The 57671-nt window shown below is 63.3% G+C and carries 54 protein-coding genes and 1 pseudogene (2 of these 55 running past the window's edge); 20 read left to right on the forward strand and 35 right to left on the reverse strand.

The genetic code is table 11. The features are described 5' to 3' along the window. The 22 genes and pseudogenes from SADO_RS11935 to SADO_RS12040 all read right to left on the reverse strand — a co-directional run. Positions 1-1835, reverse strand: the 5' portion of a protein-coding gene (locus SADO_RS11935; protein WP_353111635.1) for a 3-hydroxyacyl-CoA dehydrogenase NAD-binding domain-containing protein. 256 nt of this gene lie to the left of the window's left edge; only the first 1835 of its 2091 coding nucleotides appear in the window; its start codon is at positions 1833-1835; the stop codon falls past the left edge of the window. 80 nt (positions 1836-1915) lie between these two features. After that, positions 1916-3574, reverse strand: a complete 1659-nt coding sequence (locus SADO_RS11940) for a long-chain fatty acid--CoA ligase (RefSeq protein ID WP_353111637.1) — start codon at positions 3572-3574, stop codon at positions 1916-1918. Between the two features lie 188 nt (positions 3575-3762). Next, the gene (gene surE, locus SADO_RS11945; RefSeq protein ID WP_353111639.1) at positions 3763-4566 is read right to left on the reverse strand and encodes a 5'/3'-nucleotidase SurE; all 804 of its coding nucleotides are present in this window, start codon (positions 4564-4566) and stop codon (positions 3763-3765) included. A gap of 54 nt (positions 4567-4620) precedes the next feature. Continuing rightward, entirely contained in the window at positions 4621-5703 is a 1083-nt protein-coding gene (locus tag SADO_RS11950; RefSeq protein ID WP_353111641.1) for a phosphotransferase family protein, read from the reverse strand. A 1-nt stretch (position 5704) separates the two neighbouring features. Next, positions 5705-6469, reverse strand: coding sequence for an SDR family NAD(P)-dependent oxidoreductase (locus SADO_RS11955; RefSeq protein ID WP_353111643.1), 765 nt, complete (start codon positions 6467-6469; stop codon positions 5705-5707). 67 nt (positions 6470-6536) lie between these two features. Then, positions 6537-7751 (reverse strand): acyl-CoA dehydrogenase family protein, encoded by a 1215-nt coding sequence (locus tag SADO_RS11960; protein ID WP_353111645.1) that lies wholly within the window; start codon positions 7749-7751, stop codon positions 6537-6539. 430 nt (positions 7752-8181) lie between these two features. Then, a complete protein-coding gene (locus tag SADO_RS11965; protein WP_353111829.1) occupies positions 8182-8568 on the reverse strand; it encodes a PaaI family thioesterase in 387 nt (128 codons plus the stop codon). A gap of 121 nt (positions 8569-8689) precedes the next feature. Then, a complete protein-coding gene (locus SADO_RS11970; RefSeq protein WP_353111647.1) occupies positions 8690-9493 on the reverse strand; it encodes an IclR family transcriptional regulator in 804 nt (267 codons plus the stop codon). A 513-nt stretch (positions 9494-10006) separates the two neighbouring features. After that, entirely contained in the window at positions 10007-11458 is a 1452-nt protein-coding gene (locus SADO_RS11975; protein WP_353111649.1) for a DHA2 family efflux MFS transporter permease subunit, read from the reverse strand. A gap of 9 nt (positions 11459-11467) precedes the next feature. Next, on the reverse strand, positions 11468-12499 hold the full coding sequence (gene curA / locus SADO_RS11980) for an NADPH-dependent curcumin/dihydrocurcumin reductase (protein ID WP_353111651.1): 1032 nt from the start codon (positions 12497-12499) through the stop codon (positions 11468-11470). A 122-nt stretch (positions 12500-12621) separates the two neighbouring features. Further along, positions 12622-13791, reverse strand: a complete 1170-nt coding sequence (locus SADO_RS11985; protein WP_353111653.1) for an ABC transporter substrate-binding protein — start codon at positions 13789-13791, stop codon at positions 12622-12624. 87 nt (positions 13792-13878) lie between these two features. Continuing rightward, positions 13879-14586, reverse strand: coding sequence for an ABC transporter ATP-binding protein (locus SADO_RS11990; protein WP_353111655.1), 708 nt, complete (start codon positions 14584-14586; stop codon positions 13879-13881). Then, a complete protein-coding gene (locus tag SADO_RS11995) occupies positions 14573-15337 on the reverse strand; it encodes an ABC transporter ATP-binding protein (RefSeq protein ID WP_353111657.1) in 765 nt (254 codons plus the stop codon). The genes SADO_RS11990 and SADO_RS11995 overlap by 14 nt, the downstream gene beginning before the upstream one ends. Next, positions 15330-16373 (reverse strand): branched-chain amino acid ABC transporter permease, encoded by a 1044-nt coding sequence (locus SADO_RS12000; protein WP_353111659.1) that lies wholly within the window; start codon positions 16371-16373, stop codon positions 15330-15332. The genes SADO_RS11995 and SADO_RS12000 overlap by 8 nt, the downstream gene beginning before the upstream one ends. Further along, positions 16373-17236 (reverse strand): branched-chain amino acid ABC transporter permease, encoded by an 864-nt coding sequence (locus tag SADO_RS12005; RefSeq protein ID WP_353111661.1) that lies wholly within the window; start codon positions 17234-17236, stop codon positions 16373-16375. The genes SADO_RS12000 and SADO_RS12005 overlap by 1 nt, the downstream gene beginning before the upstream one ends. A gap of 702 nt (positions 17237-17938) precedes the next feature. Next, on the reverse strand, positions 17939-18634 hold the full coding sequence (locus SADO_RS12010) for an ABC transporter ATP-binding protein (RefSeq protein WP_353111663.1): 696 nt from the start codon (positions 18632-18634) through the stop codon (positions 17939-17941). A 51-nt stretch (positions 18635-18685) separates the two neighbouring features. Then, complete coding sequence (locus SADO_RS12015; protein ID WP_353111665.1) at positions 18686-19426, reverse strand: ABC transporter ATP-binding protein; 741 nt, start codon at positions 19424-19426, stop codon at positions 18686-18688. Beyond that, positions 19423-20703, reverse strand: a complete 1281-nt coding sequence (locus SADO_RS12020) for a branched-chain amino acid ABC transporter permease (protein WP_353111667.1) — start codon at positions 20701-20703, stop codon at positions 19423-19425. Before SADO_RS12020 ends, SADO_RS12015 begins: the two co-directional genes overlap by 4 nt. Beyond that, positions 20700-21638 (reverse strand): branched-chain amino acid ABC transporter permease, encoded by a 939-nt coding sequence (locus SADO_RS12025; RefSeq protein ID WP_353111669.1) that lies wholly within the window; start codon positions 21636-21638, stop codon positions 20700-20702. Before SADO_RS12025 ends, SADO_RS12020 begins: the two co-directional genes overlap by 4 nt. A 73-nt stretch (positions 21639-21711) precedes the next feature. Beyond that, positions 21712-22998 carry a branched-chain amino acid ABC transporter substrate-binding protein gene (locus tag SADO_RS12030; RefSeq protein ID WP_353111670.1) on the reverse strand — a complete coding sequence of 429 codons (1287 nt, stop codon included), beginning with the start codon at positions 22996-22998 and terminating at the stop codon, positions 21712-21714. A 122-nt stretch (positions 22999-23120) separates the two neighbouring features. Then, entirely contained in the window at positions 23121-23801 is a 681-nt protein-coding gene (locus tag SADO_RS12035; protein WP_353111672.1) for an ABC transporter substrate-binding protein, read from the reverse strand. 50 nt (positions 23802-23851) lie between these two features. Beyond that, positions 23852-24397, reverse strand: a pseudogene (locus tag SADO_RS12040) (ABC transporter substrate-binding protein); the annotation flags it as partial. A gap of 290 nt (positions 24398-24687) precedes the next feature. Here SADO_RS12040 and budC point away from each other — a divergent pair. The 6 genes from budC to SADO_RS12070 all read left to right on the forward strand — a co-directional run bounded on the left by budC (position 24688) and on the right by SADO_RS12070 (position 30487). Continuing rightward, positions 24688-25473, forward strand: coding sequence for a meso-2,3-butanediol dehydrogenase (gene budC / locus SADO_RS12045; RefSeq protein ID WP_353111674.1), 786 nt, complete (start codon positions 24688-24690; stop codon positions 25471-25473). A 200-nt stretch (positions 25474-25673) separates the two neighbouring features. Then, positions 25674-27311, forward strand: a complete 1638-nt coding sequence (locus SADO_RS12050; protein WP_353111831.1) for an electron transfer flavoprotein-ubiquinone oxidoreductase — start codon at positions 25674-25676, stop codon at positions 27309-27311. A 118-nt stretch (positions 27312-27429) separates the two neighbouring features. After that, positions 27430-28176 (forward strand): electron transfer flavoprotein subunit beta/FixA family protein, encoded by a 747-nt coding sequence (locus SADO_RS12055; protein ID WP_353111676.1) that lies wholly within the window; start codon positions 27430-27432, stop codon positions 28174-28176. Further along, positions 28173-29123 carry an electron transfer flavoprotein subunit alpha/FixB family protein gene (locus tag SADO_RS12060; protein WP_353111678.1) on the forward strand — a complete coding sequence of 317 codons (951 nt, stop codon included), beginning with the start codon at positions 28173-28175 and terminating at the stop codon, positions 29121-29123. The genes SADO_RS12055 and SADO_RS12060 overlap by 4 nt, the downstream gene beginning before the upstream one ends. Before the next feature lie 112 nt (positions 29124-29235). After that, positions 29236-29694, forward strand: coding sequence for a MaoC family dehydratase (locus SADO_RS12065; protein WP_353111680.1), 459 nt, complete (start codon positions 29236-29238; stop codon positions 29692-29694). Between the two features lie 10 nt (positions 29695-29704). Then, on the forward strand, positions 29705-30487 hold the full coding sequence (locus SADO_RS12070) for an enoyl-CoA hydratase-related protein (RefSeq protein ID WP_353111682.1): 783 nt from the start codon (positions 29705-29707) through the stop codon (positions 30485-30487). A gap of 102 nt (positions 30488-30589) precedes the next feature. Here the strand turns inward: SADO_RS12070 and SADO_RS12075 are convergent, their stop codons facing one another. After that, positions 30590-30988 (reverse strand): four-helix bundle copper-binding protein, encoded by a 399-nt coding sequence (locus SADO_RS12075; RefSeq protein ID WP_353111684.1) that lies wholly within the window; start codon positions 30986-30988, stop codon positions 30590-30592. 248 nt (positions 30989-31236) lie between these two features. Next, positions 31237-32190 (reverse strand): NAD(P)H-dependent flavin oxidoreductase, encoded by a 954-nt coding sequence (locus tag SADO_RS12080; protein WP_353111686.1) that lies wholly within the window; start codon positions 32188-32190, stop codon positions 31237-31239. Between the two features lie 337 nt (positions 32191-32527). On the opposite strand from SADO_RS12080, the gene SADO_RS12085 reads away from it, so the two are divergent. Together SADO_RS12085 and SADO_RS12090 are read left to right on the forward strand one after the other, a co-directional pair. After that, on the forward strand, positions 32528-33730 hold the full coding sequence (locus tag SADO_RS12085; protein ID WP_353111688.1) for an acetyl-CoA C-acyltransferase: 1203 nt from the start codon (positions 32528-32530) through the stop codon (positions 33728-33730). Between the two features lie 206 nt (positions 33731-33936). Next, entirely contained in the window at positions 33937-35085 is a 1149-nt protein-coding gene (locus SADO_RS12090; protein WP_353111690.1) for a glycosyltransferase, read from the forward strand. 13 nt (positions 35086-35098) lie between these two features. Here SADO_RS12090 and SADO_RS12095 read toward each other — a convergent pair whose 3' ends face one another. Both SADO_RS12095 and SADO_RS12100 read right to left on the reverse strand, forming a co-directional pair. Beyond that, positions 35099-35974: a galactosyltransferase-related protein gene (locus tag SADO_RS12095; protein ID WP_353111692.1), complete on the reverse strand. Its 876-nt coding sequence runs from the start codon at positions 35972-35974 to the stop codon at positions 35099-35101. Then, positions 35971-38070 (reverse strand): HAD-IIB family hydrolase, encoded by a 2100-nt coding sequence (locus SADO_RS12100; protein WP_353111694.1) that lies wholly within the window; start codon positions 38068-38070, stop codon positions 35971-35973. The genes SADO_RS12095 and SADO_RS12100 overlap by 4 nt, the downstream gene beginning before the upstream one ends. A gap of 42 nt (positions 38071-38112) precedes the next feature. Between SADO_RS12100 and SADO_RS12105 the strand changes: the two genes are divergently transcribed. From SADO_RS12105 to SADO_RS12130, 6 genes are read left to right on the forward strand one after another with little or no spacing between them, the layout of a single operon-like run. Continuing rightward, a complete protein-coding gene (locus tag SADO_RS12105; protein WP_353111696.1) occupies positions 38113-39210 on the forward strand; it encodes a glycosyltransferase family 4 protein in 1098 nt (365 codons plus the stop codon). A 44-nt stretch (positions 39211-39254) separates the two neighbouring features. Further along, entirely contained in the window at positions 39255-40373 is a 1119-nt protein-coding gene (locus SADO_RS12110; RefSeq protein WP_353111698.1) for a glycosyltransferase family 2 protein, read from the forward strand. After that, positions 40370-41398, forward strand: coding sequence for an acyl-CoA dehydrogenase family protein (locus SADO_RS12115; RefSeq protein ID WP_353111700.1), 1029 nt, complete (start codon positions 40370-40372; stop codon positions 41396-41398). The genes SADO_RS12110 and SADO_RS12115 overlap by 4 nt, the downstream gene beginning before the upstream one ends. Continuing rightward, positions 41395-42063, forward strand: a complete 669-nt coding sequence (locus tag SADO_RS12120; protein ID WP_353111702.1) for a PIG-L deacetylase family protein — start codon at positions 41395-41397, stop codon at positions 42061-42063. The genes SADO_RS12115 and SADO_RS12120 overlap by 4 nt, the downstream gene beginning before the upstream one ends. Further along, the gene (locus SADO_RS12125) at positions 42060-42653 is read left to right on the forward strand and encodes a class I SAM-dependent methyltransferase (RefSeq protein ID WP_353111704.1); all 594 of its coding nucleotides are present in this window, start codon (positions 42060-42062) and stop codon (positions 42651-42653) included. Before SADO_RS12120 ends, SADO_RS12125 begins: the two co-directional genes overlap by 4 nt. A gap of 60 nt (positions 42654-42713) precedes the next feature. After that, positions 42714-43472 carry a TetR/AcrR family transcriptional regulator gene (locus SADO_RS12130; RefSeq protein ID WP_353111706.1) on the forward strand — a complete coding sequence of 253 codons (759 nt, stop codon included), beginning with the start codon at positions 42714-42716 and terminating at the stop codon, positions 43470-43472. 38 nt (positions 43473-43510) lie between these two features. Here the strand turns inward: SADO_RS12130 and SADO_RS12135 are convergent, their stop codons facing one another. From SADO_RS12135 to SADO_RS12155, 5 genes are all read right to left on the reverse strand, one after another. Then, the gene (locus SADO_RS12135; protein ID WP_353111708.1) at positions 43511-44047 is read right to left on the reverse strand and encodes a hypothetical protein; all 537 of its coding nucleotides are present in this window, start codon (positions 44045-44047) and stop codon (positions 43511-43513) included. 201 nt (positions 44048-44248) lie between these two features. Then, a complete protein-coding gene (locus tag SADO_RS12140; RefSeq protein ID WP_353111710.1) occupies positions 44249-45859 on the reverse strand; it encodes a long-chain-fatty-acid--CoA ligase in 1611 nt (536 codons plus the stop codon). A gap of 88 nt (positions 45860-45947) precedes the next feature. Then, entirely contained in the window at positions 45948-47144 is a 1197-nt protein-coding gene (locus tag SADO_RS12145) for an acyl-CoA dehydrogenase family protein (protein WP_353111712.1), read from the reverse strand. A 9-nt stretch (positions 47145-47153) separates the two neighbouring features. After that, positions 47154-47921 carry an SDR family NAD(P)-dependent oxidoreductase gene (locus SADO_RS12150; protein WP_353111714.1) on the reverse strand — a complete coding sequence of 256 codons (768 nt, stop codon included), beginning with the start codon at positions 47919-47921 and terminating at the stop codon, positions 47154-47156. Between the two features lie 153 nt (positions 47922-48074). Further along, positions 48075-48992 carry a LysR family transcriptional regulator gene (locus SADO_RS12155; protein ID WP_353111716.1) on the reverse strand — a complete coding sequence of 306 codons (918 nt, stop codon included), beginning with the start codon at positions 48990-48992 and terminating at the stop codon, positions 48075-48077. A gap of 198 nt (positions 48993-49190) precedes the next feature. Here SADO_RS12155 and SADO_RS12160 point away from each other — a divergent pair, with 198 nt between their 5' ends. From SADO_RS12160 to SADO_RS12175, 4 genes are all read left to right on the forward strand, one after another. Continuing rightward, on the forward strand, positions 49191-49652 hold the full coding sequence (locus tag SADO_RS12160; protein WP_353111718.1) for a flavodoxin family protein: 462 nt from the start codon (positions 49191-49193) through the stop codon (positions 49650-49652). A gap of 224 nt (positions 49653-49876) precedes the next feature. Further along, positions 49877-51697 (forward strand): allophanate hydrolase, encoded by a 1821-nt coding sequence (atzF, locus tag SADO_RS12165; protein WP_353111720.1) that lies wholly within the window; start codon positions 49877-49879, stop codon positions 51695-51697. Next, positions 51690-52400 carry a GntR family transcriptional regulator gene (locus SADO_RS12170; RefSeq protein WP_353111722.1) on the forward strand — a complete coding sequence of 237 codons (711 nt, stop codon included), beginning with the start codon at positions 51690-51692 and terminating at the stop codon, positions 52398-52400. The genes atzF and SADO_RS12170 overlap by 8 nt, the downstream gene beginning before the upstream one ends. 141 nt (positions 52401-52541) lie before the next feature. Beyond that, a complete protein-coding gene (locus tag SADO_RS12175) occupies positions 52542-53795 on the forward strand; it encodes a lipase family protein (RefSeq protein ID WP_353111724.1) in 1254 nt (417 codons plus the stop codon). Positions 53796-53811: 16 nt separating this feature from the next. Here the strand turns inward: SADO_RS12175 and SADO_RS12180 are convergent, their stop codons facing one another. Next, on the reverse strand, positions 53812-54591 hold the full coding sequence (locus SADO_RS12180; protein WP_353111726.1) for a metallophosphoesterase: 780 nt from the start codon (positions 54589-54591) through the stop codon (positions 53812-53814). 87 nt (positions 54592-54678) lie between these two features. On the opposite strand from SADO_RS12180, the gene SADO_RS17210 reads away from it, so the two are divergent. Then, positions 54679-54768 carry a DUF7218 family protein gene (locus tag SADO_RS17210; protein WP_434547904.1) on the forward strand — a complete coding sequence of 30 codons (90 nt, stop codon included), beginning with the start codon at positions 54679-54681 and terminating at the stop codon, positions 54766-54768. Between the two features lie 467 nt (positions 54769-55235). On the opposite strand, the gene SADO_RS12185 is transcribed toward SADO_RS17210, so the two are convergent. From SADO_RS12185 to SADO_RS12195, 3 genes are all read right to left on the reverse strand, one after another. Further along, a complete protein-coding gene (locus SADO_RS12185; protein WP_353111728.1) occupies positions 55236-55649 on the reverse strand; it encodes a DoxX family protein in 414 nt (137 codons plus the stop codon). Between the two features lie 199 nt (positions 55650-55848). Beyond that, entirely contained in the window at positions 55849-56391 is a 543-nt protein-coding gene (locus SADO_RS12190) for an asparaginase (RefSeq protein ID WP_353111729.1), read from the reverse strand. A gap of 15 nt (positions 56392-56406) precedes the next feature. Next, on the reverse strand, positions 56407-57411 hold the full coding sequence (locus SADO_RS12195) for a zinc-dependent alcohol dehydrogenase family protein (RefSeq protein WP_353111731.1): 1005 nt from the start codon (positions 57409-57411) through the stop codon (positions 56407-56409). A 237-nt stretch (positions 57412-57648) separates the two neighbouring features. Between SADO_RS12195 and SADO_RS12200 the strand changes: the two genes are divergently transcribed. Beyond that, positions 57649-57671, forward strand: the 5' portion of a protein-coding gene (locus tag SADO_RS12200; RefSeq protein WP_353111733.1) for a hypothetical protein. Its footprint extends 1096 nt past the window's final position; only the first 23 of its 1119 coding nucleotides appear in the window; its start codon is at positions 57649-57651; its stop codon lies beyond the right edge, outside the window.

Here is a 57671-nt window from a genome sequence, read left to right on the forward strand (position 1 = left end):
ACGTACAGGCAGCGCTCCAGGATTTCCTGATCGCTGACGTCGCGGGTCTCGATGCCCTTTTCCTTTCGGTATTTCTCGATCTCGGCCATGGCCGTATCGGACGGGCGCGGGGTACGATCGCCTTCGGCATAGTCGAACACGCCGCCGCCGGTCTTCTGGCCCCAGCGTTCCTGCTCGGCCAGCGCGTCCATCCAGTCGCGCTCGGGCGCGTTGGCCGGATCGTCTTCACGCAGGCCTTCACGGATACGCCAGCCGACATCGAGGCCGGCCAGATCGGCCATCGCGAACGGGCCCATCGGCAGGCCGAAATCGAACAGCACCTTGTCGACCTGCGACGGCGTGGCGCCTTCGTTGACCAGCTGAACGGCCTGGGCCTGACGCTTGTGCAGGATACGGTTGCCGACAAAGCCGTTGCAGACCCCGACCAGCACGCCGACCTTGCCGATGCGCTTGGACAGGTCCATCACCGTGGCGATGACCTCGTCCGAGGTTGCTTCACCGCGAACGTTCTCGAGCAGCTTCATGACGTTGGCCGGCGAGAAGAAGTGCATGCCGATCACGTCCTGCGGACGCTTGGTCGACTGCGCGATCTCGTTCACGTCCAGCGTGGAGGTGTTGGTGGCCAGGATCGCACCGTCCTTGCAGACGCGATCCAGCTCGCCGAACACCGTCTTCTTGACCTTCATGTTCTCGAACACGGCCTCGATCACGAGATCCACGTCGGACAGGTCGTCATAGGACAGCGAGGTGCTGACCAGTGACATGCATTGCTCGACCTGTTCGCTGGTGATGCGGCCCTTCTTGGCGGTCGCTTCGTAGTTCTTGCGAATGAGCGCCACACCCTTGTCCAGCGCTTCCTGCTTCATCTCCAGCATCTTCACGGGGATGCCCGCTGACAGGAAGTTCATGGCGATGCCGCCGCCCATGGTGCCGGCGCCAATGATGCCGACCTGCTTGATTTCGCGCTTGGGCGTCTCCTTGGAGATGCCGGGCACCTTGCCCACTTCACGCTCGGCGAAGAACACATGACGCTGAGCCGCGGATTCCGGCGAGTTGAGCAGTTCGGTGAACAGCTCGCGCTCGCGCTTCATGCCGGCTTCGAAGCTGGACTCGGTCGCGGCGGCCTGCACGGCCTTGATGCAATGGAACGGGGCCAGGAAGCCGCGCTTCTTGCGCGCGATGGACTTCTCGAACTCGGAGAAGACGTCGTCGCTTTCCTTCTCGACCGGCAGCTCCGAAACCTTGCGGCGCGGGGCGTTGTCGGCAATCAGCTTCTCTGCATAGGCAATCGCTTCGGCTTTCAGATCGCCAGAGACGACATGGTCGACCACGCCCATCTTCTCGAGCTGGGCCGCCTTCATCGGCTTGCCTTCGACGATCGCCTGCATGGCGGCCTTGGCGCCGATCAGACGCGGCAGACGCTGGGTGCCGCCGGCGCCCGGCAGCAGACCGAGATTGACTTCCGGCAGGCCCATCTTCGCCGAGTCCAGGGCCACGCGATAATCGCAGCCGAGGGTGATTTCCATACCGCCACCGAGTGCGGTGCCGTGCACGGCAGCGACGAGGAGCTTCTCGCTGTCTTCGAGCGTCTGCACCACGTCCGGCAGGCCCGGCTCCTGCGGCGGCTTGCCGAACTCGCGGATATCCGCGCCGGCCGGGAAGGTGCGACCGCCGCCGATGATCAGCAGCGCCTTCGCGCCATCATCTGCGATGCCCTTGTCGAGCGCATCCACGATGCCTTGACGCACGGCATGGCCGAGCGCGTTGACCGGCGGATTGTCGACGGTGATGACGCCGACGTCGCCGTCGCGTTCGTAGGAAACCACTTCACTCATAACCACTCCTTCTCTTTGACGGTTGCCGGCCGGCGCGACGGGCGCGCGGGCCGTTACTTGTTCGTTGTCGTCCGGCCGGCTCAGCTGGCCTCCGGCCACTCCTGCTCCTGCAGCGCACGCCACATCACCTTGCCGGTGGGCGAGCGCGGCAGCGTCTCGCACAGTTCGACCACCCGCGGCACTTTATATGCCGCCATGTTTTCGCGACACCATTCGCGAATTTCGTCGGCGCTGGCCTCGCCTTCGTTATTGAGCACCACGCAGGCTTTCACCGTCTCGCCGCGGCGCGGATCCGGCGTGGAGATCACGCAGGCTTCGCGGATCGCCGGATGACGATACATCAGGCTTTCGACCTCGGCCGGCCAGACCTTGTAACCGGATGCGTTGATCATGCGCTTGACGCGATCGACGATGAAGAAATAGCCCTCTTCGTCGTAGTAGCCGATATCGCCGGTGCGAAAGAACTGCTTGCCATCGATGTCGATGAATGCCGACTCGGTCGCTTCCGGACGGCGCCAGTAACCGGTGAAGATCTGCGGGCCCGCAGACACGATCTCGCCGACCTCGTTGGGCCCGAGTTCAGTGAGCTGGTCCGTATCGATGATGCGTGAATCCACATCGAAGACAGGGATCCCCAGACACTGGGGCTTGGGCGCATCGAACGGATTGATATGCGTGCCCGCGATCGTTTCGGACAGGCCGTAGCCTTCGATATAGCGCAGGCCCGTGAGTTTGAGCAGTTTGTCCGACACCGCTTCGGGCATCGCTGCCCCGCCGCCGCTGATGCTTTCCAGACTCGACAGATCGAACGACTCGATCTCCGGATCGGACAGCATGTCGATCGCCATGGTGACAATATTGGTCCAGCGGGTGATGCGATAACGCTCGATCAGCTTGGCTGCAGTCTTGCGCTCCCAGCGCGTCATCAGCACCACGGTCGAGCCGATGAAGATCGGCGCGTTCATGCCGTTCTGCATGCCGGTGACGTGGAAGTACGGCAGGGTCGCCAGCGACCGGCCTTCCGAGGTGCTGCGACTCCAGTAGATACTGTGAACGGCGGTGGCCATCACGCTGCGATGAGTATGCACGCAGCCTTTCGGCGCGCCGGTCGTGCCCGAACTGTAGGGCAGCACGCAGAGATCGTCTGGGCCGGCCTCGTGTGCACTGGGCACATGGCCCGCGTTCAGGGCCTGGCTCCAGGCGACAGCCTTGTCGCTCTCGATCGGCTGGACATCGGCCTGTACTTCCGCGGGCAGATCCAGATCGGTCGGCTCGGTCACGTAGTCGCCATAGGTCGCGACGATGGCGTGCTCGAGCTTGCCGGCATCCAGCAACGGCGCGACGGCCTCGTAGCGTTCCTGGCCACAGATACAGATTGTGGCGTCGGTGTCCTCGACATAATGTTCGAGTTCGACGCTGCGATTCATCGGGTTGACCGGCACAACCGCGGCATCCGCACGCAGAATGGCGTAGTAGCCGACGACGAACTGCGGCGCGTTCTGCATGAACAGCAGCACACGATCGCCGCGTTTGACGCCCTTGGACTGCAGATAGCCGGCCAGCGCGCAGACCTGGGCATCGAGTTCGCGATAGCTCAGCGGCGTGTCGTAGTAGACGATGGCCGGGCGATCCGGGTAGCGGCGCGCAGAAATCTCGAGATTGGTATAGAGACTGGTCTGTGGCAGCGCCAGCGTATGCGGCAGATTGGCGGGCCAGACGGCATGATGCCGATCGAACATGACGATTATCTCCTCGTTTTCACGACTGCCACCGGGCTCGCACTCTCGAACGGTGCGATTGCCGACTGGCTTGAAAATTGGCGTCCGGCAAAGCCCATCGGGCGCTGCGTCAACGCGGCACGGCGACGGCCCGTCCCGGGCTAGTCACCTCGAGTCTGAAACAGTGTTTCGTTTTAACAGCGGCTTTTTTACTCCGCGTGATCGCTGATGTCCAGTCGCCACCCGCCGTCCGCGGCCCGGCGTTCGAACGCACGTTCATCACAGCGACTGCCATGCAGCGGCGTGGCCGAGACATAGCCATCGCGCAATGCGACCACGTCTGCATCCGGATCCACCACCGTGGTGGTGTCGCGCTCGAAGCCCAGCCAGTGATAATCCAGCCCGCGGCCGTCCGCGCCGTCTATCAACTGCGGCGCCACGATCGCCCCGCCCGCCTGGCGGGTAAAGCGCAGACCGCGCACCTCCGACGGGTCGAGCATCGGGAAATTGATGTTCCAGCAGCAACGGCCTTCGGCCTCTCTCGCGGCCCAGAGCCGAGCCACGGCTTCGACTGCAAATGCTTCGGTGGCGGCGAAGTCGAGTGCGCTTCGATCGTGGAACGCCTGGCTCAAAGCAACCGCCGGGAGTCCCAGATGGTCGGCCGCGAGCACTGCGCCGACGGTGCCGGAATACATTACCGAGTCCGACAGATTCGCGCCCCAGTTCACGCCGGAGAGCACCAGATCGGGCGGGCTGTCTCGTAACCACTTCGCCATGGCCACCATCACGCAGTCGGCCGGCGTGCCGGTCAACGCATAGCGGCGCGAGCCGTACTCGGTTACCCGCAACGGGTGATGCATGGAAATGCCCTGGCCGACGCCGCTCTGGTCGGCCATCGGCGCCACCACCCAGACCTCGTCGGCGAGCTCGGCGGCGAGGCGTTCGATCACCGCCAGGCCAGGGGCATCGATGCCGTCGTCGTTGGTTACGAGTACGCGACCTATCTTGTTCATGGGCATCCGGGCTTCATGGGCATCGTCTGCTGTTCAGGAAAAACTGTGCGGCCTTCAATCGTGGGCACGCGCCACGGCCCAGCCACGCTCGGCAATCAAGCCGGCGCGCCGACCGACATCAAGCGCATCGCTATTGCTGGCATTGCCCTGCACTGCGCGCGCATACACGCCCTGCAGAATCGCCGCCGTACGGAACAGCGAAAAGGCCACGAAGACTGGCCACTCGTCAATGCCGGCAATCCCGCGACGCTCGCAGTACCGGGCCAGCTGGGATTCCTCGCTGGGGATGCCGTGCGCCGCGAGATCCAGGCCTTCGATACCGCGCACGCCCTTCACGCCGTAAGGCAGATAATAAGGCATGCAGGCATAGGCCAGATCCGCGATCGGATGACCGATCGTGGCCAGTTCCCAGTCGAGAATCGCGGCAACCGACGTCGAATCCGGCGCCAGCAACAGGTTGCCGATACGGAAATCACCGTGTGCGATCGCCGGCCGGGTATCGGCCGGGATATGGTCGGTCAGCCACCGGCCGAGGGCATCCATCGCCGGATCAGTCTCTGTCGCCGAGGCTTCGTACTGGCCACGCCAGCGCTTGATCTGGCGTTCGACATAGCCGTTCGGCCGACCAAATTCGGATAGCCCGACCTCGTCGACATCGACCGCGTGCAGTGCGGCCAGCGTATCCACCAGCGAATGGTAGACGCCGGCACGCTCATCCGTGCCGAGTTCCGGCAGCGCCGGATCGCCGAATACCCGGCCGGGCACGTAATCCATTACGTAGAACGGCGTGCCGATGACATCGGCATCCTCGCAATGGACATGCATACGCGGCACAGGCACGTCGGGCGCGTCGGCGAGTGCCGACATCACCTTGTACTCGCGATCGATACGATGCGCCGACGGCAGGATCTTGCCCGGCGGCTGCTTGCGCAGCACGTAATGGCGCGGCGCATCGGCCGTGCCGGTCGCCAGGAAGAACGTGGGATTCGACTGGCCACCCTGGAACTGGCTCACTTCGAGCGCGCCGTCCAGCAGGCCGTGATCGTTCAGATATTTTTCCAGCGCTGCGAGATCGAAGCGATGCGCTTCGCGTATGGCCACGATCTCGGGCGCGCCGGCTTGATCGCCAGACGCCATATCAGCAGATGGTTTCGCCGCCATCGGCGACGAGCGTCTGGCCGGTGACATAGGCGCTGGCAGGCGTCGCCAGGAACATCGCCACGCCCGCGATATCCACCGGCTCGCCGATACGCCGTACCGGCGTGCGCTGCTCGGCCTGTTCGAGACGCTTCGGATCCTCGACCAGGGCCTTGGCGAAGTCGGTGCGGACCAGACCCGGCGCGATGGCATTTACGCGGATGTTCTTCGGCCCCCATTCGACGGCCAGATTGCGCACCAGCGCGGCTTCGGCTGCCTTGGATACGCCGTAGGCGCCGATGACGGTGTTGCCACGCATGCCGGCGATCGAAGACAGCACGATGACGTTACCGCCGCCCTGCTTGGCCATGTCGGGCAGGACCATGTTGCACAGCCAGAACGTGCCGCGCACGTTGGTTTCCATGATCTTGTCCCAGGCTTCGTCCGACAGTTCGGCCGTGGTGCCATAGACCGGGTTGGTCGCGGCATTGCAGACCAGGACGTCGATCTGGCCGTAGACTTCCTTGGTCTTGTCGACCAGATTCTGCAGGTCTTCCTTCTTGCCGACATGACAGGCAATCGCCGTGGCGTCGTAGCCGGCAGCGCGCAGTTCTTCGGCGACCGGCTCGCAGGCCTCGGGCTTGCGGCTGGAAATCACGACCTTGGCGCCATGAGCGGCCATCTGCTCGGCGATGGCCTTGCCGATACCGCGGCTGGAGCCAGTGATGACCGCGACCTTGCCGTTCAGATCAAAAAGACTGGACATGGGGTTCTCCTCTCGATTCGGGGCAGGTGCCGGCCACGATCGGACCGGCACGCTTTTCTTCGGTTTATCAGCCGCGGGCGGCGCGCTGGCGACGCAGCTCGAGCTTGGCGATGCTGTCGAGATGCACCTCGTCGGGGCCATCAGCCAGACGCAGGGTGCGGACATTCGCCCAGGCCGAGGCCAGGAAGCTGTCCTGACACACGCCCATGGCGCCATGGGCCTGGATCGCGCGGTCGATGACGTTGAGCGCCATTTCCGGAGCGATCACCTTGATCATGGCGATTTCCTGGCGGGCTTCCTTGTTGCCCACCTCGTCCATCATCTTGGCGGCCTTGAGCGTGAGCAGACGGGCCTGCTCGATCTCGATACGCGAGCGCGCAATGTTCTTGCGGATCGAATCGAACTCGGAAATCTTGCGGCCGAAGGCTTCACGGCTCTCGACGCGTTCGCACATCGCTTCCAGCGCGCGCTCGGCCAGGCCGATGGTGCGCATGCAGTGATGGATACGGCCCGGACCAAGACGGCCCTGGGCAATCTCGAAACCGCGGCCTTCGCCCAGCAGCAGGTTCTCGGCCGGCACGCGCACGTTGTCGTAGTGAATCTCGGCGTGGCCCTTGGGCGCATGGTCGTAGCCGAATACGTGCAGCGGCCGCTCGATCTTCACGCCGGGGGTATCCAGCGGCACGAGGATCATCGACTGCTGGCGATGCTTCTCGGCGGTCGGGTCGTTCTTGCCCATGACGATGGCGATCTTGCAGTTGCGCGCCATCGCACCCGAGGACCACCACTTGCGGCCGTTGACGATGTACTCGTCGCCGTCGCGCTTGATCTCGGTGGCGATGTTGGTCGCGTCCGAGGAGGCCACGTCCGGCTCGGTCATCGAGAAGCACGACTTGATCTTGCCGTCGAGCAGCGGCTCCAGCCATTCCTTCTGCTGCGCTTCGCTGCCGTAGCGGGCCAGCACTTCCATGTTGCCGGTATCCGGTGCGCTGCAGTTGAACACGATCGGCGCGATCGCCGAACGGCCCATGATCTCGCACAGATGGGCATAATCGTAGTTCGACAGGCCCGCGCCATATTCGCTTTCCGGCAGGAACAGATTCCACAGGCCTTCGGCTTTGGCCTTGGCCTTGAGCTCTTCCATGATCGGCGGCCAGGCCCAGCGGTCGTCGCTTTCGTCGTGCTGCTGCTTGTAGACCGCTTCGGCCGGATACACGTGTGCGTCCATGAACGCGAGTAGCCGGGAATGTAGATCCTCGGCTTGCTTGGATAGCGCCAGCATGGCATCTCCTCTTTGTCGGGCTGTCGTGCGCCGGGCCGATGGCAGGGCCGATCGTGCCCGGCGTGTTGTTATCGAAGCAGAAAACTGACACAGCGCTGAAAGGTCGTCAATTTATTGAAACGGCGTTTCACGCTGTGTGTGAACGCTTGATTCCGCTTCGTTTGGGCCACCCTCGCCGCAAGGCATACGCCTTCTACCGCCTGGGTCGCGCTCGAAACCGAACGATCGTTCACCGCCGAAGCCTACGCCTATTCGCAGCGCAATTCGACTGTTTTCTATTACCCGGTTAACGGCCGGCCGGCACGCTGTGAATGTCGCCCATCCGCAAACCCCGGGCGCGCGCTAGCGACGCGCACACGGCCACATCCCGCGCGCTGCGCGAATCGGGATACAGCCAAGGATCGCACCGACGCCGGACGGCGTCGCGCGCTTATTCGTCGATCGGAAGACCTTCCGGGCCTTCGCAGCCGCTGCGCAGCCGGTAGGTGCCCTCGCCCATCGCCAGCAGGCGGTCGTGCGAATCCACGATATCGACACTGGAATTGAAGATGCGGCTGCCCCCGGCTCGACGCCGGCCGACCGCACGCACATGGCCCTCGCTGACCTGACCGGTAAACGTCGTGGTCATGGACAGCGTGATTGCCTTGCGGATGCGCCCGGGATACGGGCAATAGCTGCCGGCCGCTGCACCCGCTATATCGAGCAGCGACGCCAGGATGCCGCCGTGAAGCACGCCGGCGAGATTCAGATGCCAGTCCTGAATTTCCAGACCGAGCACCGCGCGCTCCGGCTCCCATTCGAGAAACTCGAAGCCCAGATGCGCAGCAAAGCCGCGGTCGTAGCGCGCATTGGCATGATCGAGGGTGAAGGCCGTGTCCTGCGCCCCACCATTGCGGTCGTCTTCGGATTGCGACGGCGAACCGCCGCCTGCGATGTTGTCAGTCACCACCCACCACGAGTTGTCGAACCTGATCCACCACCTCTTTGAGGCGTGGGCCGAGGTTTTCGATCATGACTTCTCGCGTGAGTCTTTGCGAGGCGCCGCCACAATTGAACGACATCACCCGCTGGCCGTTCTCGAGCACCAGCGGCACGCCGACGCCGCTGATATCGCGGCTCCAGGTGCTTTCGGTCATACAGAAGCCGTAGCGTTCGTAGTCGGCATAGGCCCTTTCGAGCAGCGGCTCGATTTCCGACCATGGCACACGCGACTCCTCACGGATCTTTTCGTAGTAGACCTCACGGTCGGCTTCGTCGTGCGCTGCCAGAAAGGCCAGCCCCATCGACGACAGCGCCATCGGCACGCGCGAGCCGACCTGCAGACGCAGGATCAGCGGTCCCTTGCCCTGGCAGGTATGGGTATAGGTGAGATGGGCGCCTTCCGGCACGCCGATCGCGACCATGCAATCGGTGGCATCGGCCAGGTCCTGCATGAACGGCTGGGCGATACCGCCCACGCCCTCGCTGGCCAGATACCGATAGCCGAGATCCAGCACGCGCGGCCCGAGGCGATACTTCTCGAGATGCGGCATGTACAGCAGATAACCCAGATGCGTCAGCGTTGCCGTCAGGCGCGAGACGGTGGGGCGTGGGATATCCGTGCGCTTGGCCAGTTCTGCATTGCCCAGATACTCGGCCGCATCACCAAAACAACGCAGCAGTTCGAGGCCACGCGCGAGCGCCGTGACGTAGTTATGGCCCTTGTTCTGATCCGGGCCATCGGCTAACTGTGTCTTTCGCATCGTATCTTGCTCCCCGAAGCATTATTTTCCTGTCGCGTCGGCCGTGCAAGCACGATCCCGCGTAAATTTCATTCTTCTATCGTGAGACGGCATCCGATCCGCGCGGCGGCGCCGGCACTCGGTAGCCCGCAGCCATGCGCAAGCCCGACCCGCCGACCCCCAAGCCGCCGTGTATCGGTTACCGAGTCGAGACATTAGGCACTTTCCCATGCACGTGCCATACCGAAAAAGTCGCAGTTGACACGGACGCTCCGAAAAAGGGTACAGATTTTTTATAAAACACTGTTTCTAAATTTTTTTATTATTTCGGGAAATCGCCGTTGAATGTGCACATCGAGGCGCACCGAGCGCTTTAGTGCTTCCGGGTCGGGAAACTGCGCCGTATTCTGCGCAGCTGCAACATTCATGCATCAAATTCAATGCAGCGAGCTGTTTGCCGACCGAACAGCGTAACCGCGCTGATCGGCGCGCCCGCGGCACTTCCACACGGGCGCAACCACCCGCAATATCCGCTCAGGCGTCCACGGCACGGCGTGCCTGCGCGAGCCGATACAACGGCCAGTAGGCGATCACGAAAAGCAGCGCGAGCGCCATGAACGCGTAATCGAACCCCGCTTCGTACACCGCGGCCGGGTCGAGACCGGGATGACGCATCCGCGCGAAGTCGCTGGTGTACTGGGCAAGTACCGCGCAGAGATTGACACCCAGCGCGCCGCCGATCTGTCGCCCGAAGTTGATGATGCCGGAGCCGCGATCGAGCTGACCGTCCTCAAGCACGGTAAGACTGGCGGTAGTGACCGGCGGCATCATCAGCCCGACGCCAAGGCGCCCGAACAGCGTCCAGATCACAAGCCAAGCAATCGCGGTCGTGGTCTCTGACAGGCTCAGCAGCACCATACTGGCGATGAAGAAAGCCAGCCCCACGCTGACCATGCGCGAGATCGGCACCCGGTCGGAAAGATGCCCGGCGACCGGAAAGACAAATGCCATGGCCAGGCCTGCCGGCACCAGCATCATGCCGGCCGCCGACGCGCTCATGCCTGCCGACTGCTGGAAATACAGGGGCGCCAGATAGGTGCTGGCGAACAGGCCTGCGCCCATCACGATCGACAGCGCAAAGCCGCCCGTAAATCCCGGCCGCCGAAACAAAGACAGGTCCAGTAGCGGCTCGCGGCAGCGGCGCTGCCAGACTACAAAAACGACAGCCAGCACCAGGCCTGCCACCAACACGCCATCGAGCAGCGGATCGAGCACGCCTCGCCGGTGCAGCGAAGCAACAGCCCATAACAGGGCCACCAGCGACAGGCTCAACAACACGAGCCCGCCCCAGTCCAGCGCGACCCGCCGGTCATCATGCCGTCCGGGCAGAAACCGCCATGCCATGCCCATCGCCAACGCACAGGCCGGCATCACGGCAAAGAACGTCGCGCGCCAGGAAATGACGTCCACCAGCACGCCGCCGAGCGCCGGCGCGATCGCCGGGCCCAGAATCACGCCCATGCCGTAGATGCCCATCGCCTGACCGCGACGATGCACTGGAAAGACCTGAAATATCACGATCAGCGCATGCGGCTGAATCATGCCGGCAGTCAGCCCCTGCAAGGCCCGGGCCCCGACCAGCACGCCGAAATCGCCGCTCAACCCACCGATGAGCGAGGCGATGATGAAGCCCGCCATGGCCAGCGCGAAAGCGCGCCGGGAACCGAACCGGGCAACCGCCCAGGCGTTGAGGAGCATGCCGACCGTCATCGCAGCCAGAAAGCCGGTCGCCAGCCAGTGCACCTCGTCCTGGGCGACGCCGAAACGACCCATGATCGCCGGGACCGCGACGTTGATAATCGTCGCTGCCAGCACCACCGAGAACGTGCCCAGCATCACCGTAGCGGTGACATACCACTTGTAGGCGCTGCCGTAGTGGGCGATCAGGCCCTCGATGGTGCGCTGGTTGTCCGGCGTTGCGTTCACCCGCGGATACTAGCCTCGCGTCGGGTCGGGGGCGACCTGGACCAATAGTTTGCCGCGATTGCGCCCCTGCAGCAGACCCTGGAATGCGTCGACCGCGTTCTCAAGGCCGTCGACGATATCTTCCTGATAACGCACTTCACCGGAACGTACCCAAGCGCTCATATCGCGCTGGAAATCACCGTAGCGGTGCTTGAAATCAAACTGGATGAAGCCCTGCACACGCAGCCGCTTGACCAGTACCTGGCCCATGAACGCCACGAGCCGATCCGGGCCGGGCGGCGCTTCGCTGTCGTTGTAGTGGGCGATGCGCCCGCAGACCGGAATTCGGGCGAAGTCGTTGAACAGCCCCCGTACCGTGTCGAAGACCACGCCACCAACATTCTCGAAATAGACGTCGACCCCGTCCGGACAGGCTGCCGCGAGCTGATCGGCGAAATCGTCTTCCTTGTAGTTCACACAGGCATCGAAGCCGTAGGCATCGACCACGTGCCGGCACTTGTCTTCGGCGCCGGCGATGCCGACCACACGACAGCCCTTGATCTTCGCAATCTGGCCGACGATCTGGCCGACCGCCCCGGCAGCGGCAGAGACGACAACGGTTTCGCCGGCCTTGGGCGCGCCGATCTCGTCGAGCCCCGAGTAAGCCGTGAAACCAGTCATGCCGAGCACGCCTACCGCGGTGCTGATCGGTGCGTTGTCCGGATCGAGCTTGCGCAGCGTGGTGGCCGACTGCACGGCATATTCCTGCCAGCCGCCGTGGGCAAGCACGTAGTCACCGACCGCGAAACCGTCGTTGTTCGATTCCACGACCTCGCCCACCGTCGCACCTTCCATCACTGCGCCTTCGGCCACGCTCGCGGCATAGGACTTGGCGGCACTCATGCGGCCACGCATGTAGGGGTCCAACGACATGTAGATGGTCTTGACGAGCACCTCGCCCTCACCGGGGCTGGGCATCGCGCCGTCCTGCAATTGCAGGTGGGTTTCATCGGGCATGCCTTGCGGACGCTGCGCAAGAATAATCTGGCGATTGACAGTCATATCTGAAGCTCCTGAATAATAACGATCGCGGCCTGATACCGCGGCCGTCTGCAAAAAGTGTCCCGCAAAGAAAACAGGGGCACCGAAGTGCCCCTGAATTGCGGGAGCGTCCCCTTGGGACTCTATTCGGCGTCGATCTCCGAGATCTTGCGCAGTTCTACCTTACCGTCCATGACTTCGGCGATTTCGACGTCAACCGCGAGGTTGCCGCTGTCGCTGATGTCCTTGACTTCGTAGGGGTTGTGCTCCGTTGCGACGTTGCCCAACGCGGCCGGAATAGCCGCACGGATCGCCTTCGCATCCTCCACACTGCCGGCCTCTTCCATGGCCTTGGCCACGAGATGCATGGCGAAGTAGTTGTAGGCGGTTTCCGAAGTCGGCACGCCGTCGTGATCCTTCTCGTAGAGTTCCACGAAATCGGCCGCACCGGGGTTATCGGAGTAGACCAGCGGGGTCACGCCCACGCCGCCCTCGACCGCTTCCATGCCGCCAGCGACCTTGGCCACTTCATCGATCTTGGCCTGATCCATGATCACGAAGCCGCCTTCGAAGCCCAGTTCACGCGCCTGGCGCACGACCAGACCGGTCGGCTCGGAGGCGCCGCCCACGAACAGCACGTCGGGATCGGCGGCCAGCACCTTGCTCACGCCGGTGTAGAAATCCGCGGACTTGTTGTAGTCCATCGGATTGCTGGCGACGACTTCACCGCCGGCGGCTTCCCAGGCCGGCACGAAGGCCTTGGTCCAGTACTTGGCGTAGTCGTGGGTGGCATTGGCCACGCCGAGCTTCTTGCCGTAGCGATCCATGGTGAGCTTGGTGAACGGCTTCACGTAGTCGGTGAAATTCGGCGGAATCTTGACCGTCAGCTCGTTGCCCTTCTCGGTGACCGAGGGGATCGAGGTATAGGACATGACCAGGAAGCCATCACGCTCGTTGAAGGCCTGCAGCGCGAAGGTGCCGCCTGAGTGCGGAGTGAACACGATCGGCGTGCTGTACTGCTGCACCAGACGCTTGCCGTTCACGGCAGCACGGCTGGGCGAATACATGTCGTCGAGGCTTACGATGTTGATCTCGTACTGGGTGCCGTCGACATCGACGCCGCCGCCGGCGTTGATCTCTTCAGCGGCCATGCGCAGGCCTTCCAACGTGTTTTCGCCGTAGAGCGCGGCGCCGCCGGACAGCGGCCCGGTGAAACCGATATTGACCTTCTCCGCGGCCTGAACCGCACCGACCATACCCATGGCCAGAGCCGTGGCAACTGCTGCCCGGCGAACCGTCTTCTTAAATGTCATCTTTATCTCCCCTCGTTTTATACGGGTTGGGTTGCTACAGCTCGTGGGTCACGAGATTTCTTGTAATCACATGAATGACGCCCGGAATCAGGCGCCGATATAAGCCTTGCGCACGGCTTCGTTGCCGAGCATTTCCTCGCGGTCGCCCTGCATTACCAGCTTGCCGTTCTCCATCACGTAGGCACGCGAGGCGATCTTGAGTGCCGCGTAGGCATTTTGTTCGGCCAGCAGCACGGTCGTACCTTCGGCATTGATCTGTTGCACGGTCTCGAACACCTGCTTCACCACCAGCGGCGCCAGGCCGAGCGACGGCTCGTCGAGCATCAGCAGTTTGGGCCGGCCCATCAGGGCACGCCCGACCGCGACCATCTGCTGCTGACCGCCGGACAGCGATCCCGCCGACTCGTCCTTCTTCTCGTCGAGAATCGGGAACATCGCCAGGATGCGTTCCAGTGTTTCGTTCATCCCCTTGCGATCGCGGCGATGCACATAGCCGCCCAGACGCAGGTTCTTGAGCACCGACATCCCGGCGAACAGCTTGCGCCCTTCCGGGCACTGCACCACGCCCGATTGCACCAGCGCCGAGGGCTTGCGCCCGGTCACGTCCTTGCCGTCGACGCTTATACGCCCGGCCGCCGGCTTCATCAGCCCGCTGATGGTGTTGAACAGTGTCGTCTTGCCTGCGCCGTTGGCGCCCAGCAGGACCACCAGTTCGCCGCGATCGATCTCCATCGAGACGCCGTCCAGCGCCTTGAAACTGTCGTACTTGGCGTCGACGCCCTCAAGCTTCAGCATCTTCTTTCCCCAGATAGGCTTCGATCACGACCGGGTCGTTCTTGACTTGTTCGGGCGTGCCCTCGGAGATCTTCTCGCCGTGGTCGAGCACCATGATCTTGTCGGCGATGCGCATGATCATGTCCATCTTGTGTTCGATCAGGCAGACGGTGACGCCGTGCTTGACCATCTTGTGGATCAGATCGACCAGACCATCGGTTTCTTCAGGGTTCACACCACCGGCGGGCTCGTCGAGCAGGACCAGTTCGGGATCGGTCGCCAGCGCCAGTGCGAAGGCGATGCGCTTGCGCTCTTCCTGGCTGGTGTCGGCTATATAGCGATGGCCGATATGCGACAGGCCAACGAAATCCAGCACCTCGGCCGCCCGCTCTCGGCAGCGCTTTTCGTCGGCGCGAAGGCGCTTGGAGTTCGTGATCACATCCCACAGCCGCGATTCGGTACGCAGACGGTGACCGACGATGAGGTTGTCGAGCACGGTCGACTCCTCGAACAGCATCGTGGTCTGGAACGTGCGCGCCACGCCGAGCCGCGCGATCGAATCCGGGGATTTACCGGCCAGGTTCTGACCTTTGTATTCGATCACGCCCTCGGTCGGCGCCATGGCGCCGGCCACCAGATTGAAGAACGTGGTCTTTCCGGCGCCGTTGGGGCCGATGATCGCGTTGATCTGGTTGGCCGGGAATTCGACGCTGACATCGTTGACCGCTGCCAGGCCGCCGAAGCGTTTCGTGAGATTGCGGATACTAAGCATTGTTGCGCGCTCCTTCGGCCGGGCTGTCGCCTTCGCGTTTGCTGTCCAGCTTCGACTGCCGCACCGAGCGCGGCGCCTGACGGGCGAGACGACGTCCACGCCAGCCCAGGAAGCTGCCGACCAGCCCACGCGGGAAGAAGATCACCAGCAGCACCAGCATCGGGCCGAATACGATCATCCGGTACTCCTCGAGCGACTGCACCGCCTGGGTCAGCCAGGTGATGATCAGGGTGCCGAGCAACGGCCCCATCAGGGTGCCGATCCCGCCAACCAGCAGGTAGGCGATCATGTCGAAGGTGTGAATGAAGTTCGCTTCCTCGGGACCGATGAAACGCACCACGCCGGCATAGAGTCCGCCGGCCAGCGCCGCGTATACGGTAGAGATCACGAACGCCAGCACCTTGTTGCGCATCAGGTTGATACCCAGCGACTGGGCCAGATCGTCACTGATACGGATGGCGCGGAAGGTCCGCCCAAGCAGGGACTCGGAAATACGACGCGTCAGCCAGATCGCCAGCGCCAGGAACGCCAGCACCAGGTAATAGAACGGCACCGTCTCGGTGAAATCGACCAGACCGAAGCCTTCCGGCGGCGCGATGTTGATGATGCCCAGCGAGCCGTGGGTGAGTTCGCCCCACTTGTCGATCAACAGATAGATGATGTAGCCCACGCACAACGTGAAGATCGCGAAGTAATGCTCCTTGAGCCGCAACGCGACCACGCCGACGATCAAGCCGAACACGGCACCGAAGATGCCGGCGACCACGAAGGCCGGCCAGAACGCCCAGCTGTGGTCGACTGTGAGAATCGCGACAACATAGGCGCCGATCGCGAAGAAGCCGCCGTGCGCCAGATTCAACTGGCCACAGTAACCGGTGACGATGTTCATGCCGTAGACGGCAATCGCCCAGATGAAAGCCAGCGCCATCACGTAGATGTGGTACTCGCTATCGGTCACCAGCGGGAACAGGATCGCCAGGCCAAGCAGCAGCCAGCGCATGGTCGAACCGAGAAAGAAATCGATCGCGCGATTCATTAGCGGACCCCCTTGGTGAACAGGCCGGTCGGCTTGATCGACAGGATCACCACTAGCAACACGAACGCGATCACGTCCTTGTAGGTGCTCGAGATATAAAAGCCGCCGAGCGCTTCGGAAAAGCCGATGATCAGGCCGCCGATGATGGCCCCCGGAATACTGCCCATGCCGCCGAGAATGATGATCACGAAGGCCTTGAGCAGCACCAGATGCCCCATCGCCGGATAGACCAGGTTGATCGGAGCGAACAGGCCGGCCGCGACCGCCGCCAGCGCACCAGCAATAGCAAACGTCATCATCGCCACACGGTTGGCATCGATCCCGACCAGAAACGCGCCTTCACGGTTCTGCGCCATGGCCACGATGGTCGCTCCGGTCATCGTCTTCTTCAGGTAAAGATGCAAGGCCCCCATCAGCGAGAAGGCACCGACGATGATCAGCAAACGCTGGGCCGGCAGGGTCAGCTCGCCGATACGCAGAATCTCGGTATAAGGCGTGGGGATACGACGGAAATCCGCACCCCAGTGCATCTGAACCACGGCTTCGAGAAACAGCAGAATCCCGATCGCCGCGATCTTGTCGTGAATCGGCGGCGCGTGCCGCAGCGGATGGAAGACCAGCCGCTCACAGATCACCGATAGCGCGGCGACCACAACAGCCGCCATGCCGATGGCAAACCAGTAGTTCAGCCCCAGCTCGGCCATCGTGAAATAACAGATATAGGCGCCCACCATGTAGAGCGCGCCATGGGCGAAGTTGGGCACGTGCAGAATGCCGTACACCAGGGTCAGCCCCAGGGCCACAAGCCCGTAGATACTGCCGAGTGTCAGGCCGTTGAGAACCTGCTGTAGGAACAAATCCAAGACGGTTTCCCCCTGTAGAAAGGACGGTTGCTAGACGGAACAGGACGCCTGCCGGATACGGCGGACATCTCGGAAGGCAACGTGGATGGGGCTGGCATTCGCAGCACGCGAACGCGGCCCGGCTGTTGGAACAGCCCTGTGGGGAACGGCCGTGAGCAAACACCGTGTGTTTGCGCTTGCCGGCTGACGCGAGTCGGGCGCAGCGAGCGCACGCAACTCGACCGTCGACCGCAACCTGACCTGACAATCGGTCATGCGGGGTATCTCCTCATCCAGTTTGAGCGCCGCAGGGATGTCGTTCCGATCTATGTCGGTTGGCTCGGCGGCGCCGTTTTTATTATCTCTCGCAGCCAAAGCTGCCACGGCCCCACACCGGCGTCAACAGTATTTTGAAACCACATTTCACTTAGTGATCGCCGAATCCGTGGCAGCCGTTGTGCGGCGTGCATATCCGTTTCAACGCCTTGATACGGAACCTTAGCCAGCCCGCTATCGAACGTTCGTTCGAGCGTGATGCAAGCGCGCGTTCAGAGCTATAAGACCAAAGCAGAAGGGATCGTAGTAGACCGGCCTATTACATCGTCGGCGCGCATGACCGACAGGTCGAAAACGGCGCCCTTACCGGTACGTAACCCGCGCGACCAGCATGCGCACGCCAGGGAAAACTGCGGGTTACGCCGCCGCGCACCGATAGGCAGGGGCTCAGACTTCGAGCCACTCCTTACGTATCGCCGCGTCGTCCTCGAGATCCTTGGGCGTGCCTTCGAACACGATCTGCCCATGTCCCATCACATACACCCGATGGGACACGCGCATGGCGATACTCAGCTTCTGCTCGACCAGCAGGATCGATACGCCGCTGGCAGCGACTTCGAGCAGGAAGTCCCCCACCTGCTCGACAATCTGTGGCGCCAGCCCTTCGGTGGGTTCGTCGATCATCACCAGCGACGGGTTGCCCATCATGGTGCGGCACATGCTCAGCATCTGCTGCTCACCGCCCGACAACAGATCGGCCTTGACCTCCGCCCGCTCGGACAGACGCGGGAACAGTCGGTAGGCGTCATCGATCGACCAACGCACGTCGGCACCGGCCTTCTGTACGCCCATTTCGAGATTCTCGCGCGTGGTCAGCCCACTGAAGACCAGCCGGTCTTCCGGGACATAGCCGATCCCCTTGCGCGCGATCTTGTGGGCGCTCAAGCCGGCGAGTTCCTCGCCCTTGAAACGGACCGAGCCGCGCGGCGGCACGAGCCCCATGATCGACTTGCATGTCGTCGAGCGGCCCACGCCATTGCGACCGAGCAGGCTCACGATCTCGCCCTCGCCGACCTTGAATTCGACGCCCTGCAGGATATGACTCTTGCCGTAATAGGCGTGCAGATTCTCTACTTCGAGCATGCGTGATCTCTGATGTTTTAAGCGCGCAAGTGATGCGCAAACTGTTCGTTTCTAGGTGCCCAGATAGGCCTTCTGAACCTCGGCATTGCCACGGATCTGGTCGGGCTCGTCACTCGCGATGATCTGGCCGTAGACCAGCACGCTGATGCGGTCCGCCAGATCGAACACCACCCCCATGTCGTGTTCGACGATCAGCAGTGTCTTGTCCACCGTGACGTTGCGAATCAATTCGATCGCATGGTCGCGTTCGGTAAGACTCATGCCGGCCGTGGGCTCATCGAGTAGAACCACATCGGCGCCGCCGGCGATCGTCGTGCCGATCTCGAGCGTGCGTTGCTCGGCATAGGTCAGGAGCGACGCGGGCACGTCTCGTCGATCCTGCAGCCCGAGCTTCTCGAGCTGCTGTTCGGCCTCCTCATTGAGCGCGGCCTGCCGGCCCACCAGATGCCAGAACGAATAGCGGTAGCCACGTGCCCAGAGCAGTGCACAGCGCAGGTTCTCGAACACCGTCATCCGCTGGAACAGATTGGTGATCTGGAAACTGCGACTCAGGCCGCGTCGATTGATCTCGTACGGCGCCAGCCCGCTGATCTTGCGGCCGTGCAACTGCACCTGGCCACCACTGAGCGGAAAGCGTCCGCTGATCAGGTTGAACAGCGTCGATTTGCCGGCCCCGTTCGGGCCGATGATCGCGTGTCGCTCACCCGGCGCGAGCGCCAGGTCCACGCCGCGGATGATCTCGGCCGGGCCAAAGCTCTTCTTGACCTGCGATAACGTCAGTGCGTCCGTCATTGTTTCGCCCTCTGCGCATCCATCGCCTGATTCACTTCACCCCAGCGCAGGCTTATTCGTGTAGCGGCCCAGCGAAGAGCCATAACGCCGACGCCAAATGCGGCGACGGCCACGACCCAGGACACGACGCTTGTCGCGGTGATCTCCATGCCGAACAGCTCGATCGGGCGCGACGGGTCGTAGGACAGCGACAGGTGATAGCCCATCTCGATCATGGCGACCAGCCCGGCCAGTGTCAGCAGCGCCGGCACGAACGCCAGCGCGTACGGGACGGCAAAACGATGCATCAGGCCAGCCCGCAATGGCGGACCGTGGCTGACGATCACGCCAGCAATACCGTTGGGCACATACATCACCATGAGCACGAACATCAGGCCGAAATACAGAATCCAGCCTTCGGAGAAGCCGCTCAATGCGATGTGCATGTAGGTCACAAGCACCGCACCGATGATCGGCCCGAAGAAGGCGCCAAGGCCCCCGATGAAGGTCATTAGCAGGACTGACCCGGACTGGATCAGACCCACGTTGGGCGCGGTCATGATCTCGAACAGGATCGCGAACAACCCGCCCGCAATACCGGCGAATAGACCGGACAAAGCGAACTGGATGAAGCGCGCCATGGTCGTGTTGTAGCCCACGAACTGGGCACGCTCGGGGTTGTCTCGCACGGCATTGGCCATGCGCCCGAGCGGCGTCTTGGTCAGCAGGAACATGAGCAGCGCAGACACGACGGTCCAGGCGCCGATCAGGTAGTAGACCTCGACCTGCGGCCCGTAAGAGAACGGCAGCAGAGTCACGTCGGTCACGCGGTTGCCGGATATCCCGCTTTCACCACCAAAGAAGTTGGTGAACATGTTGGCACTGGCCTCGACCATCGCGCCGATACCAAGCGTGATCATGGCAAATGTCACGCCGGCGCGCCGTGTCGACACGGTGCCGAAGACCACACCAAAGAACAGGCCTCCGAGACCGCCAACGAGCGGCATCAGTTCGAGCGGGAAAGACCACGCGCCGTCGTTAACCGCGCGGATCGCGTGCAGGGTCAGAAACCCGCCGAGCCCGAAATAGACCGCATGACCGAACGACAGCATCCCTGCTTCGCCCAGGAGCATGTTGTAGGACAACGCGAACACGATGAACACGCCCATCTGACTCATCATCGAGATCGAACTGCTCGACGTGAACACATAAGGCATGACGATGATCACCACGATCGCGGCGATCCAGATTGCGGAATGGCGAAGCAAGGCGCCACCGGGAAGATTGGATGTACTCATGATTCGCGTGACCCCATCAGTCCGCGCGGGCGGAATATAAGGATCAGCACCATCAGCAGGTAAGGCAGCATGGGCCCGAAGCGCGAGAGGTTGATCCCGAGCACGCTGTCCTGGCCGAAGGCGATACCGACCGAGGCCAGCATGTCGGCGATCGAATAATTCATACCCACCGCAAATGTCGTGACCAGGCCGATGACCAGCGAAGCGACCAGCGCCCCGCTGAGAGAACCCAGTCCGCCGAAGACGACGACCACGAACACGATCGGTCCCATCGCAAACGCCATGCCCGGCTCGGTGATGAAATAGTTGCCTGCCATGACGCCGGCCAGCCCGGCCAGACCAGTGCCGAAGGCGAACACGAATGTGAAGATGCGCGGCACGTTGTGGCCGAGCGCACCGACCATGTCCGGATGCGAAAGCGAGGCACGAATGATCATGCCAACCCGGGTGCGCACCAGAAGCAGGTAGATCGCGGCAAACATCGCGACCGCCATGAACAGAATGAACCCGCGATAGGCCGGAAAATCGCTGCCGTAGAGCGAGAACAGAGTGAAGTCCAGCGCTTCCGGAATCCGATAGTTGACCGGCAGCTGGCCCCACACCAGCACCACGAGCTCGTCGATGACGTAGACGAGCCCGAAGGTGAACAACAGCTCAGCCACATGGCCGTGCTTGTGCACGTTTCGCAGCCCGACCCGCTCGGTGAGAGCGCCGAGCAGCCCGACCACGATCGGTGCAAGCACCAGCGCGCCCCAGAACCCCAGCACCTGGCTGATCGAGTAGGCGCAATACGCGCCGAGCATATAGAAGCTCGCATGCGCAAAGTTGAGCACTCCCATCATCCCGAAGATGAGGGTGAGCCCACTCGCCAGCATGAACAGCAGCATGCCGTACAGCACACCGTTGAGCAGCGAGAAAACAACAGATTCAATCATGACGGCAGAGGTTCCTCTTTAACTGGGCCGCCCAACGGGCGGCCCGATCCAGCGCAGACGCGTCAGCGTGTGCTCAGGACGTACGCTCGGGACGCTTCATTTCGCAGGACGTCTCGACCGCGGTCTGGTCGGCCGGGATCTCGGCGTCCATCTTCCAGCCCAGACCGGTACCCTCGGAGTCGTATTCGAGGAAGTCACTGCCAAAGGTGGACATGAACAGCGGCTGCATCAGCTGATGGTCATCCGCACGCATGCTGGCAGTGCCGAACGGCGTGTCGATGGACAGGCCCTCCAACGCGAAAGCGACAGCCTTGGGATCCGCCGAGCCGGCCTTTTCCATGGCCTTCTTCAGCATGTCCATCTCGGTCTTGACGCGCAGGTAATAGAACTCGATGCCGTCGTAGCGGGTCTCGAACTCTTCGAGCATCGAACGCAGCTCGTCTGCTTCGAAGCGAACGGCCAGGTTCTCCTGCCACTCGGTGATCATCTTCACCTTGCCGTCGGCCGCCTTGCCGAGCGATGTCGGCGTACCGAGCCCACCGGCGTAATAGGTGTACCAGTCCACATCGAGCCCGGCCTGATCACCCGCCTTCACGAGCAGCGAAAGATCGTTGCCCCAGTTGCCGGTGATCACGGTATCGGCGCCCGAAGCCTTGATCCGCGAAATATAGGGTGAGAAATCCTTCACCTTGCCCACCGGGTGCAGCACGTCACCGACCACTTCGATGTCCGAACGCTTCTCGGCGAGCAGTTCCTTGCCGGCCTGGGAAATAAACTGGCCATGCGAGTAGTCCTGATTGATCAGGAATACCTTCTTGATCTTCGGCTGATCTGCCATGTAATCGGTGATCGCCTTCATCTTCATCGCGCTGTTGGCATCAAAGCGAAAATGCCAGAACGAGCACTTCTCGTTGGTCAGCGTCGGATCCACCGCGGCGTAGTTGAGAAACACGATGCGGTTGTCGGGATTGCGACGGTTGTGCTTCTCCACACCGTCCACCAGTGCGCCCGCCACATGCGAGCCGTTGCCCTGGGTGACGTAATGAATGCCTTCGTCTGCGGCTTCGCGCAGCATCTGCAGTGATTCCTGGGCACTGGACTTGTTATCAAAGCCCACGATCTCGATATCGCGACCCAGAATGCCGCCCTCGGCGTTCATCTTCTCGGCCAGATAACGAAACTGTTTGAGACCGGCATCGCCGACATTGGCGAACGGGCCGGACAACGGATCGATATACCCGATGCGGATCGGCTCTTCGGCCGCCATAGACACGGAAGGCGCCACAAATGCCAGCGCAGTGGCCGACGTAAGGATCGCGCCCACGGCAGCCCGCTTGAGGGCCAGTTTAAGCTCGCTCATGATGTTCTCCCCTACTCGCGAACCCGGCCCGATCCCTCGAGCGACGGGTTGTTCTGTTGTTATGCCTTTATCAAGACCCGAGCGTCTTGCGCGCCCGGGCCTGTTATCCCCGTCCGGTGTTTTCAGCTACCGCTGCGTTCCGGTCGGTCCATTTCGCAGGACGAGGCCACTGCGGTTTCATCTGCAGGAATTTCGGTGTCCATCACCCAACCCAGACCCGTCTCCTCGGCGTCGTACTTGGCGTACTCCTTGCTCAGGGTCGAGATATAGAGCGGCTGCAACAGCTGATGGTCCTGGGCCCGCATCGTGGCGTCACCCATGGCCGTCGGCACACTCAGGTCTTCCATCGCATAGGCGACCTTCAGCGGATCACTGGAACCAGCCTTCTCCATGGCGGCAACCAGCATGTCGAGCTCGGTCTTGATGCGCAACACGGTGAAGTCGAACGGCGAATAGCGCTCGGAGAAGGTCTCCACGATCTCGGTCAGCTCTGCAGAGTCGCGATCCACTGCGAGGTTTTCCTGAAACTCGGTGATGATCTTGACCTTGCCAGCGGCTGCCTTGCCCAGTGCACGCGGGGCGCCCACGAGCGCGGCGTAATAGGTGTAATAGTCGACATCCAGACCGGCCTGCGAGCCGGCCTTGACCAGCAGCGCGAGGTCGTTGCCCCAGTTACCCGAGATGACAGCGTCCGCACCCGAGGACTTGATCTCGGAGATATACGGCGCGAAGTCTTTGACCTTGCCGAGCGGGTGCAGCACGTCGCCCACGATCTCGATATCGGGGCGCTTCTCTGCAAGCATTTCTTGCCTGCTTTCGAGATGTACTGGCCGTGCGAGTAGTCCTGGTTGATCAGGAACACTTTCTTGATCGCTTTCTCTTCGGCCATCACGTCGGTGATCACCTTCATCTTCATCGCGCTGTTGGCGTCGAAGCGGAAATGCCAGAACGAGCATTTCTCGTTGGTGAAAGCTGGATCGACCGCGGCGAAGTTGAGATAGACGACCCCGTTATCCGGGTTGCGGCGGTTGTGCTTTTCCACACCGTCGATGAGCGCGCCGCCTACATGCGAACCCAGCCCCTGGGTGATGTAGTGGATGCCATCATCGGCGGCTTCCTTGAGATTTTGCAGCGACTCTTGCGCACTGCCCTTGTTGTCAAAAGGCACGATCTCGATATCGCGCCCCAGCACGCCACCGTTGGCGTTGATGCGTTCGGCAAGGTAGCCGAACGTCTTCACACCCAGATCGCCGACATTGGCAAACGGGCCCGACAGCGGATCGATCAAACCGATCTTGATCGTGTCCTCGGCGGCGCTGGAAATCGTGGGCACTACCAGTGCAGCAGCCATCGTCACGCCAGCCAAGGCCTGGCGCACAAGCCCCCTGTAGTTCTTCATTACGTCTCCTCCGGTTTGGTTGCGGCGTTTTTGCCGCTTGTTATGGGGCACCCTCGCTGTACCCGTTACCGGAAGCTAGCACCACGATGGAGTTCCGGCAAAAGTACGTGGTGAATACGGCTTTCTGCATAAAAATCATGCTGTACCGCAGCATTGGCGCCAAGTGCGTCGTTCCAACGAACCCAATAGCCTCAGGCGTGAAACATCGTTTCAGATTTATTGACGCTCTATCGGCCTTGTGTAGAATTCGACGCGCGATAACAGGAGAAAAAAAAGGATACAAAGGCGCCATGAAACGATTCGAAAAGAAAGTAGTGATAGTCACCGGCGCCGCCAGCGGCATCGGCCGCGCCGCCGCGACACGTTTCGCCGATGAAGGCGCAACCGTCGTCCTCGTCGATCGTGAAGAGGACGCGCTGCAAGCCGTGCTCGGCGAACTGACCGGCAACGGCCACGAGGCCGTGGCCGTCGATGTGCGTGACGAGCCCGCGGTTACCGCCCTCGTAGATCGCATCGCCGAAACCCACGGGGGTATCGACGTGGTCTGCAACAACGCCGGTATTGCCGGCGGCGACTATGCGCCGGTCACCGAGAACGATCTGCAGAACTGGCGCGATATCGTCGACGTGAATCTGTTCGGCACCATGCATTTCACCCGCGCGGCCGGACGCCACATGCGCGAAGCCGGCGCCGGCGCGATCGTGAACACGGCATCGGTCGCGGGCGTGCGATCCGGCGCGGGCGGCAATGCCTACAGCGCCTCCAAGGCTGCGGTGATCAACCTCACCCAGACCAGCGCCTGCGATCTCGGCCAGTACAACGTGCGCGTGAACGCAGTCTGCCCTGGGCTGATCAAGACCGGCATGACCAAGCCCGTTTTCGACTACGCCGAAGCCAACGACAAGGCGCATAAGCTCGGCACGCGCTGCGAACTGCGTCGCTTTGGCCGACCCGAGGAGATCGCCGCCGCGATCACCTTCCTGGCCAGTGACGATGCCAGCTATATCACCGGGCAGTTCCTGCCCGTCGACGGCGGCAATACCGCCTCGTTGAACATGCCGGGCATGAAGGTCTGACCCGGCTCCGGCGGCCATCTGCGACTTGTGCATAGAACAAGAAAAGCGCCCCTGTCCAAATGGCCTTTTGACATCATCGGTGCCATCATTGCGCCGATAATCAGCGCCCGCGAAGCCCGCGTCGGGCATGCCCACGGCAGGCCCGCGGTGCGCATCTTCTTTGGAAGAGCATCCGAGAGCGACCACGTATGAGTGAAGAAATCGAACGCGACGTGATGGAGTACGACGTGCTGGTCATCGGCGCGGGCCCTGCCGGCCTGTCCGCGGCCTGTCGGCTCAAGCAGAAGAATGCAGACCTCGAAGTCTGCATCGTCGAGAAAGGCGCCGAAGTCGGCGCGCATCTGCTATCCGGCGCGGTGTTCGAGCCACGCGCGCTCAATGAGCTGTTTCCGGACTGGAAAGAAAACGGCGCGCCGCTGAACGTGCCGGTCACGCGTGACGAGATCTATTTCTTCACCGGCGAGCAGAAGGCCACGAAGATGCCGAACGCCTTCGTGCCCAAGCCGATGCACAACGAAGGCAACTACATCATCTCGCTCGGCCAGCTCGGCCGCTGGCTCGGCGAACAGGCCGAGGCACTGGGCGTGGAGATCTACCCCGGATTCTCGGCACAGGACGCCATCGTCGAAGACGGCGTGGTCAAGGGGATCATTACCGGCGAGATGGGTGTCGGCAAGGACGGCCAGCCCAAGGACAGCCATGTGCCCGGCATGGAACTGCGTGCGAAATACACGCTGTTCGCCGAAGGCTGCCGCGGCCATCTGGGCAAGCGTCTGATCCGCGAGTTCGAGCTCGACAAGGACGTGGACCCGCAGCATTACGGCATCGGCCTCAAGGAAATCTGGGAGATCGACCCGAGCAAGCATGAGCCGGGGCTGGTCATCCACAGCGCCGGCTGGCCGCTGGGCAAGGAAAGCAGCGGCGGCTCCTTCCTGTATCACCTGGAAGACAACATGGTGGCGGTGGGTCTCATCGTCGACCTCAACTACACCAACCCGTATCTCTCGCCGTTCAAGGAATTCCAGCGCCTCAAGCATCACCCGAAGATTGCGCAGTACCTAGAAGGCGGCAAGCGCGTGTCCTACGGTTCACGCGCCATCACCAAGGGTGGCCTGAACTCGCTGCCCAAGATGACGATGCCGGGCGCGGCGCTGATCGGCTGCGATGCCGGCACGCTCAACTTTGCCAAGATCAAGGGCAATCACACCGCCATGAAGTCGGGCATGCTCGCCGCGGAAGCCGCAGCCGATGCGCTCGCCAGCGGTGGCGAAGGCGGCGATGAACTGACCGGCTATACCGAAGCGTTCAAGAACAGCTGGGTCTACGAAGAGCTCTATGCCAGCCGTAACTTCGGCGCGGCATTGCACAAGTACGGCACCTTCACCGGCGGCGCGCTCAACTACATCGAGCAGAACTGGTTCAAGGGCAAAGCCCCGTGGCAGATGCGCGACACCACGCCGGATTATGCGGCGACCAAGCCGGCCGATCAGTGTGAGGAGATCGAATATCCGAAACACGACGGCAAGCTGTCGTTCGACATCCTGTCGTCGGTGCATCTGTCCAATACCGGCCACGAGGAAGACCAGCCCTGTCACCTCAAGCTCGAGGATCCGTCGATCCCGATCGAGCACAACCTGCCGAAATACGCCGAACCGGCACAGCGGTTCTGCCCGGCCGGTGTCTACGAGGTGGTCGAGGACGATGCGGGCAAGCCGCGCTTCCAGATCAACTTCGCCAACTGCGTGCACTGCAAGACCTGTGATATCAAGGATCCGGCGCAGAACATCACTTGGGTACCGCCGGAAGGCGGTGGCGGGCCGAAGTACTCGGCGATGTAGCGGCAAGGAATGCCGCTCGCATGCACGCGGGCCTGGTCCGTGCGTGCATGCTGATCGAGGCAGTCATCGATCAGCGGATCTAGATTCTTCCAAGAATTAGCGACAAGAGAAACGACACATGAAAGTACTGGTGAGCGTAAAGCGCGCGATCGACTACAACGTGCGCATCCAGATCAAGCCGGACGGCTCCGGCGTCGTCGAGAACGGCGTCAAGCACAGCATGAACCCGTTCGACGAGATCGCCGTCGAGCAGGCCATGCGCTGGAAGGAAGCCGGCACGGCCGAAGAAGTCGTGGCCGTGACCATCGGCCCCGAGGCCGCCAAGGAACAGCTGCGCAGCGCCCTGGCCTTTGGCTGTGACCGCGCCATCCACGTCAAGACCGACGAGCCGGTCCAGCCGCTCACCGCGGCGCGCGTGTTCGAGGCCATCGCCAAGAAGGAAGATCCCAAGGTCTTCCTGATGGGCAAGCAGGCCATTGATGACGACTCCAACCAGACCGGCCAGATGACGTCTGCCCTGCTGGAATGGCCGCAGGCCACGTTCGCCTCCGAGATCGAGCTCGACGGCGACACCGCCAAGGTCACCCGCGAGATCGACGCCGGCCTGGAAACACTGGATATCGACCTGCCCGGCGTGATCACCGCCGATCTGCGCCTGAACGAGCCGCGCTATCTCAAGCTGCCGGACATCATGAAGGCAAAGAAGAAGCCGATCGAAGACACCAGCCTCGACGAACTCGGCGTGGAACGCGCCGCCATGCTCGAAACCGTCAAGACCACCGCGCCGCCGCAGCGTGAGTCGGGCGAAATGGTCGAGTCTGTCGACGCACTGGTGAGCAAACTCAAGGAAAAGGGCCTGCTATGAGCAACAAGATTCTGATCGTCGCCGACTATCTCAACGGCGAACTCAACCAGTCCACCGCGCGCGCTGTCACCTGTGCGCAGCAGATGACGCCGACCGCCATCGACGTACTCGTACTCTGTGACGACGGCGCCAACATCGCCGCCCAGGCTGCCAAGCTCGACGGCGTGACCAAGGTGCTGCAGGCCGACAACGCGGCCAACGCGCATCCGATGGCCGCCACGCTGACTCCGCAGATCGTGGCCGCGGCCCAGTCCGGCGAATACAGCCACGTGCTGGGCCCGAACACCACCTACGGCAAGGACCTGATGCCGCGCGTGGCCGCCAAGCTCGGCGTTGCCATGATCACCGACATCATGGCCGTGCACTCCGCGCACGAGTTCGATCGTCCGATCTATGCCGGCAACGCCGTGATCACGGTCAAGGCGCCGGAAGACCAGACGCTGGTCGCCTCGGTGCGTTGTGCTTCCTACCCGGCCGCGGCCGAGGGCGGCAATGCCGAGATCGAGACGCTGTCGCTGGATGCCGAGCTGCCGACGCATACCCGCTTCGTCAATCTCGAGCAGGCCAAGAGCGATCGTCCGGATCTGCAGACCGCGCCCAAGGTCGTTTCCGGCGGCCGCGGTGTCGGCAGCGAGGAAAACTTCAAGGTCATCTACGACTTTGCCGACAAGATCGGCGCCGGCGTGGGTGCTTCGCGTGCCGCCGTCGATGCGGGCTTCGTGCCCAACGACATGCAGGTCGGCCAAACCGGCAAGATCATCTCGCCCGAGTTGTACATGTGCTTCGGCATCTCCGGTGCCATCCAGCATCTGGCCGGCATCAAGGACGCGGGCACGATCGTGGCGATCAACAAGGATCCGGAAGCGCCGATCTTCGAAGTGGCCGACATCGGCCTCGTCGGCGATCTGTTCACTATCATTCCGGAACTCGACGCCGCCGTTAGCTGATAACGGCCTCGCCGATGTCCGTCTGACCGGTACGCGCCGCTCCCTTTGTGGGCGATACGCGTACCGGTTTTTTTATGCGCCAATCCCGGCGCCCCGTGGGAGGAGAAACCGCGTGCAGATAATCGAAAACATGGAAGCACTGGAAGCCTTTGTCGGCCAGGAAGTCGGCGTCAGCGACTGGCTGACCATCGACCAGGAACGCATCAACACGTTTGCCGACGCCACCGAGGATCATCAATGGATCCATGTCGACGTCGAGCGCGCCAAGCGCGAATCGCCGTTCGGCGGCCCGATCGCCCACGGCTTTCTTACCCTGTCGCTGTTGCCGCAACTCACCAGCCAGATCAAGCGCATCGAAGGCGTGACCACGACCGTGAACTACGGCCTCGACAAGGTTCGTTTCATCGCCCCGGTGCCGGTCGACGCTCGTGTTCGCGCGCGCCAGAAACTCGAAGCGATCGAACCACGCGGTGACAACCGCTACATGCTGCGCAACACCGTCACCATCGAGATCGAGGGCGGCGACAAACCCGCATGCATCGCCGAGTCGCTGTCCCTGATCGTGTTCTAAGGAGAATTTCATGCCCCAACCCGAAGTCGACAGCGGCTATATCCGCGCCGAATCCCGCGACGGCATTCTGCGCGTAACCATCGACCGCGCCGACAAGCGCAATGCACTCACCGCTGCCATGTACGACGACATGTCGCGCTGCGTCGAGCATGCCGGCGCCGACGACAGCGTGCGCACCCTGCTCATCGACAGTGAAGGCGACATGTTCTGTGCCGGCAACGACGTCGCGGAGTTTGCGGCGGCCACGCCGGAGAACCGCACGCCCGGTAGCGCCGGCCCGGCGCTGAGCTTCATCAAGCGCCTGCGGGCGCTCGACAAGCCGGTGGTGATCGCGGTGCAGGGTCAGGCCACCGGCATCGGCACCACCATGCTGCTGCATGCCGATCTGGTGATCGCCGGCGAAAGCGCGCGTTTCTTCACCGCGTTCATCGATCTGGCGCTGGTGCCCGAAGCCGGCTCCAGCCTGCTGCTGCCGGGCCTGATTGGCCGCCAGAACGCGGCACGTCTGCTGCTGGCCGGCGACACGCTGGAATCCGACGAGGCGCTGCGCATGGGCCTGATCGCCTATCGCGTGGGCGACGCCGAGCTGGCCGACAAGGCCATGGACCTGGCCAAGAAGCTCAGCGCCAAGCCGCCGGAAGCGATCCGTCAGACCAAGCAGCTCTTGCGCGAGGGCCTGGGCAACGACGATGTCGACGGCCAGATCGAGCGCGAGGCCGAACGCTTCGGCGAAAGGCTGTTCTCGGATGAAGTGCGCGAGATCATGAACCGCTTCCTCAAACGGTCCAAATAGAGCTGGCCCGCAGCGTCAGGCGCATAAAAAAGGCCGCTCCGGATACCGAAGCGGCCTTTTCTTTTCGAGCCCGATTTAACGGGCTGCGCGGCCCTGATTCGATCAGTCGATCAGGCCGAGCAGCTCGTCACAAGCGGCGGCACAGGCGTTGCAGGCCTCGGCACACAACGCGCAGTGCTTGTGATGCTCGCTATGGCCTTCGCAATGCTCGGCGCATTTCTGACAGGCATCGCGGCAGGCCTTCACCTGCGTTGCGGCCGGCGATTCGCCAAAGGCGGTCTGACGCGACAGCACGCGCCCGGTGGCCGTGCAGATATCGGCACAATCCAGATCGGTACGGATACAACCGCGCAGGTCGGCCACACTGTCTTCTGCGAGGCAGGCATCCGCACAGCTGGTGCAAAGCTGCGCACAGTCAAAGCAGGCGTCGACACAGGCGGCCAGCGCATCCTGAACAGACAACGGATTCGGGTGGGTCTTGAGCATGGCGTGCGATTGCATGCGATCTCCTTCCTGAACAGCCACCGTTTAAGGCCGGCATGAAATAATGATTGCCGAGAACCCGATCGGGGCCCCGGCAGAACGGGAAGGATGAAAACCGCTGACGGCATCAAGCGTATATGCGCAGTCCTACGGATTCGCCGCAGCAAGTACGGCGTGAGCGCGTATGACGCACCGCTCGGCCCGATGGACGATCAGGCTAGAACAGGCGGCACGAGGCTATACGCCCGTGCCGCGCGCCGTTTTTGCTACAGCCGTCCGAGTGCGGCGCGATACTCGTTATCGAGCCGATCGACGATCTCGGCGGTCGGCAGGATGGAATCGATGCTGCCCACACCCTGACCGGCGCCCCAGATATCCTTCCACGCCTTCTTCTTCTCGCGGTCGCTGCCGAAGGTCATGGCATCCTTGCCGGATTCCGGCAGGTCGGTCGGGTCGAGACCTGCATTGGTGATCGAGCCGCCCAGGTAGTTGCCATGCACGCCGGTGAACAGGTTGGTGTACACCACGTCCTTGGCACTGGAGCTCGTGACCATCTCCTTGTAGCCCTCGACGGCATTGGCCTCCGTGCTGGCGATGAAGCGCGTTCCCATATAAGCGAAATCCGCGCCCATGGCCTGGGCTGCGAGAATATGCTCACCGCGGGTGATCGCGCCCGACAGGATCAGCGGGCCATCCCAGAACTGGCGGATCTCGGAGACCAGTGCGAACGGGCTCAGTGTGCCCGCGTGGCCGCCAGCACCGGCACAGACCACGATCAGACCATCGACACCGGCTTCTATCGCCTTCTCGGCGTGCCGCACGCTGATCACGTCGTGAAAGACATGACCGCCGTAGTCCTTGGCCACTTCGACCGCCGGATGCGGCGCGCGCAGGCTCGTGATCATCAGCGGCACCTTGAAGTCCGCACAGGCCTTCAGATCATGATCGAGCCGGTCGTTGGAGGCATGCACGATCTGGTTTACCGCGAACGGCGCGATTTTCGCCTCCGGGTCGGCCTTGCGAGCTTCGTCCAGCGTGTTGGTGATCTTTTCGAGCCACACCGGCAGTTCCTCGGCCGGGCGTGCGTTCAGCGCGGGAAACGAACCGATCACGCCGCTCATGCACTGGGCAATCACGAGATCCGGATTGGAAAGAATGAACATCGGCGAACCGATGACCGGCAGACGCATGCTTGCCTTGAGTTGATCGACCAGCGACATGAAGACTCCCTTGTTGTTCTCGAAATAACAGCGCGATATCGAACGATCGTTCGCCGCGTGTAAGATACCCGATCGAAACGCCGCGTGGTATGCACGGCAACGGATCTCGGGCGAGCGTCGCGCCATGGCGCGACGGCCAGCAGGGCCGTTGCTTGACGCTTTTACGGTCGCTCAACATACTGCGGCACGAGCTTTTTCGAAAGACTGTTTCGGAAAAGCGCAAGAACACGACGCGCCTGCGCCCGGTCGGGGCGCAGAGCCGCGACGGCCTCGACCCGGATTATGACCGTCGAGCGAACAAGAAACTGTCATCACAAATCGACCCATGAGGAGCCCCATGCGCCAAGCTGTCATCGTTTCCACTGCACGCACGCCGATCGGCAAGGCCTATCGCGGCGCGTTCAACAATACCCAGGGCCAGGCGCTGGGCGGCCATGCGATCGCCGAGGCGGTCAAGCGCGCCAAGCTGGAAGGCGCCCACGTCGACGACGTGATCATGGGGGCCGCCCTGCAGCAGGGCTCCACCGGCCAGAACGTGGCTCGCCAGTGCGCCATCCGCGCCGGCCTGCCGACATCCGTGCCCGGCATGACCATCGACCGCCAGTGCGCCTCCGGGCTGATGGGTATCGCCACTGCCGCCAAGCAGATCGTGAACGATCGCATGAACGTGGTCGTCGGCGGCGGCCTCGAGTCCGTGTCGCTGGTGCAGAACGAACATCAAAACACCTTCCGCGCCCGTGACCCGTGGCTGGTCGAAAACCAGCCGGACATCTACATGTCGATGCTGGAGACCGCCGAGGTCGTGGCCGATCGCTACAACGTCTCGCGTGAAGCGCAGGACGAATACGCCTATCAGTCCCAGATGCGTACTGCCGCCGCCCAGGAGGCCGGCAAATTCGACGACGAGATCGTGCCGCTGACCACCATCAAGAAGGTGCAGGACAAGCAGACCGGCGAGATCAGCGAAGTCGAAGTCACCCTCGACAAGGACGAAGGCAACCGCCCGAGCACCACGCTCGAGGGCCTGCAGGGCCTGAACCCGGTGTTCAAGAACGGCCAGCAGATCCAGGAAGGCCGTTTCATCACCGCCGGCAATGCCTCGCAGCTGTCGGACGGCGCTTCGGCCAGCGTGCTCATGGAAGCCGCCGAAGCCGAGCGTCGCGGCCTGGAACCGCTGGGCGCCTATGTCGGCATGGCGGTCGCCGGCTGTGACCCGGACGAGATGGGCATCGGCCCGATCTACGCGGTGCCGAAGCTGCTCGAGCGCTTCAACCTCAAGGTCGACGATATCGGCCTGTGGGAACTCAACGAAGCGTTCGCCAGCCAGTGCCTGTATTCGCGCGACTTCCTCGGCATCGATCCCGAGAAGTACAACGTCAACGGCGGCTCCATCGCCATCGGCCATCCCTACGGCATGTCCGGCGCGCGCATGACCGGCCACGCGCTCATCGAGGGCAAGCGTCGCGGCGTCAAGTACGTCGTCGTCACCATGTGCGTCGGCGGCGGCATCGGTGCGGCCGGTCTGTTCGAGGTGTTCTAGACACGGCCCGCCACGGCGGATTGTTCGAGGCGTGCCGGGTTCCGGCACGCCTTTTTTATGTCCGGAACCCCCGCATTACGCCACTCCAGCGCCGCCTCAGTATTTTCCACAGCTCTACCGGAAACTACGGTTTCCGCGACGACGAGCGAAGGCGATGATTCGCGATTGTCGATCCTCTCGCCGCCTGCCCAGGCGGCCCATCGCGCATGTCCAGACCTATTACCTTCTTCGTGCATCATCAAGGCCGCGGGCACGCGCGGCGCACCATGGCCATCGTGCGCGAACTGCCGAAATCCCGCCCAGTCAGCGTGCTGACCGCCGACCCTTCGTTGTTCGATGGCTTCGAGCGCGATATCGAGATCGTTACCCTGCCGAACATGATCGGCGCGCCTGTGCCCACCCCGGCACTGCACGACCAACCCACCCCATCGACCATGCACTGCGTACCGCTCGGACTGCGGCCGATGCGCCAGACCATGCGCCGTATTCTCGATCACCTCGACGAGCGCGACAGCGGTCTTTTCGTGATCGATGTATCAGCCGAACTTGCCCTGCTTGCCCGCATCGCCAGCGTGCCCGCGATCAAGATCCGCATGCACGGCAATCGCTGCGACCCGGGACACCGCGCGGCCTACGAAGCCTGTACGGCCATGCTCGCGCCCTACGACGCGCGTCTCGAGCAATCGGACTACCCGGCCTGGGCACGCAACAAGACCTTCTATACGGGCGGCCTGTGTACCAGCCCGACAAACAGCCACGACAAAGTCGCTGCACGCTCAGCTCTCGGCCTGCCGGCCGATCGCGAGATCGTGGTGGTCATGACCGGGGGCGGCGGCGCCGGCACGCCCTACGCGCCACTCACCATGGCTGCGCGTGCCGCACCCGATACGCTATTCGTAACCGTCGGCCCGCTACATCGCGAAGGCCACGAGACCGATTTCGCCAATCTCGTGAACCATGGCTGGGTCGAGAACAGCAGCGACTATCTGGCAGCGGCCGATATCGTGCTCGCATCGGCCGGCGACAATACCGTGCATGAGATTGCCCGCGCCGGCCGCCCCTATATCTGTGCGCCCGAGTGGCGCTATTTCGACGAGCAGCAACGCAAGGCCGAATCTCTGGCTGCATTGGGCGCCGCGATTCACCTCAAGATCTGGCCCGGCGACCTTGATGGCTGGCGCGAGCTGCTCGAGCAGGCACGCGCCCTCGATGTCGCTGCCCTGCAGCCGCTACACGATCCTCATGCCGCGTCTCGTGCAGCCGTCTGGCTGGAAACGACACTCGAGCGCCTCTGGGCCGGCGCCGATGAAGACCCACGAATAGCAGCGCCCACGTTGAGCGCGATCGCCCGCTGAGCGGTGACGAAAATCAGCCGAAGCAGACATCGTCGTTGAGGCGCGCCTGATCGATCTCCTGCATGGAAGGCTGGCGAAGCACGCGAATCTCGCTCGCTACGGGTGACCACTCGATCAGCCCGGCATCACGGAACATGCCCAACCAGTACTCCATGCACCAGCGACGCCAGCGCGCATGGAATCGCCGGGCGTTGGAAATGATGGCGTCGAAGTGCGGATAAGGCGGCCGATAGAGCGGATGGTGCTGATGCCACGCACGTGCGCCGCCGACCCAATAGAACGGAACGCCCGCGGCCGCTAGTCGCCAGGCGTAGTCGGTTTCCTCCCCGCCGTAGCCTTCGTAGCTCTCGTCGAAACCACCCGCACGTTCGTGGTCGGCGCGCCTGAGCGCAAACGAAAGCCCCCAGAGCTGACCCGGGTCGGGTTCGTTCTCGAGCCCATCGTTGTTGAACACAGGCCGCGCCGGATGCGCCTGGGCGAGTGTCTCCAGGCGAGCAAAATCAATCTCGCCGGTCGCCTGGAGTCGCACCGCGCCAGCCGGCAGATAACTCACCTCGCCCATATAAAGCGCCGGGTCGCGGGCGAGCGCTTGTTCATATCGCGCGACCAGCGAAGGCGACGGGATGCAGTCCACATCGAGGAACACCAGTCCCTCATGGGCGGCATGGGCGGCCGCTTCGTTGCGTGCCCGTGCCAATGGCAGATCCCGCCCCGACACACGCAGCTGGCGTACCGGAAATTCAGTCGCCGGCAGATCGGGCTCGATCTCAGGCTGCATGCAGGCGATGACCAGTTCGTCGGGCGGCTCTTGCTGCGCGTTCAGGCCATGAACGAGGTTGATCAGGTGCGCGCGGCGATCGCGTACCAGCGTGAGCACACTTGTTTTCACGACGCGTGGCTCTGAGCCTGGAAGTGCTCCACGCCCTCGATGACACCACGCGCATGACTCGCCCGCGCCAGATAGGCATGGGCCAGACCGGACGCATCGATCAACCCGTCGCAGTAGTTGGCCACAATGATCGCGCACGGCAATGCCCTGAGCATTTCGACATCGTTACCCGAGTCGCCGGCCACGTACACGCGTTCGCGATTCACCGCGTAGCGGTCCGCCAGCCATGCCACCGCCGCGCCTTTGGACGCACGTTCGGGAAGTACGTCGACGCAGCGGCCGTGGCTATGAATCACGCGCGCCGCCAACCCCCGGTCGGCGAGCACGTCCTGCAAACGCGGCGCGATGTCGGTATTTGCTTCGCAGAGATAGCTGATCTTGTGTTCACGCTGCTCCAGCGGGGACTGCGAGACCAGTTCCGGCATCTCGGCGAGCACATCGACGATCGCTTGGCGCGACCAGCCCTCGGCGATATGGGCCTGCCACTGCGCGTCGCGACAGTAGGTCACACCGTCCGCCGCCAGACGGTGAATCTCGGCGCCCACGGAGCTGACGACAAAATCCGGCCAATCGATACCGGTCTGTTCGAGAATCTGCAACGCGCTGTGAAAACTACGGCCGGTGGCCACGCCAAAGGTCATATGCGCCTGACCGGCATACCAGCCATTGAAGTCCTGCACGCTTGTCGCACAGCCCACCAGGGTGCCGTCGATATCGCAGGCGAGCAGCGCATCGCGCTGGGGCGGCACGGTTCGCCCACGGCGTACCGGCTGCGGGTCACGCATGCGGACCAAAAGACGATGGTAATAATCGATATGGCGCGACCAGTCGAACAGTGCAATCGCTTCGCGTCCGTTGGTCTGACAGGCCTGCCAACGCTCGCGGTCTTCGAACAGGGCCAGCGCCGCCTCGGCTATGGCGTTCGTTGAGCATGGATTGACCAGCACGCCGTTGTGGCACTGCTCGATAATGTCGTTCGGCCCGCCGCTATCGGTCGCAATGACCGGCAGTCCGGCAGCCGCGGCCTCGAGCAAAGTCAGCCCGAACGGCTCGTTGAAAGCGACGTTTGCAAACAGGCCGCGGCGTTCGCGTGCCCAGGCATAGACCGCCGGCACGTCGGCCATGCTGTGCTGCTTCGGATACGCCACCCGACCATAGAGATCGTAGTGGTCGATCAGATGCAGCATTTCGCGCAGGTTGTCGGCGATTTCTGGCTCGAGCGCGTCCAGAGACTGCCGCCCGCCGGCAAGAATCACCAGGTTGGCGCGCGCCTGCAGGGCCGGCGATTCACCGTAGGCTCGAATCAGGCTCGCCAGGTTCTTGCGCGTGACCGGTCGCGCGATCGCCAACAGGGCAGGCTTGTCCGGCTCGACCAGAAAACGCTGCAGCATGCGCCGCACTTCCGATGTGGACTCGGCTTTTTCGAACACCTGCAGATCACTGGCCGGCCGGATCACGCGGATTCGCCCCGGCTCGTAGTCGGGGTAATCCGCATACTGGATCTCGGCTTCGTCGCGCGAACTCGCAATCACCAGATCGGCTTGCCGCAAGGCGGTATTCTCGAAACCGATACGGCGCTCCAGCGCCTGTGTATCCGCGGTTTCCGTGTCCACATCCTGGCCCGCGCGCGCGGCGCATTGCCGCTTCGGCAGGCCCAGCGAGTGGGCCGTGAAAACGAACGGCAGCCCGCGGCTTTGCTTGACCTGTGCCGCGACGTCCGCGGCATCCGCGTAGTGGGCATGGAGCACGTCGGGCGCGCGTTCGAGGCCATCGATGTAGTCGATCAGCGCCGCCGTGAAAGCCGGCAGCTGATCCCACAACGCTTCTTTTGTGCGGTAGTTCGGATCTGGCGTCGGCAGCCGCACGATGCGTACCTTGGGATTGAGATATTCGCAGGCTTGGCGATAATCGCCTTCGCTGAAATCGGTATCGAAGGCCCGGGTGACGATATCGATCCGCTCGACTGCATGGTCACGCGCCGAAGCCTGCGCCAGTTCGAGCAGGTAGCGAATATGCCCGCCGGTATCGGCCGTGATGCCGTACTCGACATCGTGCGCGCGCAGGCAGCCCTGCAGAGCGATGTGCATGATGAACATGGGCGCTTTTAGTCCTGTCCTGCTGAAAATCGATAAGTCGACATGGAACAAACGTCTGACCGTCTACGCATCGCTCAGGTTTCCCCTGTGATTCTGCCTTTGCCGGCTCACGAGGCCGGCGGTACCGAGCGCATCGTTGTCGACTTGAGTCACGCGCTCGACAATCTGGGGCATCACGTTACGGTCTTCGCGCCCACGGACAGCAATCTCGATCTGCCCTGCGACGGCGCATTGCCCAGCCTGGCCTGGTATCAAGCCGGCGACACGCCTGTCCCGCCGGGCCTTCCCGGTGTACTCGAGGCGGCGCTGCTGGAACGGTTGCGTGAGCGTCTCGATGAATTCGACATCATCCATTGCCACGGCGAGTTCTTCCATGCCGCCCTGTTGGGCACTTACCGCGCGCGAAGCCTGACCACCATCCACTGGCGCACCGACGAACTCGACCGCCAGCTGTTCTTCAAGGCGTTTCCCGATCTGCCGGTCGCCGCCGTTTCGGCCAGCCAGGCCGAAGCAATCCCGGAGACCAACCAGGCCGCCATCGTGCCGCATGGCCTCGACCCCGCCCGTTTTGCCGCGCCGAGCGCAACGCCAGGCGCCGGTAACGCCCTGCTCTTCATCGGTCGAATGACCGATCAGAAGCGCCCGGACCGGGCGATTGAAATTGCATGGCGCAGCCAACATGCGCTTAAGCTAGCCGGAAGTGTGGACCCGGGAAATCCGTACTATTTCGAACATCACGTCGCGCCGCACCTCGGCAAGGACATCGAATACATCGGTGCAATCGACGATAGCGCCAAACGGTCGCTGCTCGCCGCCGCGCCCGCGCTACTGTTTCCCATCGACTGGCCAGAGCCCTTCGGCCTCGTGCTGATCGAGGCCATGGCCTGCGGTACGCCGGTCATCGCCTGGCGCAACGGTGCCGTGCCGGAAATCGTCGAGCATGGCATTACCGGCTTCATCGTCGACAACATGGACGACGCCGTCGCAGCCGTAGCCATGCTGCCCAAGCTTGACGGCGAGGTTATTCGCCGGCGCTTCGTCGAGCGATTCAGCGCTGCGCGCATGGCGCGCGACTATGTGGAGGTTTACCGACGACTACTGGCGGATGCCGATCGGCGCGAGCCGGTCCAGACCGCATAACTACGCATTATCGGTCTCCTCACGTCTCGGTAGCATGATGCTGTATGCCAAGCCCACGACATGTCACGCGCGAAACGCCCACATCGGCGTTTGCCCCCACTCGCGTGGGTAGCGATGCAACCGAGCAGCAGCGTATTGCGGTGTGCGTACCTGTCCGCGATGAGAGTGCGCACCTGACGCAACTGCTTGACGCGTTCGCCTGCCAGACCGCGGCGCCCGAGCGTTTCGTACTCTGCCTTCTGTTCGACGGCTGCAACGACGACGGCGAAGCCCGGGTGGCCGCGCGACGACCTTCTCTGGCGTTCGAGGTCATTGTTCACCGTATCGAACGCGCGCCGCAGGCCAACGCCGGCCGCGCGCGACGTGCCGCCATGGCGCTGGGCCTGAGCGCGCTCGCCGGGGCGCCGGATCGAGACGACAGCCCGGGCTTGCTGCTATCCACCGACGCGGATTCGGTGCCCGCGCCCGACTGGGTCGAAGCCAGCGCGCACGCGCTTGCCAGCGTGGACGTGGTCGCCGGCTATATCGAGCGCCCCGACGCACCGCCGCAGGACGTGCATCGCCGCGTGGAGCGCTACTGGGAGCGTCTGCGCTGCCTGCAGCGCACGGTCGACCCGCTGGAACACGACCCGGCGCCTTCGCACCCGTCGCAGGGGGGCGCGAGCCTGGGATTCCGAGCCGAGGTTTACCAAGCGCTTGGCGGCTTCGAGGCGCTGGCCAGCCATGAAGACGTCGGGCTGGTCACGGCCGCGCGACGTGCCGGCTACCGGGTGCGCCACGACCGCACAGTGCGGGTGGCCACTTCCTCACGTATCGACGGCCGGGCCAGCCGCGGCCTCGCCTACACACTGCGACAACGCCAGACCTGCCCCACCCCGCCAGCTGTTCAGGATCCGGAGGCCGCCCTGCATCGCTATCGCGTCTGCGCCGAGGCGCGGGCAGCATTCGCGCGCCTCGACGACGACGCCGTCGCGCAGGCGCTCGCAACCACGAGCCGGGTTTCCATGACTCGACTACGCCATCTGGCGGCCGAGTCCGGCAACGCCGAGGCTTTTACGATGTACCTCTTACCCGAGCCTGAAGACACCGAGGAAATCGCCCTCGAACAGGCCGAACAGCGCGTCGCCCTCCTCGAAAGCACCTACGGCTGCCCTTGCCCATGACCGATATCACTGCATTGCTGGCCGATCTCGATCCTGCAGCCCCGAGTTACATGGCCGAGGGCATCGCTCGGCTGCAGTCGAGTCTTCCCTTGACGGATCCCGGCGATCTGGAAGCTTATCTAACCCTGCTGGGGCGTCTATACGGGGCCGGCCGGGTGGACCTGCCGCTCGCGCGACTGTTCGAAGGGCATATGGACGCGCTGCAGATTGTCGCGCGTTACGGCGACGCGCAAAGCGCACGACATCTGCACGGTAGCGCACGAAACGGCGCCCGATTCGGCGTCTGGAATGCACCGCTGGCCGGCGAGCCGCTACGCCTGCACAGCGGGATGATCGACGGCGGCAAGGCGTTTGCCTCCGGTGCCGGCCTACTCACCCATGCCCTGGTCAGCGCAGATGTAGACGATTGCCAACACAAGCAGTTGCTGGTTATCGATCTGCAGCACACGCCGCCTGTCATCGACCGGAACTGGTGGCAGGTGCTGGGCATGCAGCGCTCCGAAACGCATCTGGTGCGCTGGCAGAACGCGCCCCTGGGCGCAGGCGACATGCCGATCGGCGCGCCGGGCGACTACGAGCGCGAACCCTGGCTAAGCGCGGGCGCGCTGCGCTTCGTGGCCGCACAGGCGGGCGGGATAGCCGGTCTGTTCGACGGCGTGCGTGCGCACCTGGTTGCCAGAAACCGGGCCGGCGATCCCCATCAGGCGGCCCGCCTTGGCCGTCTCTACGGCCTGGCGGACAATGCTGCCGCAGTGTGTCGCAGCACGGCTGCGGCCTTGTTCGACACGCCAACCGATAGCCATCCGGCGCGCGTGGCAAGCGCCCGCAGCACGGTTCTGGAAGCCGGCGAACAGGCGATTCTCCTCGCCCAGCAGTCGGTGGGATTGTCTGCATTTTTCGAGACCGACCCGCTCTGCGCGCATATGGCCGATCTGATGGTGTATCTGCGCCAACCCGCGCCGGACGCGCAACGCGTGAAGGTCGGCGCGGCTGCTGCCTCGCAATCGATCGAGCTGTCGCTATGAGCGCGCTCGATCTCGATCGCGTGGTGCGCGCTCATATCATCGCGCCGCATCCAGACGACGAAGCCATCGGCGCTTTTGGCCTGATCACCGCGTTGCGCCGCCGTGGTGCCGTCGTGGATGTGACGCTCGTCACCGACGGCGGCGCTTCCCATCCCGGCAGCCGCGCCTGGCCGCGCGCGCGGCTCAGCGCTGCCCGCTACGCAGAAACGCGCCGCGCCATGCGCCGTGCGGGGGTGCGTCGCCAGGATCTGCGTTTCCTCGGCTATCCGGACGGCGAGCTGGGCTTTGCCGGCTCGCCAACTGAAGGTCGACTGGCCCGCGATCTGGCCCGGCGGCCGCGCCCGGATCTGATCGTCACGCCGTCGATGAACGACAACCATGCCGACCATCGCGCAGTGGCGCGCGCTGTTGCCCGTGCCTGGCCGGGCGGCATACCGCGGCTGTCCTATCTCGTATGGCCTCGGCTCGTACCGCACCGGCCGCGTCCGCGCGGCCGCCAGATCGCAGCGCGACTAGGCAGCCATGCGGCAATGAAACGCGCCGCTCTGCGTCTTTATCGAACCCAGACCGGCGGCGTGAAAGACGACCCGGACGGTTTCCTGCTCGACCGTAACCTGCTCGTACGTTTCGGCCGCCCGGTCGAGCGCTTCGGTACCCGACCATGAGCCTGAAAGCCCGCCGCGCAATCGATCTCGTCGGCTTCGAAGCCAAGTTCCGCGCACTCGGCGACCCTTGGCACACCTTCACCGCACGCGACGAGGCGATCAAGCGTGATCGCATCGTGCGCGCCGTAGGCAAGCGACCGGTCGCCCGACTACTGGAACTGGCCAGCGGCAATGGCTCCAACAGCCAGCGTCTCGCCACGCGTGCACTGCGTCTGGATGCCTGCGACGGCAGTGCAAGTGCCACGGCACTTACCCGCAAGGCCCTGAAGAACTTTCCCCATGCGCACGCCTGGCAGATCGCACTGCCGGCGCCGCTACCGGGCAATCGTTACGACGCCGTGGTGATCGCCGAACTGCTGTATTACCTGTCGCCACGCGACCTGAAACGCCTGGCCCGCGACGTGGCCACGGTTCTCGCGCCGGGCGCAACGCTGGTACTCGCCCATCACCAGATCGAATTTCCGGATAACGCGCAGCGGACCGCCGATATTCATGGCCGCTTCGTTTCGGCGATGGCACGCAATCTGAAGCCTGGCCGTCGCTGGCAGAGTCGGCGCTGGCGCGTCGACGCCTGGCACGCACCCCGCTGAAAACAGAGCCGCCCGCCTACGCGCACGATAATCAACGCCTGACGGGTTAGAATCCCGAACGTGCATAGCGACAAGGGACAGCCGGCCGCGCCGCGCGCGCGAATCGAGCCGGGCGAGGGTGCGATGGATCCGGATTTCGAGCAGTTCAAGCAGATCGTCAGCGTTTCGAAAACCGACATCTGCACCACCCTCTATCGCCAGAACCGCGAGATGATCCGGATCAAGAAAGAGCACGTCGCGGTGAAGAACCTCGTGCGCATCATCGACTCCACCCTGCGACTCGCCAACACCACCGGCTTCTCGGCCATGAGTCTGCGCGACCTCTGCAACGACTCCGGCCTGAGCATGGGCGGGCTCTATGCCTATATCCGAAACAAGGACGACCTGATCGGGCTGATCCAGAGCCACGGTTTCATGCTCACCAAGCGCACGCTGCTGGACTTCACCCAGGACATCTCGGAACCGCGCGAGAAACTCTTCGTCGCCATCAAGAGCCATCTGTTCCTAAGCGAGCTGATGCGGCCCTGGTTCTACTTCTCCTACATGGAAGCCAAGCACCTGGCCGAATCCCGCAAGCGTGATGCGGTGAACGTCGAACTCGAAACCGAAAGCATCTACCGCGACATTCTCGTCGAAGGCATCGACGCCGGCGTGTTCCGCGATATCGACGCCCGCCTGCTCGCCTCGCTGATCAAGGCGATGCTGCAGGACTGGTATCTCAAGCGAGGGAAGTATCGTGACCAAGGAACGTCGGTTACGACGTATGCGGAGACGATGCGCGACGTTCTGAACGGGTATTTAATAGCGTCGACAGATTGAAAACCCAGTTCGTGAGATTGGCGACGCGTTTTATGCAGCTACCTATCTGAAACTTTTTGGAGGTCGTTATCCAGCGGCCGTTGCACTCGCGTATACCAAAGCGTATACCCAAGCCCAGCTAAGCCGGCGCCTATAAAAAGCGTTAACCAGCTCAACCATTCAACGCGATTAGTGTGACGCCGTAGTTCCCGGACGAGGATTATTTTCCCTTCCAAACGAATGTCCGCTTCCCGAAGCTGATCAAGTTGATCTAATACATCGACAGTCATCTCATCAAATCCTTCTGAAGTCGGCGCATCATTCCTGTCACGTGCAGCCTCACGTTCGAAAGTTGGATCAAAAAACTTTCTCTTTTCACTATCTCTAGCGAGTGCACCGGGAAATTGGGACTCTAAGTCGCGATACAGCTGGTCTATTCGCGCATCCAGAACTTTTCCTTCTTCCTCGAGTGTTACTTCCTTTTCCAATGCTTCAAAACCAACATGTATTGGATAATAAACGGAAAAGAGAATTATCACCGTCCCACTCAACGCCATGAACTTGTAAAGATTGTCAGTTGGAAAGTTCGGAAGCATAGCGGTGCCAAATCCAGTTGCTATAGAACGTTACACGTTCGCGCAACTTACCCTACTGCGTTTTTTGAAACAGCCTAAACCCGGTCGCAATTATCACGACTTTCGTTCGCTAGTGCCGACTAGTCTTAGATGTCAGTCCAACCGTGGCGCGCGAAGAAACCTTAACTTCAATGCACTTATCTTCGTAGCCTTGGCCCGCCGTCAAATCTGCTCGCGCAACACATTCTTGCGAATCTTGCCCGTCGCGGTCTTCGGCAACTCGCCAAACACGACGCGCTTGGGCGCCTTGAAGTGGGCCATGCGTTCGCGGCAGAAGTCGATGATCTCGCTTTCCTCAACCCGCGCATCGGCGCGCAGGGTGACGAAGGCACAGGGGATTTCGCCCCACTTCTCGTCCGGCTGGGCGACGACGGCGGCTTCGGCCACGGCATCGTGACCGTAGAGCACGTCTTCGATCTCGAGGCTGGAGATGTTCTCGCCGCCGGAGATGATGATGTCCTTGGCGCGGTCCTTGATCTCGATATAGCCGTCCGGATGGGTGACGGCGAGATCGCCGGAATGGAACCAGCCGTCGGCGAATGATTCGTCGGTCTTGGACGGGTTCTTGAGATAGCCCTTCATCACCGTGTTGCCGCGAATACAGATCTCGCCGAGCGTCTCTCCGTCGAAGGGCACGGGCGTGCCGTCATCAACGCTGAGCACGGCAAAGTCGTCTATCGCGAAGTTGGCCACGCCCTGGCGTGCCATGCGCGCGGCGAGCGCGTCGACGTCCAGGCCTTCCCATTCCGGCTGCCAGACACACAGCGCCGACGGGCCGTAGGTTTCGGTGAGCCCGTAGAGATGGGTGATATCGAAGCCGATGTCCTTGGCCTTGCGGATCACCGCGGCGGGCGGCGCCGCGCCGCCGAGCGCATAGATCGCCGGTGAACTGAGCGTGATGCCGCGGGCGTCGAAATCGCTGATCAGCGTGTTGAGCACGATCGGCGCGCCGCACATATGGGTAACGCCGTGGGTCTCGATACGCTCGTGGATGAGCTCGGCGTCGATGCGATCGAGACAGACGTGGGTGGCTCCTGCGGCAGTCACCGACCACACATAGCCCCAGCCGTCGCAGTGGAACATGGGCAGCGTCCACAGGTAGACCGAGTCGGCGGTCATGTTGAACGCCATGGCGTTGCTCATCGCCGCGAGATAGCCGCCGCGATGGTGGTAAACCACGCCCTTGGGATCACCGGTGGTGCCGGACGTGTAGAGCAGCGTGAGCGCATCCCATTCATCGGCGATCTTGTCCCAGTCGAACGCGGCATCGCCGTCTTCGATCAGGTCTTCATACGGCTCGCCGTAGAGCTCGCCGGTCGCGCCCGGATGACTGCAGACCACGACCATGTCCGGCGGCGTCTCGAGACGCTCCAATGCGGGGCCGACTTCGTTGCCGAAGGCGTGATCGCAGATCAGCAGCTTAGCGTCGCCGTGCTCGAGAATGAAGCCGATCGCGCCGGCATCCAGACGCGTATTGATCGGGTTCATCACAGCACCCAGCATCGGAATCGCGTAGCGCGCTTCCAGCATCTCGTGCGTGTTGCGGCAAATCACGGCCACCGTATCGCCGGTGCCGATGCCACGGTCGGCCAGCGAACTGGCCAGGCGTCGACAGCGTTCGTCGAACGCGCGATACGACAGCTGCATATCGCTGTCGATGACGGCCGTCTTGTCCGGATAGATATACGCCGAGCGCCGCAGAAAGCTCAGCGGCGTCAACGGCGAATGGTTCGCTGGGTTGCGTTCGAGTGCCGCGTAATCAGCCTGCGCCACGTTATTCTCCTCCTACTGGCCTTTTATTGCCGGCTTTGGTCGGCGCGCGTTCTATGCGCGCTTGGCCGACATTGGCCTTAAAGCCCTGTCAGTTCCAGTGCCAGAAATCGGTGCCCTCACTCATGAGCGTGCGCGAGAACACCATCTTGTGCACTTCCGAGGCGCCGTCGACCAGCCGCGCCTGGCGTGCATAGCGATAGATCCATTCCAGCACCGTATCCTTGGAATAGCCGCGCGCGCCGTTGAGCTGGATAGCGGTATCGACCGCCTTGTGCAGCGTCTCGGAGACATTGACCTTGGCCATGGACACTTCCTTGCGCGCAAAACTGCCCTGGTCGAGCTGCCAGGCGGCATGCATGGTCAGCAGGCGACCGGTCTGGATCGCCATCGCGGCCTCGCCGAGCATGTTCTGTACGCCTTCGCGATCGGCCAGCCGGATGCCGAAGGATTCCCGGTTGGCGACATAATCGGCCGCGATCTCCATCGAACGCCGCGCCAGGCCCAGCCAGCGCATGCAGTGGGTCAGTCGTGCCGTGCCTAAACGAATCTGGGTGACCTTCAAGCCGTCGCCGATCTCCATCAGCCGGTTGCGGTCGGGAATGCGCAGACCGTCGAAACGAATCTCGCAGTGCCCGCCGTGTTCCTCCGGGCCCATGATCGGGATGCGTCGGATGACCTCCCAGCCCGGATCGTCCGCATGGAACAGAAAGGCGGTCAGCCCCTTGCGCGTGTCGTCCGAGGTGCGCGCAATCAAGATGAAGTGCTTCGCCGCGCCCGCGCCAGTGATGTAGTGCTTGTGCCCGTTGATGACCCAGTCGTCGCCGTCCTTCGTGGCGGTGGTCTGCATCATGGTCGGGTCCGAACCGCAGCCGGGCGGCGGTTCGGTCATGGCGAAGGCCGAACGCACGTCGCCGTCGACGATCGGCTGCAGGAACCAATCCTTCTGCTGTTCGGTGCCGACCTTTTCCAGCACGATCATGTTGCCGTCGTCGGGCGCGGCGGAATTGAAGATCACCGGCCCGAATATGGAGCGGTTCATTTCTTCATAGCAAGCCGCCATGCCGACGATGGAAAAGCCGCGACCGCCGCGCGCGATCGGCATTTGCAACGACCACAGGCCGGCTTCTTTCGCCTTGGCCTGCATGCGCGCGAGCAACGCGGGCTCGATGTTTTCGTGGTGGTCGTAGCTGGCCTCATCCGCTTCCAGCGGGATGATCTGCTCGTCGACAAAGGCACGAATCTGTTGCCGCGTTTCTTCGATTTCGGGCGAGAGGGTGAAATCCATGACGGCCTCTTAAAGTGAAGACTGCAGGTGGCCGCCGTCGACGGCGATGGTGCTGCCCGTCATGTAACGGCCGGCGTCCGATGCCAGCAGCAGCAACGCGCCGACGAGGTCGTCCACGTCGCCCAAATGTTTCTGCGGAATACGCTTGATCATCTTCTTACCCGGTTCGGTCTCGAAGAAGTCGCGATTCAGATCGGTCGCGATATAGCCGGGCGCGATCGCATTCACGCGGATGCCGTAGCGCGCCCATTCCAGCGCGAGGCTGCGGGTGAGCTGTTCCAGCGCGCCCTTGGACGCCGCATACGGCGCCACGGCGGCCGCCACCCGGTGACCCAGGATCGAGCTGATATTGATCACGCTGCCGGGCTTTTCGGCAGCGCGCAGGCGCCGGCCGCATTCGACGGCGACGCGCCAGCAGCCGTTGAGATTGACCTCGATGGTCTTGAGCCAGTCGGCCTCTTCCATGTCCATGGCGAAGCTCGCCGCGGCCACGCCGGCATTGCAGACAACCACATCCACAGTGCCGAATGCGCTCTCGGCGCTGTCGAAACCCGCGGCGACGGAACCCGCGTCGCTGACGTCCATGGTGACCACGGCTGCTTCGCCACCGGCCTTTTTTATGGTCTCGGCAACGTCGTCCAGCGGCGCCTGGCGGCGACCACAGAGCACGACTTTCGCCCCCGCCTCGGCGAGCGCCGTCGCGAAGCCCGTGCCCAAGCCGCCGCCGGCGCCAGTAACCAGCGCCACGCGGCCAGTCAAATCGAATCGATCAGTCATAGGTTCTCCTCCTGCGGATGAAAAATATAGCGAGCGCTCGAAATTTACAACAGCGCCATTCGTCGATGATCACTATCGAACAGGGCCAGTCTCGGGTCCATGCCGTGCGCGGCACGGGCAAACAGCGAGGCAGTCACTACCGACCAGGCGGTTTCAGCTCAGCGTTTCACGCGCGATGGCGATGATGCGCTCACGCAGCCACCGGTGCGCCACGTCGTGATGATCGAGCGCGCCCCAGGCGATGCCGATATCGAAAGCCGGCAATTCCACCGGCGGATCGAGCACGGCAAGTCCGAGATGACGCGCCTGGTAACGGGCAATACGCGCCGGCAGCGCCACGATCATGTCGCTGTTGGCGACCAGCTCGCGCGGTAGCTGGTAATGGCGGGTGAGGACGCTGATCTGGCGCGACTTGCCCGCGTCGGCCAACACCTCGTCGATCCGGCTCAGGCCGACCCCGGTCTGGGTGATCAGGATATGTTTCTGGGCCAGGAAGGCGTCGAGCGTGAGTTCCCCGTCGGCTTCGACCAGCGCCGGGTGATCCTTGCGGATCAGGCAGGCCATGCGGTCACTCCACAGCTTGTGCTGGTGAAAGTTGGCCGGCAGCTTGCCGAAGCGGTTGACCAGAAAATCCGCCTCGCCTCGCTCGATCTGATCGATCGCGTCACTGCCGGCACCCAGAATATTGAGCGCAATGTTCGGCGCCTCGCGCTCCAGTGAGCTGACGACATGCGGCATGAGCACGGAGGCGGCGTAGTCGGTGATCAGCACCGTGAACAGCCGCTCGGCAGTCGCCGGCTCGAAGGCGCGGTTCGGCGCGATCGCGGTTTCGAGCTGGGCCAGCGCATTGCGGACCGGCCGCTGCAGCTTGAGCGCGCGATCCGTCGGCTGCATGCCGCTGGCCGTACGCACCAGCACCGGATCGCCCAGCAGCTTGCGCAGCCGACGCAAGGCGTTGCTCATCGCAGGCTGGCTGATATCCATAGCCAGCGCGGCCTTGGTCACGCTGCGTTCGCGTAGCAAAGCATCCAGGAAGACCAGCAGGTTCAGATCGATATCGCGAACATTCATTCGGCGAATATAACCGGCGCACCCGATCGGCGAAACGTATAACGACGATACGCCGAACTCACGGACGCTCGACAAAGGCGCCAGTCGGCCTGCGTTGTCTCGATAGGTAGGCTGTTTGCCAGGCGGACCATTTGTTCGTGCTTACGGCCCGCCGCTCGCCCGCTTGTCGAGGATCGGGTGAATCGACAGACTGCTGGCATGCGCCGCATTGTTGTCATCGCCCATGCCCCGTCCCCCAATACCGCTCGTCTGCGCGACGCGGTTCTGCGTGGCATCGCCCATCCCGATATCGAGCAGATCGAAGGCCGCTGGATCGCACCGCTGGAGGCCGGCCCGGAGGACGTGCTCTCAGCCGACGCCGTCATTCTGGGTACGCCGGAAAACCTCGGCTACATGAGCGGGGCGCTCAAGGACTTCTTCGATCGCAGCTATTACCACTGCCTGGACCACACCGACGCCCTGCCGTTCGCGTTCTATGTTCGCGCCGGTCTCGACGGCACTGGCACACATCGAGCGATCGAAAGCATTACCGGCGGGATGCGCTGGAAGAACGTCTGCGAACCGCTGATATGCCACGGCCCATACGACCCGGCCTTCGAGGACCAGTGCGAAGAACTGGGCCTGACCGTCGCCGCCGGGCTCGATAGCGGTCTGTTCTAGAACGCCGGCAAGCTGCGCCGAGCAATCGTGGGGCATTGCACGGTCGGAGCGCCCTGAAAGCGTTCGCGCCAGCCCCTTCAACAAGCGCTGCTCAACGTCCCGCACCGCTTCAACCGTTACTGATACGCCTTCCTCTCAATAAGTTACGGACGCCGTCGTCGCCCTGACTCTCGTCTGGCACAGCCGTTGCAGACCCGCTTGTATACATCCCTGTATGCAGCGACATGACGATATCCACGATCCCCGACTGGCGTGCCGAGCATGCCCCTTCCAGCCAGCCGCCGGGCGAACCCCTGCGGAGCCTGCGCGACACCCTGAGTAGCGAAGACCCCGCCTGGATTCATATCGTCAGCGCGGCGGAACTCGACGCCCAGTTGGCAACACTCGAACAGCGCCTCGACGCTGCCGGCGGCGACACGAAAGCTCTGCCGCTCTACGGCGTCCCGTTCGCGGTCAAGGACAACATCGACGTGGCCGGGCTACCCACGACCGCGGCATGCCCGGACTACGCCTATACCGCCGAGCGATCGGCGTATGCGGTGGAACGCCTGCAAGCCGCCGGGGCGGTCCTGCTCGGCAAGACCAATCTCGACCAGTTCGCGACCGGCCTCGTGGGGACACGCTCGCCCTACGGCGCGGTGCCGAACGCTTTCAACGACGATTACATCAGTGGCGGCTCGAGCTCCGGCTCGGCTTCGGTTGTCGCACGCGGTCTGGTCGCCTTTTCGCTCGGCACCGACACCGCCGGCTCCGGACGCGTACCGGCCGGCTTCAACAATCTGGTCGGAGTGAAAGCCACCTGCGGGGCGATCAGCACGCGCGGCGTGGTGCCGGCATGCAAATCGCTCGACTGTGTCTCGGTCTTTGCGCTCACCGTCGGCGATGCCGATATCGTGCGCGACGTACTTGTCGACTTCGACGCGGAAGATGCGTACGCGCGCCGCAAGCCGCAGCACGAGCGCCCGGTTGCCGGCGACACATCGATACCCAGGCTCGCAGTTCCGACCGAACCGCAGTTCTTTGGTGACGCACAAGCCCAAGCCTCATTCGAAGCCGCGATCGAGGATTGGCGCGCGCTCGGCGCCGAGATCGTACCGCTCGATTTCGCGCCATTTCACGACGCAGCCGCCCTGCTCTACCAAGGGCCATGGGTCGCCGAACGCTATGCCGCGGTCGGCGAATTCATCGATACGCATCCGGGCGCGGCGGATCCTGTCGTCGCAGACATCATCGCGGGAGGCAAGAACCCCAGTGCAGTGGACGCGTTTCAGGCCCAGTACCGGCTGGCTGAACTCAAGCGTTCCTGCGATGCGCTGATCGACGGCGCCGATGCGCTGCTGGTGCCGACCTCACCGAGCATTTACAGCCAGGCCGAGATCGCGGCCGAGCCGGTCGAACTCAACAGCCGGCTCGGCACCTATACCAACTTCGTGAACCTGCTCGACTACTGCGCGCTCGCCCTGCCCGGAGGATTTCGCGACGACGGCCTGCCAGCAGGCATCACCCTGATCGCACCGGCCTGGCATGACGACCGCCTCGCGGGCCTCGGCGCACGCTGGCAGAGCCATCGCCCCTGGCCCCTGGGCACCGGCGAGCGTCGCGCACCTGAGCTCACGCCCGCCCAATCGGCCGCGCCGGACGAGAACACGATCCGTGTCGCCGTGGTCGGCGCCCATCTGCGCGGCATGCCGCTGAACTGGCAACTCACCGAACGCGGCGCGCAGTTCGTCGAACAAACCGAGACGGCCCCCGAATATCGCCTGCTCGCGCTAGCCGGCACCACGCCGCCCAAGCCTGGGCTGATTCGCGGCGACACGGGCGCGGCCATTCAGGTCGAGCTCTGGGACGTGCCAATCGACGCGTTCGGATCGTTTGTTGCCCTCATCCCTGCACCACTGGGCATCGGCACGCTCACGCTCGCCGACGGGCGCGAGGTGAAGGGTTTCATCTGTGAAGGCTGGGCCGCGGACACGGCGCGCGACGTCACCGCCTACGGCGGCTGGCGGGCCTATATCGGCGACCAAGACGCAGCGGCTCGTGCCTGAACCTGACACGCCTCGCAGCCAGACTCGCGCGAGTCTGGCCGATCGCGTACACGACCGGCTCAAGACGGAGATCTTCGATTTCAGGCTCATGCCCGGCGATCGCCTGTCGGAAAACGAGATCGCCGCGCGAGTAGACGCCAGTCGCACACCGGTACGCGAGGCCCTGTTTCGCCTGCAGCGCGAAGGCTATGTGGAGATGCTCTCGAAAGGCGGCTGGCAGGTCCGGCCGTTCGACTTCGACACGTTCGAACAGCTCTACGACGTGCGCGTGGTGCTCGAGAACGCGGCCGTGCGCCGCATCTGCGAAATGGACAGCGAGCCGGCGCCGCTGACCGAGCTACAGAAAGTCTGGCTCGTGCCCGAGGCGGAGCGGCTGACCGACAACAGGCGCGTCTGGCATCTCGACGAGCAGTTTCACGCCACGCTCGTGGCCGCTGCCGGCAACCGCGAGATGGCACGCATTCATCAGGACGTGACCGAACGCATCCGCATCATCCGTCGGCTGGATTTCACCAAGCCATCGCGGGTGGCCGCGACCTACGACGAACACGGCGAGATTCTGCGCACACTCGCATGCAAGCGCATCGATCAAACCCAGCGGTTTCTCAAGTCGCATATCGAGACCAGCCGCAACGAAGTCCGAAAGATCACCCTGCACATGCTCTATGCAGCCCGGGCGGAGCTGGCCAGCGGACACGGTTGATACACACGTCTCATCAGATGCCGCACTAGCGCTGCGCCGGGGACAACCAAGCGTGTAATCTCGGTGGGATAGCCGCGACGCACGTCGCCTGCCCTGCCGGAGTGTTTTCTGCGCCTCATCGTCTTCAGTCTGCTCGTGCCGATGCTGCTCACGACCGGCTGTGTCTGGCAGCCGCCAGTGACGGATTTCGCGATCCCGCCGCCGCCCGTCGCTCACGGGGCGGCACATTTTCCGCAGCCCGAATCGCCCTTTACAGAACCGGCCAACGATCCGTTTCACGCCCAGCCGAGCGCCGCGGAACTGGCCGCGACCCCGCCCGGAACGGTAATGCGCTATCGCCGTATCGCACCCGAGGCGTACTACTTCTTCAGCGTGAATGCGCGCGCCTGGCAAGTCGCCTATCGCAGCAACGACACGAACGGCATTCCGCAGGCCAACGTGGCCACCATTCTCGTGCCCGACGCGCCCAAGCCACGGCTGCTGTCGTATCAGGTCGCCTACGATGCGCTGACCCGTCGCTGCGCGCCCTCGCACGAAATCCTGTCCGGCTCGATGGTCGAGCACATGCTCATGGACAAGGCGCTGCGGCGCGGCTGGATCGTGGTGCTGCCCGATTACGAGGGCCCCGAGGCGCAATTTCTGGCCGGTCGCAATTCCGGCCAGGGCGTGCTCGACGGCATCCGGGCCACGCGCGCGCTGTTGCCCGAGGTGTGGGTCGACGACGACACCCCGGTCGCGCTGTGGGGTTATTCCGGCGGCGCCTTTGCCAGCCTCTGGGCCGCCGAGATCGCGGCCGACTATGCACCGGAGATTCCTCTTATCGGCGTCGCCGCGGGCGGGCCGCCGGCAGATCTGGCGAGCTCCGCCGAACATATCGACGGCGGCCTGTTTGCAGGCCTGTACTTCGCCGCCGTGGTGGGGCTGTCCCGCGCCTACGACACGATCGACACCCAGGCTCTGCTCAATGCCGAGGGTCGCGAAATGTTCGAAGATATTGGCGCAAGCTGTGTCGGCCAGGAGATGGCCTGGGTGAAAGACCCGCTGCTGTCGGGCTACACCTTCGACAACATGCGCGACTACACCACAGTCGATAACCTGCTCACGGTACCGGCCGTTCAGAAAGTGATCGCGGAGAACCGATTGGGCCAGCGCGGCTTCGACGCCCCGCTGTACTACTACCACGCCTTCTTCGACGAACTCACACCACGCGCCGATGCGCGCAAGCTCGCGCGTCGCTACTGCGACATGGGCATACCCGTGGATTTCCGACAGGCGCTCGGCGAACACATCAGCGCCGCGCTCACACAAGCCTCCAGCGCCGTGCGCTATCTCGACGCACGCTTCGATGGCAAGCCGCCTGTCGATGACTGTGCAGCGCTACGCGACCACCAATAGATCTCGTAACAGGTTCTCAGGTCACGCCATCGAGCCACTGCCAGCCGTCGCCCACCAACTTGTGGTTCGGCCCCACCGACCAGACTCGTCCATCGACCGCCAGTTCGGCGATTGACAGCGTGCGGCCCATGAAGGCGCCGGTATCGAGCCAACGCGTGTTCGCGCTCGCCAGTGGTTTCGGCATGGGCGTGTGGCCAAAATAAATCACGTCCACGCCCGCTACCGCGACCGGCATGTAGGCGCGCGCGCCGGAGCGGCGGCGTTCGATCTCGTGGGCGCTGTCGCGCTCCCAGAGCAGCGTGCCGGTCAGGCGTTCGCTGATGGGCTCGCGCTGTAACGCCTCACACAGAGCCGGCCAGGACATCGCCGGCATCTGCGCATGGACCAGTCCGGCACGCGCGCGATCGTCGATACGCACTTCCAGCGCATACGGCAACGCCGCCATACGCTGTACCAGCGGCTCGCGCTGCGCCTCCGGCACGGCCTTGAACCATTCGCCGCCGTTCATCTGCCAGAGCCACTGCGCATCGCCGCCCTCGGCTACGGCCTCGAGCATCATCTGTTCGTGATTGCCCCGCACGGCATGAAACCAGGGCGCATCGATGAACTCGGCCGCGCGCTCGCTTTGCGGGCCCCGGTCGATCAGGTCACCGACCGAGAACAGCCGATCGCAGCCACGGTCGAACTCGATCCGTTCGAGCAGCGCATCCAGCATCTGGAAACAACCGTGGATATCGCCGACGACGAAATCGCGGCCGGCAGTGTTGGCGGCGAAGGTCTGGATGAGATCGGCCATACGGGCACGCCCTCGGTATTTTTACGGCTTGGACAAGCTCTCGACGGTGACAGAATTCGGTCGTTTGGCAAGTCAGGAGAATCGACCATGGCCGGCGACGACGAAAGCCGCTCCAGCATCAAGGACGAAGCACAGTACGAGGCCCTGCGCGACGAAGGCATGGGAGGGAACCTCTGACGGAATCCCCGCGGTCGCGCCGGCGTGCTTTGCGCGTGGCTGGCAAGGAATGAGGAGAGCAGCGTGCTGATTGCACGCAAACGACGAATGACGCCGTCCAGACGCGCGCAAAGTCCCGGCCGCTAAGCGGTTCGGCCCAAAAGCCGCCGCTACGGCGTTGCGTGGCTTGGTCCGGAAATCACCCGGACGCTGCGCCACGCGCCTTGTATCGACAGCTTTTGGGACTCGAACGCGATCCGCGAGGATTCCACCAGAGGTTCCCCGGAAAAAGGCGCGCGCATTGCCAACACCTCGCGCCAGAAGGCAGGGGAAAAAGGCGGCAAGCACCCCCGCTACGAGGACTGGTCGGTCGAGGCGCTGTACCAGAAGGCCCAGCAGATCGGCATCACGCAGCGTTCGGAGATGAACAAGGACAAGCTGATCAAGGCGCTACGCTCGCACTGAGCAAGCGTGGCCGCGCGACGGGCCTAGTAGAAATCGCCGTAGCCGCTGCGCGCGCGGCGCATCGCGAAACCGACCCAGATCAGGAGCACGAGCTGCAGCGGCAGGCGCGCATAGAGCAGCCACGGCGGGAAAGTCGTGAACTGCTCGGGATTCTGCGCCATGTACACGTTGGCTGGAAATACCGCGATGATCAGCAGCATCAACCCGAAGCCCGCGATACGGCGCGTGCGGGTCATGAGAATGGCAATCGACCCGGCGAGTTCGCAGATGCCACTGATCGCCACCATCAGCGCCGGCGTCGGAATATAGTCGGGCACGATCGACACGAAGAATTCCGGGAACATGAAATGCCCGATGCCGCCGCCAAAGAAGAAGGCAGCTATGCCAAGCAGCGCGACCAGGTGGCTTCGGGAATGGGTCGACAGGGCATGACTCATGGGGCGGGTCTCTCGAGCGGTCGCGGATCAGGATTCTGCGTATAGCCTACGCGCTAGCGCCATGTTTTCTACCTCGGCGTCGCCACGGCCACGCGAGCAGACCCGTCTCGATGCCGGCCGGCCGCCGTGGCACGCCTCGATTCCAGGACGCGGCGCAGCCGCTGATCGCTGTCGGTCTGCGCACCGTCGTCTGGCGTTCTCAGCGCCGCGGCGCGATGGTGAGCCGTTCGTAATCCTTTACCACGCGATCGCCGGGCACCGCGCGCCCGTGAAGCACCGCATGCACACCCGGCGCGAGCAGGCGTGCGGCCATCAAGGCCTGGGCGACGTTCTGGGCTGCGTCGCTATCGGCCACGCGATAGGGCCGCATCGCGCCGGTGAGTATCACCGGCAAATCGGGCGACGGCAGCGCCGCCGTCAGGGAGGCAGCGGTGTCGGCCAACGTGTCGGTACCGTGGGTGATCAGCACCGCATCCGTGTTGCCGGCAGCCAGAACGGCCGCGGTCGCGTCGACGATCTCGTCGCGGTCGGCATCGGTCATGTCCAGCGAATCCTTGGCCATGAGCCGTTCCACTCGGACGATGAAATCCGGCAGATCGAGCGCTTCCAGCAGACGTTCGATCACCGGCACGGCGAGCGTGAGCTGGCCCGAATGGGCGTCGTAGCTTTTCTCGATCGTGCCGCCGGTGGCGAGCAGCGTGATCCGGAACGGCGAGCGCTCCGGCGTGGTTTCGTCGGTCATGGTCTGGTCCCTGAGCTAGAGGGTGATACCGATCTTGCCGAAATGGCGCCCTGCTTCCTGGTGCCGAAAGGCATCGCCGATGTCGTCGAGCGCAAAGCTGCGGTCGATCACCGGCTCGATGCCATTGGCTTCGATCGCGCGAATCATGTCCAGCTGCTGGGCGCGGCTGCCGACCGTGATGCCGGCCATGGTCAGATTGGAATAGAAGAACGCCGCGGTGGGCACTTCGCCGGCCACGCCGGTGAGCACGCCGATCAGGCTGATATGCCCGCCCATGCGGCAGGCCGAAATCGACTGCGCGAGCGTGCCCGGCCCGCCGATCTCGACCACTGCATCCACGCCGCGGCCATCGGTGAGCTTGCGCACCGTCTTGCCCCACTTCGGATCCTCGGCGTAGTTGACGGTGGCGCTCGCGCCCATCGCCTGCAGCCGTTCGAGCTTGGCCTCGGAGCTGGAGGTGGCGATCACCCGCGCTCCGGCTGCGCGCGCAAACTGCAGCGCGAAGATGGAGACGCCGCCGGTGCCCATGGTGAGCACGGTATCGCCGGGTTTGATCCGCGCCTCGACCATGAGCGCCCGCCAGGCGGTGAGCGCAGCACACGGCAGCGTGGCGCTTTCCGCGTGCGAGTAGCCGGCCGGCGCGCGGGTGAATGCGTTCACCGGCGCGGTGACGTATTCGGCGGCCATCCCTTCGCCGCGGTCGCCCGGCGTGCCGTCGCGTTTCGCCGCGGTGATTTCGCCGTCGATCCAGTTCGGGAAGAAGGTGGATACCACGTGATCGCCCGCCGCGAATTCGTGCACGCCTTCACCGACTTCGACCACCTCGCCCGCGCCATCGGACATCAGCACGCGCCCGTCTTCAGTCGGGATGCTGCCGTTGACCACTGCATAGTCGTGGAAATTCAGCGAGCTGGCATGTATCCGCACACAGACTTCGCCGGCGCGCGGCTGGACCACGTCGCGCTCGACGATCTCGATACGCTCCAGCCCACCCGGGGCGCGCAGCACGGCAGCTTTCATTTGTTGTCTCCTGCAAGCCAGGCCGAATTCGGCGGCGGCATGGCTGATTCAATCAAGGGCAAAAGACGATAGCAGTTCATGTGCCCGCACCCGATAGTAATCCGGCGACACGCCAGCGCAATCTGCTAACTTGTCAGCGCGCGGACCGGCAAACGAGGGGCGGACCGCAGGGCCCGACATACGACGTCAATACGGCGACACGGACCCGTTCACGCCCTGTTCTGCCCGAGGTCCGGAATGCCGCCCAAGCTGTTGTCACC

This window comes from Salinisphaera dokdonensis CL-ES53 (genome assembly GCF_040361215.1).
In the GTDB taxonomy this organism is placed as follows: Bacteria; Pseudomonadota; Gammaproteobacteria; order Nevskiales; family Salinisphaeraceae; genus Salinisphaera; species Salinisphaera dokdonensis.

Excerpts from the sequence above, each read along its gene's own strand:
- SADO_RS11940 (WP_353111637.1), bottom strand. The coding sequence starts at position 3,574 with ATGTTCGATCGGCATCATGCCGTCTGGCCCGCCAATCTGCCGCATACG.
- surE (WP_353111639.1), bottom strand. The coding sequence starts at position 4,566 with ATGAACAAGATAGGTCGCGTACTCGTAACCAACGACGACGGCATCGAT.
- SADO_RS11950 (WP_353111641.1), bottom strand. The coding sequence starts at position 5,703 with ATGGCGTCTGGCGATCAAGCCGGCGCGCCCGAGATCGTGGCCATACGC.
- SADO_RS11955 (WP_353111643.1), bottom strand. The coding sequence starts at position 6,469 with ATGTCCAGTCTTTTTGATCTGAACGGCAAGGTCGCGGTCATCACTGGC.
- SADO_RS11960 (WP_353111645.1), bottom strand. The coding sequence starts at position 7,751 with ATGCTGGCGCTATCCAAGCAAGCCGAGGATCTACATTCCCGGCTACTC.
- SADO_RS11970 (WP_353111647.1), bottom strand. The coding sequence starts at position 9,493 with ATGCGAAAGACACAGTTAGCCGATGGCCCGGATCAGAACAAGGGCCAT.
- curA (WP_353111651.1), bottom strand. The coding sequence starts at position 12,499 with ATGACTGTCAATCGCCAGATTATTCTTGCGCAGCGTCCGCAAGGCATG.
- SADO_RS11985 (WP_353111653.1), bottom strand. The coding sequence starts at position 13,791 with ATGACATTTAAGAAGACGGTTCGCCGGGCAGCAGTTGCCACGGCTCTG.
- SADO_RS11990 (WP_353111655.1), bottom strand. The coding sequence starts at position 14,586 with ATGCTGAAGCTTGAGGGCGTCGACGCCAAGTACGACAGTTTCAAGGCG.
- SADO_RS11995 (WP_353111657.1), bottom strand. The coding sequence starts at position 15,337 with ATGCTTAGTATCCGCAATCTCACGAAACGCTTCGGCGGCCTGGCAGCG.
- SADO_RS12000 (WP_353111659.1), bottom strand. The coding sequence starts at position 16,373 with ATGAATCGCGCGATCGATTTCTTTCTCGGTTCGACCATGCGCTGGCTG.
- SADO_RS12010 (WP_353111663.1), bottom strand. The coding sequence starts at position 18,634 with ATGCTCGAAGTAGAGAATCTGCACGCCTATTACGGCAAGAGTCATATC.
- SADO_RS12015 (WP_353111665.1), bottom strand. The coding sequence starts at position 19,426 with ATGACGGACGCACTGACGTTATCGCAGGTCAAGAAGAGCTTTGGCCCG.
- SADO_RS12020 (WP_353111667.1), bottom strand. The coding sequence starts at position 20,703 with ATGAGTACATCCAATCTTCCCGGTGGCGCCTTGCTTCGCCATTCCGCA.
- SADO_RS12025 (WP_353111669.1), bottom strand. The coding sequence starts at position 21,638 with ATGATTGAATCTGTTGTTTTCTCGCTGCTCAACGGTGTGCTGTACGGC.
- SADO_RS12030 (WP_353111670.1), bottom strand. The coding sequence starts at position 22,998 with ATGAGCGAGCTTAAACTGGCCCTCAAGCGGGCTGCCGTGGGCGCGATC.
- SADO_RS12035 (WP_353111672.1), bottom strand. The coding sequence starts at position 23,801 with ATGCTTGCAGAGAAGCGCCCCGATATCGAGATCGTGGGCGACGTGCTG.
- budC (WP_353111674.1), top strand. The coding sequence starts at position 24,688 with ATGAAACGATTCGAAAAGAAAGTAGTGATAGTCACCGGCGCCGCCAGC.
- SADO_RS12055 (WP_353111676.1), top strand. The coding sequence starts at position 27,430 with ATGAAAGTACTGGTGAGCGTAAAGCGCGCGATCGACTACAACGTGCGC.
- SADO_RS12060 (WP_353111678.1), top strand. The coding sequence starts at position 28,173 with ATGAGCAACAAGATTCTGATCGTCGCCGACTATCTCAACGGCGAACTC.
- SADO_RS12070 (WP_353111682.1), top strand. The coding sequence starts at position 29,705 with ATGCCCCAACCCGAAGTCGACAGCGGCTATATCCGCGCCGAATCCCGC.
- SADO_RS12075 (WP_353111684.1), bottom strand. The coding sequence starts at position 30,988 with ATGCAATCGCACGCCATGCTCAAGACCCACCCGAATCCGTTGTCTGTT.
- SADO_RS12080 (WP_353111686.1), bottom strand. The coding sequence starts at position 32,190 with ATGTCGCTGGTCGATCAACTCAAGGCAAGCATGCGTCTGCCGGTCATC.
- SADO_RS12085 (WP_353111688.1), top strand. The coding sequence starts at position 32,528 with ATGCGCCAAGCTGTCATCGTTTCCACTGCACGCACGCCGATCGGCAAG.
- SADO_RS12090 (WP_353111690.1), top strand. The coding sequence starts at position 33,937 with ATGTCCAGACCTATTACCTTCTTCGTGCATCATCAAGGCCGCGGGCAC.
- SADO_RS12100 (WP_353111694.1), bottom strand. The coding sequence starts at position 38,070 with ATGTTCATCATGCACATCGCTCTGCAGGGCTGCCTGCGCGCGCACGAT.
- SADO_RS12105 (WP_353111696.1), top strand. The coding sequence starts at position 38,113 with ATGGAACAAACGTCTGACCGTCTACGCATCGCTCAGGTTTCCCCTGTG.
- SADO_RS12110 (WP_353111698.1), top strand. The coding sequence starts at position 39,255 with ATGCCAAGCCCACGACATGTCACGCGCGAAACGCCCACATCGGCGTTT.
- SADO_RS12115 (WP_353111700.1), top strand. The coding sequence starts at position 40,370 with ATGACCGATATCACTGCATTGCTGGCCGATCTCGATCCTGCAGCCCCG.
- SADO_RS12120 (WP_353111702.1), top strand. The coding sequence starts at position 41,395 with ATGAGCGCGCTCGATCTCGATCGCGTGGTGCGCGCTCATATCATCGCG.
- SADO_RS12125 (WP_353111704.1), top strand. The coding sequence starts at position 42,060 with ATGAGCCTGAAAGCCCGCCGCGCAATCGATCTCGTCGGCTTCGAAGCC.
- SADO_RS12135 (WP_353111708.1), bottom strand. The coding sequence starts at position 44,047 with ATGCTTCCGAACTTTCCAACTGACAATCTTTACAAGTTCATGGCGTTG.
- SADO_RS12145 (WP_353111712.1), bottom strand. The coding sequence starts at position 47,144 with ATGGATTTCACCCTCTCGCCCGAAATCGAAGAAACGCGGCAACAGATT.
- SADO_RS12150 (WP_353111714.1), bottom strand. The coding sequence starts at position 47,921 with ATGACTGATCGATTCGATTTGACTGGCCGCGTGGCGCTGGTTACTGGC.
- SADO_RS12155 (WP_353111716.1), bottom strand. The coding sequence starts at position 48,992 with ATGAATGTTCGCGATATCGATCTGAACCTGCTGGTCTTCCTGGATGCT.
- SADO_RS12160 (WP_353111718.1), top strand. The coding sequence starts at position 49,191 with ATGCGCCGCATTGTTGTCATCGCCCATGCCCCGTCCCCCAATACCGCT.
- atzF (WP_353111720.1), top strand. The coding sequence starts at position 49,877 with ATGACGATATCCACGATCCCCGACTGGCGTGCCGAGCATGCCCCTTCC.
- SADO_RS12175 (WP_353111724.1), top strand. The coding sequence starts at position 52,542 with ATGCTGCTCACGACCGGCTGTGTCTGGCAGCCGCCAGTGACGGATTTC.
- SADO_RS12180 (WP_353111726.1), bottom strand. The coding sequence starts at position 54,591 with ATGGCCGATCTCATCCAGACCTTCGCCGCCAACACTGCCGGCCGCGAT.
- SADO_RS17210 (WP_434547904.1), top strand. The coding sequence starts at position 54,679 with ATGGCCGGCGACGACGAAAGCCGCTCCAGCATCAAGGACGAAGCACAG.
- SADO_RS12185 (WP_353111728.1), bottom strand. The coding sequence starts at position 55,649 with ATGAGTCATGCCCTGTCGACCCATTCCCGAAGCCACCTGGTCGCGCTG.
- SADO_RS12190 (WP_353111729.1), bottom strand. The coding sequence starts at position 56,391 with ATGACCGACGAAACCACGCCGGAGCGCTCGCCGTTCCGGATCACGCTG.
- SADO_RS12195 (WP_353111731.1), bottom strand. The coding sequence starts at position 57,411 with ATGAAAGCTGCCGTGCTGCGCGCCCCGGGTGGGCTGGAGCGTATCGAG.